Genomic DNA, 43,877 nt, shown 5'->3' with positions numbered 1-43,877 from the left:
CTTCTTCATCATAGCCAATATCATCGATCATATCTGGGTCGATATTGTCTTTCACAGGAATGCTGTGTTTTTCACTTGCCCAATCGCCAAGATCGATAAGTTTGCAGCGTTCACTACAAAACGGCTTAAATAAAGATGTGGTGTTCCACTCAACTGATGTACTGCAAATAGGACATTTAACGGTTAACGGCATAGTGTTATCTGCTTCTCCACTGCCTAATCATCAGTGATGACTAGTGGTGTTATTAATTGATCATGGTTTAATGGTAAAGCGTTTAACCACAGGTTGCTAGTGAGAACTCAATAGTTTCGTGGGTATGGCGGTGTAAACTGAAATCAACAAAGTGGATAGCGTATCTATTTTTGTGGCCACTTATCGTTGGATAGCAGTTATAACTGGGATCAATTTTAACGCGGATTAATGATAAAGGTTGTGGTGAATCACCTTGATAAAAGCCTGCTTGAGCGCTTATGTGAGTAAACTCAGCAGTATTACGATATATGTTCAACAAGAGTGTGATAGGCGCTAGAATCGGCTTAAATTGCTCTAGCCAGTACTGAATATCTTTTTTTCTTTGTGGCCAGTCTTTTCCTAACCAAAAATGCAGCTGTGGTAAGTCAAAATTACAGTAGGCACCTGTCATGTTAAAACGCTGTCGTAAANGCCGTAATAAATTTATCTTGTTTGAGTTTGTAGCCAATTCTTTCGGGTTTCTGTAATGGTGTTTTTAGTGAGTTGAGTTGTTGGATAAGTTGATTAACTTGTTCGCTATCGGCTTGTTGTAAATAACATATGCTTTAAACTTAGATTAGGTGTAGATCGTTTACGCTTACCCAAACTCAACATGGAGTAGTAACAACATGACCTTGTTCAGGCAGATCTATGCGTTACTTTTTGCGCTTTTCTTATTAACCATAGCAAGCGTGGCCTATGTACAATTCTCAGAAACCCAAGGTTTTCTTACCAAACAAATGGAATCTGATCTTAATAATGCCAGCCATTCATTAGGATTAATGCTAACACCGGTACTTGAAGCTGGTGACACCGCAGGGGCAGAAACCCTAGTCAATGTTATTTTTGAGGGTGGATACTACCAACAAATTAAACTCACCTGGCTAGTCGATGGCAAACAACAAGTGTGGAATAACACAGTTAAAGTCGATTCCGTACCACAATGGTTTATTGATCTTGATCTATTTGCAAACATTAATAAACAAACCACGATTACCTCTGGCTGGTTACAGCTAGCAACGTTAGAGATCACCGCGCATCCTGGGTTTGGTTACCAAGAGTTGTGGCGCATTATCAGCGATATTATCATTTTATTTTCTATCCTATTTTTAATCGCAATCGCGTTTGCTCGAGTCGGTTTAAGTTGGATATTAAAGCCACTAAATACCCTTTCTTTACATGCAAAACAAATCGCTGAACGCCAATTTGGCCCAGATATGCCAACACCTAAAACCAAAGAACTCAAAGAGTTGGTCGACGCATTCAATAGTATGTCAGCCCAATTAAAACAAGTTTTTAGCTCACTCGACGAAGAAGTATCAGCCTTACGCAAAAAAAATCTAGTCGATCAGGTATCAGGTTTACCTAACAGACAATATATCGTCAGCCGAATTAATGGATGGTTAAGCGAACCCAGCACTGGGGCATTATACTTAGTTAAAATGGATTGGTTAGAAGACGTTCATAGCAAGTATGGTTTCCAAGTTCGTGACGAAACCATTCGCATTCTGTCGGAAAAACTACAACAACATCAAGATGAAATCGCACATTCGGTTATTGCTCGTATTGCAGCATATGAATTTGCATTTTTAGTCGAAGACTGCGAACACGATCAATTAACGAAATACTTGCAAAGTCTTATACGCACCGTCAATAAAGAAATATCTAAAGCAGGAAGCAAACCAAACGAGCAATTTAATATTGGGGTAGCAGAACGTTTAGGTCAAATGACGGTATCTGACATGATGGCTCAAGCAGATAATGCGCTACAACAATCAATTAAAGAAGCTAAAGTGTTTCACTGGTTTGAAAATACCCAGAAACAGCTTTTCACTCGAGAAGAATGGCGCAATAATTTAGGTAGTGCCATTCAAAATAAAAAATTCCAATTCCGTTGGCAGCCAATTCAACTAAGTGCTAAAAATGAAGTCTGCCAACGTGAGCTTTACTGCCAATTAAATATTGAAGATACCACCCTTCATGCAGGGCAATTTATGCCTTACGTGGAACTGTTATCACTTGGCACCCTACTCGACAGATGCCTTATCGAAACCGTTAACCAACACAAATTACTCGAACGTAATTATGAACGGGTCGCCATAAATTTAACGAATCAAAGTATTAGTGATACCGAGTTCCATGGTTGGCTCAAGCAATTTTTACGCGCAAATAAATTCCCTGAACGTATCTGTTTCGAAATACCAGAAGCCAGCGTATACAGTGATTTAGAAGCTTGTGAGAGCTTATGTAAGGTAATCCGCGATTGTGGTGCGCATTTTGGTATAGATCATTTTGGCCGTCAATTTGGTTCAATGGCTTACTTACAAAGCTTAAGACCACACTACGTCAAACTGGACCAATCATTTGCTTATATTGAAGACAATCAACACAACAGTGAGTTGTGCAGAGCCTTAGTGAACGTAGCGAAAGGGTTAGACATTCAAGTGATTGTTACGGGTATTCAAGAAAAACAACAACTCAGTCGCTTTACTGAGCTCAGAGTAGATGCCTACCAAGGCTTTATCTCACCACCCGTCAATATAAAACTTTAACGCTGAACCACATGTTCAAGATACAAACCACTTTTCGGAGTGGTTTTTTTTGAGGATACAACCTCGCTTAGATGGCGCAAAAACCTAGCAGTGTAAACTAGCATTAGGTTATACCGCTTCGCATTAATAAGAGAGTTTACAAGAAGCGTAGGCTACCTGAGCATTAAATCCAAAACGAAAACAAAAAAGCCACTCAAATGAGTGGCTTTTTTGTTAAATTGGTCGGTGATAGAGGATTCGAACCTCTGACCCTCTCGTCCCAAACGAGATGCGCTACCGGGCTGCGCTAATCACCGAAATCTATTTTAAACTGTGCAGTAAACCAATTAATCAAATTAACCTGTTCACTTAAATGTGGTCGGTGATAGAGGATTCGAACCTCTGACCCTCTCGTCCCAAACGAGATGCGCTACCGGGCTGCGCTAATCACCGAAATATACATAAAACAACAAATTGAATGGGGTGACTGATGGGGCTCGAACCCACGACAACCGGAATCACAATCCGGGACTCTACCAACTGAGCTACAATCACCACTGACTTTCAATCTACTAACCAATACAACATAACCACTGCTTACGGAATGGTGCGCCCAGAAGGATTCGAACCTTCGGCCTTACCCTCCGGAGGGGTACGCTCTATCCAGCTGAGCTATGGGCGCTCGCCTTGGTTAGCGACGCATATAGTAGGGATAAAACGCCCTCACGTCTAGCCCTGATTTACTTTTTTTAACTGACTGATTAAGTTTTGACTCATTTTAGAAAGTAAAATGCGCAATCCAGTCAATTATTAACTATATACTTACATTTATTTCGCTTGGATCACATTTATATTTATGGTAATTATAATGATTGTTCAAAAATATTTATTGCATAATTAGTAGGATAGTCGCAGTCTGGGATATGAATAAGGAAATTAGCCACTCAACAACATCGCCAAGAGTCGAGCACTTACAAAAAAGAGTGACTCGTTTAAAGCGTTTGGCTAAAAAATATAAACGTTCCGAAATTATTCAAAATGCCCTACTTGGTATTTCTAATATTGCTACCCAAGTAAAATCACTTGAAGACTTCTATCAGCGGGTACACTTACATCTTCAACAACTTATTCCAGCTGAAAACTTCTTTATAGCCTCAAGAGATCTTAAAACCGGCTTAACCAGCCTGCCCTTTTTTGCTGATTTACAAGACTCTCACCCCACAGATTTGTATCCCGACCAGGAGATTTCGTCATTACTCAATAGCGGCTTAACCGGATACGTATTACGAAACGGCGAGCCATTACTGTGTGATGACAAAAAGTTTAATGAACTCATCGCCAGCGGCGATATTAAAAGTTTGGGCTCTCCAAGCCATCAATGGCTCGGTGTACCGATTAAAAATCAAGATGTGGTGAGTGGCGTTTTAGTTGTTCAAAGTTATAACGAAGCCAATACATACGGTGAGTTAGAGCTAGAGTTAATGGGGTTTATTTGCCACCATATCTCTGGCGTAATGGAGCGACTTGAACATCATGAACAACTAGAACAAGCCATTACTGAGCGGACCAAAGAGCTTAGTCAAGCTTATGATAAAGTCAAAATTGAAGTTCAAGAGCGAGTAAAAGCCGAAAAACTACAAAAAACCTTATTCGAAATTGCAGATTTATCAGCATCAAATGTGTTACAGCAAGACTTTTATCTGCGTATTCACACTATTATCAGTCAGTTAATTCCTGCGCATAATTGTTTTATCTCATTGATAGACGATCACAATATGTTGTCATTTCCATTCTATGTATCGCAAATGACAGCCCAATATCCATCGTCACGCCCAATGCAAGATGGCTTAACCGAGTACATTTTACAACATAAGTTACCTCGATTATTGTCTGCCAAAGACATTGCCCAAATGGTCGCCAATGGTGAAGTCTACTCAAAATCTCCAGAGCTAAACAAAACTCAACGAATGCATCAGTGGATTGGTATACCGCTAATTATTAACGGCGATATTGCCGGAGCGTTAACCATTTACAGTCTTGATGACGAACATATCTATCAATTAAAAGACTTAGAATTACTGACTTTTGTATCGCAACACATTGCCAACGCAATCGAGCGCAAACAAGCCGTTGAATCACTCAAAAATAGCCATGAGCTTTTAGAAGATAAAGTCATAGAGCGAACACGAGCACTAGCCGAGCTCAATAACAACTTACAACAAGAAATTAATCAACGCCGTAAAATTGAAGATCAACTGGTACACGATGCTCAACACGACGGGCTAACAGGGTTGCCCAACAGAAGTTATTTAATGGAGCGCCTATCACACGCTCTTAAACATTTGCGCCGCCATGGTTTAGACCAGTTTGCCCTATTATTTATCGATTTAGACCGTTTTAAACTTATTAACGACTCTTTTGGTCATTTAGAAGGTGATCGCTTCTTAATAGAAACTGCACAACGGATTAAATCATGCGTACGCGATAATGACACCCTAGCAAGAATGGGCGGTGATGAGTTTGTGATATTACTCGACTCAATCAGCACAACAGATGATGCTATTGAAGTCTGCGAACGCATCTTACAAGCGTTATCTATGCCTTATGAGCTCGGTAAACAAGAGTTTATAGCCGGTGCCAGTATCGGTGTCGCTTTTAGTGGCCGTAATAAGTTAGTGACTAGCGAGTCTTTGCTTCGTGATGCTGATGCTGCCATGTACCAAGCTAAAGCCAATGGCAAAGGTTGCTATGTTATATTTGACGACAAGCTCAGTAACCAATCTAAACAACAACATGAATTGGAAGCTGACTTTAAGCAGGCACTAGATAAACAAGAGTTTGATATTCACTACGTTGAAGTGGTTGATTTCACCAGCGGCGAAATTATCGCAATTGAGCCCCAAATAGAGTGGCATCATCCAGAGCACGGACGCATTGAACACACTAAACTCAAGCATCTTGCGGCCCAATATCAACTCACACTTAATTTAGACGGGTATATATTTGCTCACCTAAGCCAGCAATATCATTTACTCAAACAGCAATATCACCAAGATATTACCTTGCACTTATCAATTAGCAGCCAACACATTAAAAATAAGTTTGTGCTACGCAACTTAAAAAACTCTATCAAAGCCAGTAATATCGACGCCAATAAGTTAATGTTATTTTTTAACGAGAAAGCGCTAGTGCAAGACACCGAAAACCACATCAATGGTTTCGATATGATTAGCCAATTAGGCGTTAAGATTGGTATTGATGGCTATGGCACAGGTTACAGCTCATTAAGTTGCCTAAGCTTTTTACCCATAACAGCATTAAAGCTAGATAACGACATTAGTAAACACTTACTCAATGACAAACAACTGCAACTGGTTAAAGCCTATCAACTTACTGCAGAAACCCTTAACTTTGACATGTATGCCACCACTGTCGACACACAACAACAAGTGCGGCAGTTTCTAGAGCTTGGTTACATTCGTGGCCAAGGTCGGGCTATCAGCAAATTATTTAACGAAAAAAAAAAGCCAACTAAATCCTGCGCCTAAATAATAACCGTCACTAAACCTACTTTTTAAACATATCTCGTAGATTAGCAATATGACTCTTACCCGTTTCAACCCGTTGTGCTTCTGTTTGCACCGGTTTACGGTTTTCCCAAATTAAATCATCTTGGGGTAACTCAAGTAAAAAGCGACTTGGCTCGCAGCGCATGGTTTCACCAAATTGACGGCGTTCACGGCAAATGACAAACCACAACTCACGCTGTGCACGGGTAATACCAACATAAGCTAAACGCCTCTCTTCATCGACATTATCTTCATCAATACTCGATTGATGCGGCAAAATGCGCTCTTCAACCCCCACCATGAACACAAATGGGTACTCAAGCCCTTTAGATGCATGCAAGGTCATTAACTGCACCTGGTCGCCGCCCTCATCTTCACTATTACGTTCCATCATGTCGCGCAGGGTTAGGCGAGTCACCACCTCTGGCAATGACATGGCTTCGTCAAGCTCATCGCCTTCAAGCATTTCAGTCACCCAGCGATAAAGCTCAGAGATATTCTTCATGCGCATTTCAGCCGCTTTTGCACTGGTGCTGGTTTCGTATAAATAATCTTCGTAATTAATTTTACGAATAAGCTGCTTAATGGCTTCGACTGGCTCCCCTCGAGTGGCGAGCTCACCGGTATCAACAATAAATTTGCCAAATTGATAAAGAGAATTCACCGCAGCAGGTGCTAAATGATGATTAAGCTCGACATCAAAAATAGCCTCAAACAATGAAATATGCTTTTGATTGGCAAAATTGCCTAATCGCTCCAAGGTGGCAGGGCCAATACCACGTTTAGGTAAATTAACCACTCGCAAGAATGCATTATCGTCGTCAGGATTCACCACCAAACGCAGGTACGCCATAATGTCTTTAATTTCTGCACGGGCAAAAAACGATGTTCCGCCACTTAATTTATAAGGTATACGGTTCGTCATTAGGGCACGTTCTAATAAGCGCGACTGATGATTACCTCGATACAAAATGGCATAGTCGCCAAATTGGGTGCGGCCAACAAACTTGTGGCGAATAATTTCAGCCACCACTCGTTCCGCCTCTTGCTCTTCGTTAGCGGCAATCAATACGCGAAGTGGCTCACCATAAGCAAGCTCACTAAACAACGACTTGTCGTACACATGCGGATTGTTGGCAATCAATATATTGGCAGCACGTAAAATACGTTGGCTAGAACGATAATTCTGTTCCAATTTAATCAGTTTTAATTTCGGGAAGTCGGTGCCCAATAACACTAAGTTTTGCGGTTTGGCGCCACGCCACGAATAAATTGACTGATCGTCATCGCCCACCACGGTAAACCGAGCGCGTTCGCCCACTAACAGTTTGACTAACTCATACTGGCTGGTGTTGGTGTCTTGATATTCGTCCACCAGTAAATATTGGATACGGGTTTGCCAACGGGTGCGCACTTCCTCGTTCATGCGTAGTAATAAGGTCGGTATTAAAATAAGATCGTCAAAATCAAGCGCGTTGTAGGCTTTCATGTGCTGCGCGTAACGCTGATATAGCATAGCAAATAATTGCCCTTGCTCATCTTTTGCTAAACTGCGTGCTTGCTGAGGAATAACCAAGCCGCCTTTCCAATTTGAAATCGCCGAGGCTAGGGCTTTAATGAGGTCTTTGTCTTCGTCTAACTCATCTTGAGTCAGCTCTTTTAATAACGCAAAGGTATCCTGGTCATCAAATAATGAAAAGCCTGCTTTAAGGCCTAAGACTTTATGCTCACGCTTAATAATTTCTAACCCCAATGTATGGAAAGTCGAAATCCACAACCCTCGCGCTTCTTTACGCCCCATAGACTGCGCCACACGCTCTTTCATTTCACGAGCGGCTTTATTGGTAAAGGTTACCGCTGCAATATTACGTGCTTTGTAACCACACTTTTCGACCAAGTAAGCAATTTTATTAATGATCACACGCGTTTTACCACTGCCAGCACCCGCAAGTACTAAGCACGGACCCGAGACATAATGTACGGCTTCATTTTGCCCTGGATTGAGTTTCATTAATCACACTACCTTACTAAACGTAAACGAAGGCGGATCATAGCAGAATCACCGATGACAATTAACGAAAAATTACAGTTAGGTTTTGGAAAAACGTTCACCTCGGTTACAATTAGATCAATATATCAGTAGGGGATCATGATGATAAATCCAAAGAAAATTGAAGAACTGGCAAAACAACTGAGTGACAACTTACCAAGCGGTGTAAAGCAATTTGCTGGCGAGTTTGAAGAGCGCAGTAAGCAAGTATTACAAAACCAACTGATGAAACTTGACGTGGTATCGCGCGAAGAATTTGAAGTGCAGCAACATGTGTTGCTTAAAACCCGTGAAAAGCTCGAAGCATTGCAAGCACAAGTTAACGAGATTGAAAAAAAGCTCGCTGAATAATCGCGTTCAACAAACCCATTATTCAATAAAAAATGACGCTCAGTAGCCAGTAGCGTCATTTTTTGAATCGGTAAACCACTATTATAACGAATTAACTTAGCGACTCTTGTAAAGCCCGCAAGCACAAAGCCACGTTTTCACGGCGAGCACCAAAGCCCATTAAGCCGATACGCCATGCTTTACCAGCTAATGCTCCTAAGCCAGCACCTATCTCAAGGTTATACTCTTCTAGCAAATGTTTACGCACTGCAGCATCATCAACACCTTGAGGAATATACACAGCATTTAATTGTGGCAATCTTGACGCTTCGTCTACCACAAATGTAAGCCCTAGCTGGGTTAAGCCATCACGTAATAATAAGTGCATTTTACGGTGTCTTGCCCAGGCATTTTCTAAACCTTCATTGGCCAGTAACCGCAATGATTCATGCAGTGCATAAAGTGCATTAACCGGAGCTGTATGGTGATAACTACGTTTAGCACCACTTTGATTACCCCAATAGCCCATCACCAACGTTTGATCTAAAAACCAGCTTTGTACCGGCGTGGTACGCGCTTTAAGCTTAGCAACAGCTTTTGGCGAGAAAGACACTGGCGATAAACCCGGCACGCATGAAAGGCATTTTTGGCTACCAGAATAAATCGCATCAATACCCCACTCATCTACCAGTAGCTCAACACCACCTAATGACGTCACCGCATCAACAATGCTAATACAGTCGTGAAGTTGCGCTAACGTACATAAGGTTTTGGCATCAGATAAGGCCCCGGTAGAGGTTTCTGCATGCACAAACGCTAAAAACTTGGCATCGGGGTTTGCCACAAGTGCAGCTTCAACTTTATCAGGGCACACAGGCTCGCCCCATTCATTGTCGACCACTACGGCAACACCACCAACACGTTCAACATTTTGGCGCATACGTTCACCGAACACACCGTTGCGGCACACAATAACCTTTTCGCCAGGCTCAACCAAATTAACAAAACAGGTTTCCATACCGGCACTACCGGGTGCGGATACTGCTAAGGTCATTTCATTTTTGGTTTGAAAGGCGTATTGAATCAGGCTTTTTAGCTCATCCATCATGCCAACAAACAGCGGGTCTAAATGACCAATGGTAGGACGAGATTGCGCGGCAAGCACTTCTGGATAAACATCAGATGGGCCAGGGCCCATTAGGGTACGGCGCGGTGGCATAAAAGCTGGAATAGTTGGCACGGGTAACATCAATGTCTCCTTAAAATGAGGTCGTATGCGCCTGTGCATTGCAACAAGCGCATGGAAAAATTTACCCTACATATAAGCAATCCATCACAATGATATAACGCCACTACGGCATCACACCTTGGTGGTATTGGTAATCACCTACGAATATATTTTCGTTTTTGGTGCACAGACAATATCACATTGAGGTGTTAAATCACCTCAATGTGATAAATATTTAAAGTTCAACAATATATTGGCCGTTCACGCTTTATTGGCTTTGAACTTATTGTTCTTACTCCGCTTTAGGACTGTTCAAAAATAACTGGTAAGCAGGGCTGTGAGTTTCTTCTTGATAGACAAACCCTAAATCCGTTAAAAACTGTGCAAAAGCATCATCATCGTTTGCTGGCACTTCAAACCCAGCTAATACACGACCGAACGCAGCCCCATGGTTACGATAATGGAACAAACTGATATTCCATTTACTTTGTAAGGTCGTTAAAAACTTCAATAAAGCGCCAGGATGTTCAGGAAACTCAAAGCTAAATAAGCGTTCTTCTAACGGCTCAAGAGGATGACCACCGACCATATAGCGTACATGCAGCTTAGCGGTTTCATCTTGAGATAAATCTTGAACGTCAAAACCTTCTAACTCGAGGTTAGCAATAATCTCTGCAAGCTCTGCTTGACCACCCGTTAAACGAATGCCGGCAAACACCACCGCCACTTCTCGACTGCTAAAACGGTAGTTAAATTCGGTCATTGGCCGTTTTTCAAGTAGCTCACAAAAGCGTAAAAAGCTGCCAGGTTTTTCAGGTACTTTAACCGCTAATACCGCTTCTTTCTGCTCGCCAAGTTCACAACGCTCTGACACATAGCGAAGACTATGAAAGTTAACATTGGCTCCACTTAATATGGCTGCGGCTTTTTTAGGCGCGTCGCTACTGTCGCCCTGTAATGCCATATACTTTTTAAGACCCGCAATTGATAATGCGCCAGCAGGCTCAGCAATAGCACGGGTGTCTTCGAAAATATCTTTAACTGCAGCGCAAATTTCATCCGAGGTCACTGTAACCACATGGTCAACGTATTCACGTGCCAGCCTAAAAGGTTCTGTGCCGATACGCTTAACCGCGACGCCGTCGGCAAATAAACCGACTTGAGCTAACGTTACAGGTTCATCGGCTTCTAATGCGGCTTTTAAACACGCAGCATCTTCTGGTTCAACACCAATAATTTTGACTTGTGGCATAACGGCTTTGTAATACGCAGCTATCCCCGCAATTAAACCGCCACCGCCCACGGGCACAAAGACCACTTCAATATCACGCTGTTGCTGTACCATTTCTTGAGCAATGGTGCCTTGACCGGCGATAACGGCCTCGTCATCAAATGGCGCGATATACACACGCCCTTCAGTTGCCGATAAGTTTTTCGCATAGTCATTTGCTTGATCAAATGCTTGGCCATGCAACACCACGTTGCCGCCAAGTCGACGCACCGCATCAATTTTAATGTCTGGTGTGGTACTAGGCATGACAATCACTGCATTAATGCCACGACTTGCCGCCGACATAGCGACGCCCTGTGCATGGTTACCCGCCGAGGCACACACCACGCCTTTATCACATTCATCTTGAGTTAGCGCAGCAATACGGTTGTAAGCACCACGTAACTTAAATGAATGCACAGGCTGCATATCTTCACGCTTTAAGTACACCTGACAACCAAAGCGAGCTGATAACTTATTCATGCTCGACAGTGGCGTCACTTTAGCGACATCGTATACAGATGACAGCAAAATTTTCTGCAAATAATAATGCGCTAGATCTAATTGAGTTTGAGACGCCAAAGCCAACATGCTACCCCTCCAGTTTGGTGCGATCGCGTACTGCACCTTTATCTGCACTGGTCGCTAACAGCGCGTAAGCTTTTAACGCTAAAGAGACATAACGCTCACGAGCTACAGGCTTCCAACCCAATGGGCCTTTAGCGTTCATTGCGTCACGGCGACGAGTTAATTCATCGTCACTCACATTCAATTGAATGCTTCGCTTTGGAATATCAATGGCAATTTGGTCACCATTTTCAATCAATGCTATGGCACCACCGGATGCGGCTTCTGGTGAAATATGGCCAATTGATAAACCCGATGTACCACCAGAGAAACGGCCATCAGTGATCAGCGCACACTGAGTGCCTAAGCCACGTGATTTAAGGTATGTGGTCGGGTATAACATTTCTTGCATACCTGGGCCGCCTTTAGGACCTTCGTAACGAATCACCACCACGTCACCCGCAACAACTTCACCACCAAGAATACCGGCTACGGCATCATCCTGGCTTTCATAAACCCGAGCGCTCCCGACAAACATTAAGTTTGACTCGTCAACACCAGCGGTTTTAACAATACAACCATCCGTTGCCACATTACCCGCAAGTACTGCCAAGCCGCCTTCTTGACTAAACGCAAATTCACGTGCGCGGATACAGCCATTTTCACGGTCATCATCAACACTGTCCCAACGGCAATCTTGACTAAAAGCTTTAGTGGTCGGAATCCCTGCTGGGCCTGCACTATAAAAACGAATCACTTCTGGGTCGTTGGTTTGCTTTAGATCGTACTTAGCTAACACAGATTTCAAGTCGCCGCCGTTATCTGCTGCCACGTGTGGTACGTCGTTATGCAATAAGCCTGCTCTGTCTAACTCACCCAAAATACCCATCACACCACCAGCACGGTGTACATCTTCCATATGGTATTTAGGGGTTGATGGTGCAACCTTACATAGGTGCGGAACAAGACGCGACATACGATCAATATCAGTCATATCAAAGGCTAATTCAGCTTCTTGGGCTGCGGCTAATAAATGTAATACCGTGTTAGACGAGCCGCCCATGGCGATATCTAAAGCGGTGGCATTTTCAAATGCTTTAAATGATGCAATATTACGCGGTAATACATTTTCGTCATCGTACTTATAATAGCGCTCAGCCAACTTCATGACGCGACGACCAGCTTCTAAAAACAATTCGCGGCGATCGGCGTGAGTCGCCAACATTGACCCATTACCGGGTAATGACAATCCTAAGGCTTCTGTTAAACAGTTCATCGAGTTAGCAGTAAACATACCAGAACAAGAGCCACACGTTGGACAAGCGCTTCGTTCAATTTGTTTGCTGTCTTCATCGCTAACATTAGTATCAGCGCCCGCCACCATAGCATCCACTAAATCAAGTTTAATTAACTTGTCAGACAGCTTGGTTTTACCAGCTTCCATTGGTCCGCCAGACACAAAAATGACCGGAATATTTAATCGCAGTGCGGCCATTAACATGCCAGGGGTGATTTTGTCGCAATTTGAAATACACACTAATGCATCAGCACAATGCGCATTGACCATGTATTCGACACTGTCTGCAATCAGCTCACGCGATGGCAAGCTATACAACATACCGCCATGCCCCATGGCAATGCCGTCGTCTACTGCAATGGTGTTAAATTCTTTGGCAATACCGCCGACTTCTTCAATCGCGCTAGCAACAAGTGCACCCATGTCTTTTAAATGCACATGCCCTGGTACAAATTGAGTAAATGAGTTGGCAATCGCAATAATTGGCTTACCAAAATCGGTTTCTTTTACCCCCGTCGCACGCCATAGTGCGCGGGCACCTGCCATGTTGCGGCCTTCGGTACTGGTTGCTGAACGTAATTTTGGCATTGCAAATATCCTTGTGTAATGTGGTGCGGGTTACCTGTGTTATCACAAGTCACGCATTTAATTGGTAATAATATAGGCTTAACTGTTTGCTGCTTGCCCAAGAGACACCGCTGGCATCACTTTACATTGGGTGACATCAATTAATTTAGTGAGCTGGTTGCTTAACAGTTCGATTGCACGTTCAGCCTCAACCCATAACTCTACAGCCATACTAGCATCGTCATTGATGCGCATCTGCATTTGGGTGACTTTAAATCCACGGTGGCGAGTAACACGCAATACACGCTCTAGCACTTCTGGACGTTGTTGAACGGTTATTTCAAGATTATGCATCATGTTTGCTTCTCCATTTGATCCATCATGTCGCTGTTACTGGCTCCGGGTGGGACTAACGGCCATACATTAAAGGCGTCATCAATCGCGACGTGCAGCATGTAAGGGCCGCTGCTGTTAAGCATTTCATCTAATGCTTGCTCTACTTGATCAGCATGATTAATAGTGCGGCCTGGAATATCAAAAGCCGACGCCATTAATACAAAGTTAGGGTTATCAGACAAATCAGTCTCGCTGTAGCGCTCTTCAAAAAACAGTTGCTGCCATTGCTTGACCATGCCGAGCTTTTGATTGTCTATGAGTAAAATTTTAACTGGCAGTTTACGGCGTTTAATGGTCGTCAACTCTTGGACATTCATCATAAATGACCCATCGCCAGAGACTGTGACCACTGTGGCATCTGGGCGAGCCACTTGAGCACCAATGGCTGCGGGTAAACCAAACCCCATAGTGCCAAGGCCAGCACTAGACAAATGATCTTCAGGGCGACGAAACCACATATGCTGGGCCACCCACATTTGGTGCTGCCCCACATCGCATGCAACAACACTGTCTTCTGGTAATTTGTTGGCTAAACGACGTAACATGGCTGGCGCGTATATCAGCTCACCTGGATGTTGATAATTCCATTGGTGTTGACGCGCTAATGCGTCAACTTCTGCCTGCCATTGATTAATGGCGACTTTCCCTTTTACCGCAGCCGTTAATGCCGGTAAAACTTGGCGTAAATCCGCGGCGATAGCCACTTCGGCTTGGCGTAACTTACCTAACTCAGCAGCATCGATATCTAGATGTAACACTTTGGCGTTACTGGCAAAGCTGGCTAACCGCCCAGTGACTCGGTCATCAAAACGTGCTCCGACGACGATTAATAAATCACACTCTTGCACAGCGAGATTAGCCCCTTTACCGCCGTGCATACCCAACATGCCTAAATAGCCTTTAGTGCCATGGGAAATACTGCCTAAGCCCTTTAACGTGGCAACTGACGGAATACCTGTGACATCAATAAACTCACGTAAATGAGATACCGCGCCCGCCATACCGACACCACCGCCAACATATAACATCGGCTTTGCCGCCTGAGTAAGCAACTCGATGGCAGCGTCTAGCTCGGTTTGTGTTGCGTGAGGTTCATCTGCGACACTTTGCAATGGGGTTTTGTACTCAAGCTCAGCGATTTGAATATCTTTGGGGATATCAACCAATACAGGACCTGGTCTTCCTTCTGCGGCAACTTCAAAAGCGCGATACAATGTTGGGATTAACTCATTGATGTCGGTAACCATAAAACTGTGTTTAGTACAGGACAGTGACATACCAAGTACATCAATTTCTTGAAAGGCATCAGTGCCAATCACCGCTGTAGACACCTGGCCAGTGATGGCAACTAAGGGAACAGAATCAAGCAAGGCATCGGCTAACGAGGTGACTAAATTGGTTGCCCCAGGCCCTGATGTTGCAAAACAAACACCGGTTTTACCACTGGCTCGAGCATAACCTACAGCAGCAAATGCCGCACCTTGCTCGTGGCGGCTGAGTAGATGCTCAACAGGGCTACCATAAAGCGCATCGTAAATGGGCATAATGGCTCCGCCAGGATAACCAAACACTGTGGTAACACCGTGCGCTGCTAGCACTTTGATGACTGCATCCGCGCCGCGCATTTTTTGTCCTGCTTCCATATTTTTATCTCTACTTCGTCAATGTTTGCTTGCTCTACTGATGTGATATCTGGGTGCTGATTTTTTACTTAAGCCTAGAAACTAAAAACCCCCGGTCCTTTCGGAGCGGGGGTTTTGCAATCTTTGTGACTCTTAGGTCAGTCTAGTTGTCAAACGCCACCCCCGCTGTGACTTAATAATCACTACGGTAATAATCACGAGAATGAGCATGGCTGCGCGGTTTAACATGTTTTAGACTGTATCCTAAGTTTTTAACATTATTTCGTTCGCTTATGTTCAATAAACGTTACGGTATGACTAACAAGTACCATAAAAGATTTATCAAACACAACTAAAAAATCGTCTTTGTAAAAAAAATTCAGCTTCCCTGCCGAGACAATGCAAACAACAACAAAAACTTAACCAATGAGTTCGCTAAAAATATTATTAAACTCAATCTAACAATTTGTTTTTCCACTACCCAATAATGGTTATTGGGTTGCTTCTATTGATGCCTGTCCGACTACACATTTTTTACAACCAATCTCTGAACAGGTACTACATCAGTTTTTTAACGCTTAGCCCGCTTCAACAATACGCTTCATGTCTGTCATGTAACCGCGTAATTCAGCACCGATAAACTCAACATCTGTATGACGAATTTGCTCATTGACTTCAATTAAACGTTGGTTATCAACACCATTTGAAGTGTCAGCAAGACCAGCACCTAAGTACTCTGAAGACATAGCATTCACGTAGTCACGTAGCATGGGTACCGCAGCGTGGTTGAATAGGTAACAACCGTATTCAGCGGTGTCTGAAATCACCACGTTCATTTCATATAAACGCTTACGAGCAATCGTGTTAGCAATTAACGGGGTTTCATGTAGTGACTCATAATAAGCCGACTCTTCAACAATACCTGCTGCAACCATAGTATCAAATGCTAATTCAACACCGGCTTTGATCATCGCCACGAGGAAAATGCCTTTGTCGAAATACGTTTGCTCATCAATATGCTCAGACGTTGTTGGTGCATTTTCAAACGCGGTTTCGTTGGTTTCTGCTCTCCAACGCAATAAGTTAGCGTCATCATTAGCCCAGTCTTCCATCATGGTGCGAGAGAACTCACCGCTGATGATGTCATCCATGTGCTTTTCAAATAGCGGCTTAAGGATGTCTTTTAACTCTTCAGCCATATCAAACGCTTTAATTTTTGCAGGGTTTGATAAACGGTCCATCATGTTAGTGATGCCGCCGTGCTTAAGTGCTTCGGTAACCGTTTCCCAACCTTGCTGAATAAGTTTGCCGGCATAACCAGGCTCAACACCGTCAGCAACCATTTTCTCATACCCTAAAATGGCACCGGTTTGCAACATACCACATAGGATTGTTTGCTCGCCCATTAAGTCAGACTTAACTTCAGCAACAAAAGATGACATCAATACACCTGCACGGTCACCACCGGTTGCACTTGCATACGCTTTAGCAATCGCTAAGCCATCACCGTTTGGATCATTTTCAGGGTGAACGGCAATCAGTGTTGGTACACCAAAACCACGCTTATATTCTTCACGTACTTCTGTGGCTGGGCACTTAGGCGCTACCATAATGACAGTAATGTCTGAACGCACTTGCATGCCTTCTTCAACAATGTTGAAACCGTGCGAATACGCTAGAGTAGAACCTTGCTTCATTAATGGCATAACGGCATTAACAACATGGGTATGTTGCTTGTCTGGCGTAAGGTTAAGCACTAAATCCGCCGCGGGTACAAGCTCTTCAAATGTACCCACTTTAAAGCCGTTATCGGTCGCTTTTTGCCAAGATGCACGCTTTTCTGTAATGGCTTCTGGACGAAGTGCAAAAGAAATGTTTAGGCCAGAATCACGCATGTTCAAACCTTGGTTAAGGCCTTGTGCACCACAACCTAAAATAACAATGTTCCAATCTTTGATATATTCGCAGCCGTCACTGAATTCAGTACGGTCCATGAAGCGGCATTGTGCTAATTGAGCTAATTGTTGACGTAAATTCAGAGAGTTAAAATAGTTAGCCATCTGATACCACCTTTAAAATGTAAAATTTGGGACGCAATTTATGTTTGATGCAAACTCAAACTTTGCGATTGAGTTGACTATAACCTATCCACAGCATTGCTTAAAATGATATATTCGGCATGTGACGTTGCATAATATGCAACGTCACTATTCTGATGAATTTAATCCTCTTTATGGAAACGCTATTTATGGATATTCGCTCTCTAAAATTGTATTTGCACTTATGTGATAGCCTGCATTTTGCCAAAACAGCTGAGCAATCTCATGTCAGCCCATCAACACTAAGCCGAGCGTTACAGCGCTTAGAAGATGAAGTCGGCAGTAAATTATTTGAACGCGATAACCGCAGCGTGACCATTACTCATGCAGGATTAGAGTTTAAACGCTTTGCCGAACAGACCTTGGCAGACTGGAGCCAACTGCGCAGCCGTATTGACCCTAGCCAGCAATATTTACGTGGTAATCTGAATTTGTATTGTTCGGTCACCGCGGCATACAGCCATTTACCGTCTTTGCTTGAGCGCTTTAGACGCGACCACCCGCATGTCGATATTCATCTCACTACCGGCGACCCAGCTAACGCCGTGAGCCAAATCCAAAAAAATCGAACCGATATCGCCATTATTGCCTTACCTGAGGTATTTCCAAGTACCTTGCACTTTACGCCCATAGACAAAGTGCCTATTTCTGTCATCGCCCCATTGATGCAATGCCAAGTGCAACAATGGGTAAATCAAAGCCACATTGATTGGGAGAAATTGCCCTATATTGTGCCGGACCACGGCCCAGGCCGAAAACGAATCGACCAATGGTTTAAACAAATGGGTATAAAGCCCAATATTTACGCACAAGTATCTGGTCAGGAAGCGATTGTGTCGATGGTGGCATTAGGTTGTGGTGTAGGGATAAGCCCAGATGCGGTGATCCATAATAGTCCGGTACGCGAGCGGATCCAAACCTTGATTTCACCGGTTGACATTCCAGCCTTTGAGTTGGGCTGTTGTTGCAAAGAAAAACGCGCTAACGACCCCATCATTAGCGCGTTTCTTGAGATTATTTAGTGACGTTAACAAAGGCGCACAGCGCCTTACAGTCAATCACGCAACTCGTTAAGGCAATGGCGGTGATTCGACATCAATCCGCGTTACCAGTAATTGGTCGACTTTATAGGCATCTATGTCGACGACTTCAAACTTAAAGCCTGCATAGTTTACAAAATCGGTACGCTTGGGGATCTTACGCAGCATATACATCATAAATCCGGCAATCGTTTCGTAATTTTGATTATGGGGAAATTCCTCAATATGAAATGCCCGCATTACATCGGTAATGGGTGTCACCCCGTCAACTAACCAAGAGTTGCCATCACGGGCCACTATTTGTTCTTCGCTTTCATGTAATGACCAGGCGCCCATTACCGCACTTTGCAAATCATTGGTGGTTACAATCCCCACCACTAATGCGTATTCGTTCATTACCACGGCAAAGTCGGCACGATTATTTTTAAAATATTCCATCGACTCTGACAAGGTTAAAGTGTCAGGAATAATCAAACAGTTGTGAACTAATGTACTGCCCTTGAGCGTAATTTTTTCGCCATTAATGACTCGGATAAGCAACTCTTTTGCATCCACAAAACCTTTGATCATATCTAACTGACCATCACACACCAAAAACTTGTTATGGGGATTATTGGCAATCTTTTGTTTAATGTCTTCTTCGGTGTCTTGCAGTAAAAAATACACGAGGCTTTCACGTGCTGTCATGGCCGATGTCACAGACACCGACTGCATTTCAAACACGTTTTCCATCATTTGTTGCTCACCTTTGTCCATCACACCCGCTTCCGTTCCGGCGGTCATCATGGCGTAAATGTCATCGTGCGTTACTTGATCATTTCGTGCCGTTGGCACCTGCAATAATTTAAAAATAGCATTAGCCAAACCATTAAAAATCCATACAAATGGTTTTAAAATGGTAATACAAAACGCAATGGGCATCACAAAGGTGACCGCCACCTGTTCTGGGATCACCATCGCAATGCGTTTTGGCATTAAATCAGCAAACAAAATAAATAATGACGTCACCGTGACGAATGAAAAAACAAAGCTCAGTTGTAAGCCCCATTCATTCCCTAGCAGCGGTAATAGGATTTCCTCAAAGTAAGGGCGAAATGCCGACTCACCGACAATACCGCCCATAATGGCAACCGCGTTTAAGCCAATCTGCACGACAGTGAAAAAACTGCCCGGATGAGCTTGTAGCTTTAACACCTTAGTGGCACGTAAATCACCTTCATCAGCCATGGTTTGCAAGCGGATTTTACGTGATGCCGCCAAGGCAATTTCTGACATCGAAAAAAAACAGCTAATGCCAATGAGGCACAATATAATTAAAAAACTATCTGTAATAGTCATACATTCTCTTTAGCTTAGGCACTGAGCACTAAGTCATAATGGGGTAGCGATTTTCGCTCATAAAGCAGTTAACTTTGTTGAATAACAAAGGGACAAAAATTCGGTTTGGGCCATTTGGGGATGATTTCATGACGAAAATGCCAGGAGGGTGACATCGAGGCTATCAATCAAAATAAGGCAATCATCGCTTGCTATTTTCTACAGTAAAATAGCTGTTTTATTGGAAAAGTGAGCCGCAATGCTGGCGTTGTATCATCACGTTATGGCTGTATTTAAACGCGCGCGTATTCTACTCAAAAGCCAACAAGATAACCAAGGTTTAGTTAACATAATTGATTATATTTTGTCTTCTTATACCAACAGACTCACCATAAAATCAGCAAAAACAGCCAGCGCTGCTAGACTGTATGCACCCCTTCATTTGTATATTATTCAAACAAAAGGATTTTGTTAATGGCAATTGCCTGTGTGTTTACTCGAGCGAGTTGTGGTGTTGAAGCCCCTAAAGTGACTGTTGAAGTGCATTTAAGTAATGGTTTACCCGCATTTAATTTAGTGGGCCTACCAGAGGCTTCGGTCAAAGAAGCCAAAGAACGTGTTAGGTCAGCATTAATCAATGCAGGTTTTGAATTTCCCCAGCGACGCATTACTGTCAACCTCGCGCCAGCAGATTTGCCCAAACAGGGCGGCCGTTACGATCTGCCCATCGCCATCGGTATTTTAGCCGCATCCAATCAGGTGCCAACCAAAGCCTTACACCAATGTGAATTTGTCGGTGAGTTAGCCTTGTCTGGGCAAGTCAGACCTTGCACAGGTTTGTTACCTGCCATTATTGCGGCGCGTAATGATCAACACCATTTTTTTATGCCTATCGATAATCGTCACGAAGCGGAGCTCGTGGGGTATCACCACAGCTACTTTGTGGCACATTTACAAAATCTGGCCGCATTTTTACATGGTCAAGCACAACTGCCATTACTCGACACCCAACCAGAATGGATAGACGAATCGCCAGTTGCTGACAACTTATTATGCATGAGTGATGTCATTGGCCAATATCAAGCAAAGCAAGGATTAGAAATTGCCGCGGCCGGCTCGCACAACATGCTGTTTCTTGGACCACCAGGAACAGGAAAAAGTATGCTTGCCAATCGAATTATCCCGCTGTTACCTGCGTTATCGTACGATGAAGCCATTGAAGTTGCAGCCATTCATTCGGTAGCAGGCTTGCATATTAAGCCACAAGATTTTTTAAATCGTCCCTTTCGTTCTCCACATCATACTTGCTCATCTATCGCATTAATTGGTGGTGGTAGCCACCCTAAACCGGGAGAGATTTCATTGGCTCATCGGGGGATATTATTTTTAGATGAAATCGCTGAGTTTCCCCGTAAAGTACTCGACTGTTTACGCGAGCCCCTTGAAACCGGCCGAGTTGAAATCTCGCGTGCAGCGGCAAAATTGACTTTTTCAAGCCGATTTCAACTCATTGCGGCCATGAACCCAAGTCCTTGTGGTGATACCGAACGTGCTCGTTCGACCCCAGACCAAATTCAGCGCTACCTCTCACGTTTGTCAGGGCCGTTTTTAGACAGATTTGATTTAACGGTTGATGTACCCAAATTGCCCTCAGGTACCCTAACCCAAAAACATCAACCCGGAGAAACCAGTGTCGATATCGCCAAGCGCGTTAAACTTGCGCGAGAGTGTCAATTGGCTCGCGCGGGCGTACTCAACAGCGAATTAACTCCGAAACAGTTAAAACAAGACAGTAATATTAGTCAGCAAGACTTAGTGTTTTTAGAGCAAAGTGTGGTGAGTTTAGGGCTATCAGTACGCAGTTTTCACCGCATTCAACGGGTCGCACGCACCATTGCAGATCTACAACAATCAACCACGACCGAGCGTGAACATATTGCCCAAGCGCTTGGTTATCGGGCGATGGATCGCTTACTCGCCAAACTTAATCAACAATAAAGTCGATTTTAACTGTTGTATTTATTGAGCAATACCTCGACTACGAGTAACATAGCTCTCCGTTTAATAGGAGAGAAAAATGTCGCTGTTTTCGAAAATCAAAGGCTGTTTAGCTTTCATCTTTTATGTATTGAATACTGTCTTTTGGACAATTCCAATCCTCGTCTTTAGTATTGTCAAGCTGATACCCATTGGTCTTTTTCAAAAAGGCTGTAGCCATATTTTAGATAACTGCGCCACTGGCTGGATTAGCGTAAATACAGTGGTTGAAAGCATTTTTCACCCAATGCGTATTCACATAACAGGCGATCAGCAGTTTTCTGAACAAGAATGGTACATGGTCATTGCTAACCACCAATCATGGGTCGATATTTTAATCCTGCAGCGCGTTTTCAATCGTAAAATCCCATTTTTAAAGTTCTTCCTCAAACAAGAATTGATTTTTGTGCCTGTACTTGGATTAGCTTGGTGGGCGCTAGACTTTCCTTTTATGCGCCGTTATAGCTCCGCTGAATTGCGTAAAAATCCAAAATTAAAAGGAAAAGATATTGAAATCACTCGTAAAGCTTGTGAAAAGTTTAAAACTAAGCCAGTGAGTATCATGAACTTTGTTGAAGGCACGCGTTTTACCCAGGCCAAGCACGACAAACAACAATCGACATTTAAACACCTATTAAAACCAAAAGCGGGTGGCATGGCTTTTGCGCTTTCAGCCATGGGCGAACACATTCATAAATTAGTCGATGTCACTATTTATTACCCCAATGATGTACCCAGTTATTGGCAATACATTTGCGGCGCATTAAACGACGTTCATGTGCATGTTAGTATCAGTGACATTCCGCAAGCAATGCGCGGAGATTACTTAACAGATCGCGAGTTCAAAATTAGCTTTCAAGAGCAGCTTAATCAGATTTGGTTAAAAAAAGACAAGCAGTTACAAATACTTGCCGACAAAGTTAACCACAAGGTATAGCCAGTCATGCTAACGTTTTTACCCAGTACGTTGCTGTTTATTATCAGTTCGACCCTGCTGATCATTAATACCAGTTTATGGGGTTCACTGTTAACGATTGGCGGTATCATTAAGTTACTGCTGCCATTTATGGCTGTTCGCAGAGCGCTAACCACTGTCATGAACCGCTTTATGTGGGCGTGGGCGACGTGTAATGGCGGAATCTTATATTTAATTTCAAATATTGAATGGGATGTTAGCGGGTTAGATAAGCTCGATCCAAACGGTTGGTACTTATTAATTAGCAACCATGTCAGTGGGTTTGATATTGCAGCGCAAACTTACCTGCTCCGTAACCACATTCCTATGTTGAAGTTTTTTCTGAAAAAAGAGTTGTTATACGTACCTATTTTAGGCCTAGGTTGTTGGGCATTAGACATGCCATTTATGAACCGCACCAGCGCAGCGAAACTCAAAAAAAATCCAAAACTAAAAGGCAAAGATCTACAAACAACCCGTAAAGCTTGCGAGCGATTCAAGCATACCCCAACGTCAATCATCAACTATGTTGAGGGCAGCCGCTTTACCGAAGAAAAACGTCAGCGTCAAAACTCACCTTATCGGCATTTATTGCGCCCCAAAGCCAGTGGCATCGCCTTTACGTTATCAGCCATGGGCGAGCAATTTACCAACTTACTCAACATCACTTTGGTTTACCCAGAAACATCTGAACGCGTTTTAGGTAATGTGATGCATGGCAAAACCAGTAAAGTTGTCATGCGAGTAGAAGTGTTACCTGTCCCCCATGTTGATGCCAAGACCTATTTTAGTGACCCTGAGACACGAGTCGAGTTTCAACGTTGGCTTAATAAACTGTGGTTAGACAAAGACCAACTCATTGACGATATCATTCAGCAATATCAACAACAAAAAAGTCTCCCATAGCTATCACATAAAGTCACAAAAAATGTATATTTCGATTGCGTATCGCATATAAAGCTGTCAGTTTTTATGCATAAATATTAACCTTATTGAACGCAATCACTTGGTAAATTGTGAGTAATTGAATTTAAGGGATTTAACCAACAGTTTTCCTGTTAACATAACGTTAATATATAGCCTGTTTTACATAAAATAGATAAAGGTGAGATTTGAATTTTCGTGTATTTAAGCATTTAGCACAGTGGTTAATGTTACTGACATTGATGTTTTCAATGTCAGTTTCAGCGCAAAAAATAAATGCTAACGATAATCTTGCTGAGGTGAAGTTTGAGCACTTTAATACTGAAGGTGGCCTTAACCAAAACTCTATCACCCGTTTATTTATGGACAGCGCGGGTATGTTATGGATTGGCACTCAAGACGGCCTTCACAGTTATAATGGCGTCGATTTCAATCTGTATTTAAAAAAATCAACTAACAGTAACAGCATATCAGGTAACTTTATTACCGATATTTTGCAATCTCCCGACGGCGATTTATGGGTCGGTACCTATAACGAAGGTCTCAATAAGCTCAACCTCACCACCGGTGAATTTACCCAATATAAGCAAGCACAAGGTTTAGCTGACTTACAAATCACTAAACTATCCGTGATTGGCGATACTTTATGGATAGGAACGCATGCAGGGCTTTACTTATTACCACTAAAAACCGAAAAAATTACCCCGGTAAATTTAGGGGCAAATATCATTGCGGATATAACCAGTCTTGCCAATGTTGATAACAAGTACATCGTTGTAGGCACTCAAGCACATGGTACATTTGCGATTGACAGCAACACCATTATCCGCCTCGACATTCCCGCTAACATGAGCGTAAACCAAATAAAATCCAGTTCGGTTTACTCCGTATGGCTGGCTATAGACAATCAAATTTGGCGCTATAACCTCGACACCCATGAAAGGGAGCTCATATGGTCACGTGGAAACAACTATACTGAAAATCGTCGTATTACCGATTTTACCGTAGTCAATGCTAATCAAATTTTTGCGATAGGCCAAAATACTGGCTTATTCAAACTCGATTATATAGATGGAAAATGGGTGAGTTCTGTATACAAACACGACCCACAAGCACTGAGCAGCATTAGTGCCAATACTCTGCAAACATTAATGCTCGACCCCAGCGGCACCTTATGGATAGGTACTGGTTATTCAGGCATAGACAAACTCAATCTTGACCAACAATTTTTTAGCCATTATTACGACTATCAAACTGGCTCACCCGGAATGGCGAACATGATCCGTGCTGTATTTCGTGATGAACAGCAGCGCTTGTGGATTGGTACCGATGGCGCTGGTGTAAAATATTTAAAGCCGCACGATGCCAATTACTATTATATCAACGACCTCTTTGCCAATAAGCTCTCGCTTCCTATTGAAAACCTTGCATTAACTGTGCACGACATTGTTCAAGACAAGCAAGGCTTATTGTGGTTTGCCACCAACCTAGGGTTATTTACTCTAGACAGCAATAATAACTTAGAACAAGTACAACCGGCCAACGAGCAATTTCGAGCCGACACGCAAATTCGCAGTCTCGAGTTTGATAACAAAGATCGCTTATGGATCGCCACATCGCAAGGCTTGTACTTTATTTCAGAACACACCGGCCGCATGATGGCCTATAACTTTGGTTTTCAATCTGAGTACTCGCCGTATAAACATCAAATTATTACCCTGCATTTTAGTCAAGATTTTCTCTGGCTAGGCACTATGGGCGGCGTTGTTAGGCTTGATCCAGAAAAACAACAACTCAACTTTTTAACCCACGACCCAGACAATGTTTATAGCTTAAGCGATAACCGAGTAAGAGACTTTTTATTAACTGAAAATGGCGACTTTTGGGTGGCCACCCATGGCGGTATCGACAAGCTCACCGTTGAATATGGTAGCTTTAAATTTGAACGTATGGATGTCAATGCCGACAACAGCAGCAATACGATTTATGCCATTTTAGAAGATAATAAGCACGATTTATGGTTAAGCACCAACTCGGGAATATCACGTTTTAACCCAAGTAGAAAAAGCTTTATTGCCTATAATGTGTTTGAAGGACTGCAAGCCAACGAATTTAATGGTGCAGCAAAATTTAAAGAAAAAGACGGCTCATTATGGTTTGGCGGGATTAAAGGCTTAAACCATTTTGACCCAGAAAAAGTGCCGAGTCAGCGCCCTGAGAACAAACTCGCACTCACTAAGTACACCATTGGTGAAACCTCATATCCTATTCTCGACCTGAGTCACGCTCCCAAAATTGATATGCCCTACGAGAAACAGGTCATCACCTTTGAGATAGGTTCGCTCAACTTTAATTACCCAGGCTTAAATCGATTCAGCTATAAATTAAACGGTGTAGACAATGAGTGGCATAGCCTGACTCAAGGCAACCATATTACTTACACAAACTTATCACCAGGTGAATACACCTTAAACGTTCGCCATGCACTGGGTACCAACCAATTCAGTCAATACACGCTTAATGTTAAAGTGTCAGTCGTACCACCGGTTTATATGACCGTTTGGGCTTATCTATTATATGGCACCATAGGGTTATTAATGGTGTTGTGGTTATTGCTATCAAGACAAAAGAAACTCGCTAAACAACGCGAATTTGACTCAAGTATTCGCGCTTCAGAAGAGCGCCTTAAACTTGCATTATGGGCCTCTGGCGATGGCATGTGGGACTGGAATATTAAAGATGATAAAGTCTATCGAACCAATATGGTTGAGCCAGTCAATGCCTCTTTAAAAGACCAATTACTAACCCACAGTATTCACCCAGAAGACAAACCCAAAGTAGAAAAACTGCTTAATGACCACCTTAATGGTGACACTGAATTTTTTGAAGCCGAGTACCGTGTTGAAATCAAGCCTGGGCAATGGTCTTGGCTTTTAGACCGTGGTCAAGTGGTTGAACGCGATAGTAATAACACTCCACTACGGATGGCTGGCACCCATAAAGACATTACCAGCCGTAAGTTGACCGAAAACGAACTCAAACTGTCATCACAAGTACTGTTTAGCATGAACGAAGCGGTAGTGGTCGGAGAGCTCGATTATCAAGTCCGCTCAGTTAACCCAGCATTTAGCCGTATTACCGGCTTTAAACACCGCGATGTGGTGGGTAAACACTTCTTATTTTTAACCATGGGCAAACAATCGCGCGAGTTTTATAACTCAGTAGAAACTCAGCTACTCAGGCATAAACACTGGGCAGGCGAAATCAACATTAGAACGCGTGACCGCCGTGGTATCTTAGCTTGGCTTGAAATCAACCAAGTTATCGATAACAAAGGTGAAACCAGCCACTTTGTCGCAGTATTTACCGACATTACTGCACGTAAAAAAGCGGAAGAAGATTTACGTGTATTGGCAAACTTTGACCCCTTAACAGGATTACCAAACCGAACCCTCTTTCAAGACAGGCTCAACCAAGCATTAACCAAAGCCATTCGGGCTGAAAGTATAGTTGCACTATTATTTTTAGACTTAGACCGCTTTAAACATATTAACGACTCTATGGGGCACCACATAGGCGATTTACTCCTCAAAGCCGTTGCTCATCGTCTACAAAATGCAGTGCGTGATGGCGATACTGTTGCCCGTTTAGGCGGTGATGAATTTACTATTATTTTAGAGGGTGTCGCTAAAACAAAAGCGGCCACTATTATTGCCGAGAAAGTATTACAAGCGTTCCAAACGCCCTTCTTACTCGACGATAAAGCACTGACTATATCGCCGTCGATAGGGATCAGCTTGTATCCCGAAGATGCTGACGATACAACCTCGTTAATTAAATATGCCGATACCGCCATGTATCATGCAAAATCACTAGGGCGCAATAATTTTCAGTTTTACACCGAAAAACTCAACCAATATGCCACACGCCATGTTCAACTTGAGGCTGGATTGAAAAAAGCCCTACAGGACAATGAATTTCATTTGGTTTACCAACCCAAATACAATGTTAAAACGCAAAAGATTGTCGGCCTAGAAGCGTTACTTCGCTGGGAAAGTCAGGAGCTTGGGGTAATTTCTCCGGTAGAGTTTATCCCGCTAGCAGAAGAAACCGGGATGATTAATCAAATAGGTAATTGGGCCATTAACCAAGCTTGCAGCCAACTGGCCTTGTGGCACAGCCTAGGATTTGAGCATATTTCAGTTGCCGTGAATCTCTCGGCAAGGCAGCTCAAAGCAGACATTATTTCTACCATCGAAGTCGCCCTTGCGGTGTCAGGTTTGCCAGCACACGCACTTGAGCTTGAGCTAACGGAATCGATGATTATGGGTAACCCGCAAGATTCCGTTGCGGTACTTTCTCAACTCAAAGCCCTAGGCTTAACGATTGCCATTGATGACTTTGGTACCGGCTATTCAAGCTTAAGCTATTTAAAACGGTTCCCAATAGATACCTTAAAAATTGATCAAGAATTTGTGCGCGACATTACCGAAGATCCAGACGATGCAGCCATCACCAGCGCAATAATCACGCTCGCCCACAGTTTAGAGCTCAATGTGGTTGCCGAAGGGGTTGAAACTCACGAGCAGCTTAATTTCTTGCGCGACGGTGGATGCGATCAAGTACAAGGCTTTTTATTAAGCAAACCGCTGACGGCCATTAATTGTTTAGCGTTACTCAACCAAGAAAAAAACGATTAATACCAATCCCTAGGTAAAATAAAAGCTCCCAAGGGAGCTTTTATTTTACCTAATCAGCTGGTGTAACCTTAAGGCGCAACACGCTCAACCCGTTTAACCCAACCTTGCGGCGCAGCCACATGGCCTTTTTGTAAATCGGTAAACAGCTTATAGATACGTTGAATATGAGGACCCACTTTGCCATCACCTACGGTGATAACTCGGCCATCTTCAAAGATATACGAATTCACAGGTGATACCACTGCCGCAGTACCAAAACCACCCGCTTCAATAATTTCACCAGATTCAATGTCAGCAATAAACTTATCTAACATCACCGTTTCTTGTCTCACTTCACAACCAAGCATCTCACCTAACTCCATGATAGATTGCGAGGTGATCGACTTTAAAATTGTGTCGGTGAATGTTGGAATGATCACTGTGCCATCTTTTAAAATATGGAAGTGGTTCATTGCGCCAGCTTCTTCAATTTGCGTGTTGGTTGAATCTAAATACAACACCTGCGATGCGCCATACTCTACCGCAGCTTTGCCCGCACGTAGAGATGCAGCGTAGTTTCCTGCCGCTTTAGAAGCACCAGTACCGCCAGACACAGCACGATGAAATTGAGTGCTAATTAATAACCGAATACCGTTATTAACCCCTGAAGCATAATAAGCGCCTGACGGACTTAACATGACACAGAAAGTGTACTTTTGACTAGGGCTTACCGATAAACGGTCTTCTGTGGCAAAAATAAACGGACGAATATATAAACACGCGCCTTCTTGCTGTGGAAACCATAAACGGTCCACATCAATAAGTGCATTAATGCCTTTTAATTGCATGGCTTCATCGATATTTGGAATACACACAATATCGGCAGAACGGTTCATGCGTTCAGCATTCTTATTTAAACGGAAAGTATAAATCTCACCGTCTTCATGCATAAACGCTTTAGCGCCTTCAAAAATCGATTGGCCATAATGTAATGACATTGCACCTGGCGCCATTTCAAATGGGCCATAAGGCACGATACGCGGATCGCACCACTGACCATCACGGTAATCCATTAAAAACATGTGGTCAGTACGCAACTTACCAAAACCCACGTCGCCTTCTGGCATAAATGGTTCTGTGCGGCGCTCTGACGCAGATTTTAAATTATATTTTATGTCCATTGCATACCACCTTAAAAACTGAGCTTGCAGACTATTTAGGCTAGAGAATAATGTCAAGTCGAAGCCATAGATCCTAAATCAAAATACGTCAATTGAACGTAACAAGCATCAATATATTTATTCATACAGCAACCGACAAACAGTTATTGCATCACTCTATTTAGCTCGGCTACTGCGCTTAACTTACCTGCGCAGCGATCACCGATATTTCGACCAAGTATTCTGGCTCAGCAATGGCCGCTTGCACGCAGGCTCTTGCTGGGGCATGTCCCCGTGGTATCCATTGATCCCATACTTGATTCATAGCATCGTAATCGCCCATGTCTTTAAGGTAAATAGTCGCCGACAAAATATGCTCACGGTTCGAGCCAGCTTGAGCCAATAAGGCATCAACTTCTTCTAGCATGGTGGTAGTTTGCGTTTCAATAGCACTGAACTTGTCTTTAGCAACTTGGCCGCAGAGATAAACCGTATTATTGTGGATCACAATACTGCTCATCCGGGTACCAACATCGAGTCGGGTTATAGTCATAAAAAAGGCTTTTATAGTGTAGGTTAGCCGATGAAAATAGCGCGATCTCAGATAAAGCACAATAACCAGCGATTTATTGAATATATTTTAGCCACTTAGTTTTAAAGGCTATTCCTATAGGCCTTGTCACTGCTAGAATCGGGGTTCCATCCAGAAACGTATAGGACTCCCCATGAGCCTTGAATTATTGTCCCAACTGGAAACCAAAATCCAGGCGACTCTTGAAAATATTGAGCTACTAAAAATGGAGCTTGAAGAAGAGAAGCAAAAGAATGAAGATTTAGTAAAGCAGCAACAAGAACTGACACAAAAAAACCAACAATTGCAGCAAGACCTCAACTCATGGAGCGATAAGGTCAACGGCCTTGTTGGTTTATTGAATAGCGAAATGTAATTTGGTTTTACGTTGATTGCTGCGGCGCAGATTGTGCCTCAATCAGCGCATTTAACTCGCTGACAGCCTGCTTTACTTTTGGCAGGCTTTTTTGACTGTATAAAAAACGTCCTTTATCAAATTCAAGTAAACCTAAGTCTTTTACCCAAATAGCGCCACTTAGAAAGATCATAACATGCTTAACAATTAACTTGGGCGCATATACAGGGAACTTTCTCATATGGTTTCCTCCTAGAGCAAATACGTGCGGCCACGCGAAACGTGCAATACCATAAACGATGTTGAATATAATAATGTGACAGTCAAAAAAAATATTTACCTTGCTTCACGTTTCATATCCAACAAGGGGGTTCTTATCTCAAAATTTGACCTCACGCATGAATAAGAGTTTCATCCTTTACAAAACTTTCTCCTATTAATTAACACATGCTGTGAACCTGACAGCTTTACGACAATATAATGTCGCTTGCCAATATTTTGACGCCATGATACTATTCTTAGCGTTACTCAGGGTAAAAAAGAGTCATTTGACTCATCACCGTATCGTCTTTTATAGACATACGGTTTTTTTTTGCCTGAGATCAACATTCTCATCACGGTGTCACCCGTCGCCAGACAACAAAAAAGGAGCCTAAGCTCCTTTTTTAGTGTGACCCGTTTACGCCAATTAGGCGCTAAAGGGGCAGTAACATCGTTACTTTTTGTTCATTGTGGTTAAGTAAAATGCAATGTCTAGTAACTCGTCATAAGACTTAATAGAGCTAGTTTCAACACGGTATTTGCCGTTAACAACTAATGAAGGTACACCTGAAATTTTAGCATTTTCAGTATCGCGCTTCATTTTAGACATTTGTGCACTCACCATAAATGAATTGGCTGCTGCATCATAATCTTTAGCATCTACACCGTTGGCAATAAAGAGTGCTCTAATATCATCAGCACGAGTAAACTGTTGGCGCTTGTCATGGATTGCACTGAACAAAGCCGCTTCGATTTTCTTTTCAACGTTCAGTTGTTTTGCGACGGCAAATGCACGAGACATTTCAACGCCCATATCACGGCCAATAAAGTCTACATGCGACTGACTAAAGCTAACACCTTCTGGAATATTTGCTTCAATCTTTGGCACTACGGTTTTTGCAAAGTTGTAACAGTGTGGGCAATAGAAAGAGAAAAACTCCATAATTTCAGGCTTTGCAGACTCAGGGCCATCATTAATTACAGTGTAATGAACACCTTCTTTGTAATCTGCAGCCATCGCCGCCATTGGCGCGAGTAGCAATGCTACCGCCATCAATAATGCTTTTTTCATCTTACTTCCTTTCAATAGGCAAACTAATTATAAAAACGCTGAATCTATCATAGTCTAGCGTCAGCCTGAAACTCAATCGCTAGTTGATTGTATTTGTAACTAAATACATCCCGATAGTCATTATTAAAAAATGTTAATACCCACCCCGTTAATAATCTAAAACGTGCAGAGTGGCTCAAGCTTTTCAACTTCGATTAAGTTTTGAGCGTCACCCCTTGTCCATTAAGCTTGATTAAAGCTGGCTAAACTCAACGGGGCCTCATTCAAGGCGGCAAGTTGCTCTTTAAACGCTAAGGTTTGTTGCTCCCAATATTTAATGTCAGCAAACCAAGGGAAGTTCATTGGAAATGCCGGATCTTGCCATCGTTTGGTCAGCCATGCATTGTAATGGATCATTCTAAACGCTCTTAACGGCTCGATTAATGCCAATTGCCTTGTATCAAAATCGCAAAACTCTTGATAGGCATCAATTAAAATATCGAGCTGCAATAATTGCTGAGTCCTATCACCGGTCAACATCATCCAAATGTCTTGCACTGCTGGGCCTTGCCTTGCGTCATCTAAATCAACAAACCCTGGGCCATCGTCTGGAGTCCATAAAATATTACCAGGGTGCAAATCCCCGTGCAGACGAATCGTGTCAAAGCTGTGCTGTTGCCAAATCTGCTTAGCTTTTGTTAGCACCTGCTCTACCACAGTAAAAAAGGCGCTGCGCATACCTTCGGCGACGATGCCGCTGTCTTGTAAATAACGATAAGCGTCATCCCCAAGAATCTCAGGGGTTAGTGGCTCGCGATACACAAAAGGCTGTTTGCTGGCATATTGATGAATACGGCCAATGAAGCGCCCTACTGACTCTAATTGCTCAAGATTATCAACTTCAAAAGCGCGGCCACCAATTGATGGAAATAACGCAAATCGGTAGCCTTTAAACTCAAATAAGGTTTTATTTTCTATAATGACGGGCACAGCGATAGGAATGTCTTCAGCAGCTAACGCCAATGCATAGTCATGCTCTTCTTGTATTTGCGCTTCACTCCAACGCTGTGGTCGATAAAACTTAACCACATAACGTTGCCCACGGTCGCAACGGAACTGATAAACACGGTTTTCATAACTGTTTAATGCTAATAAACCTGTCTCAGGAAATATGCCAATACTTTCAATTGCATCTAAAATCAAATCGGGCGTTAGAGCCTGAAAATGAAATTCTGCGCTGCTATTATCCATGTAGGTCTTCTTCTGTTGTGTGAATATAGGATTTAAGCAAGCCAGATAAAAAATGCAACACATCGACATCTTTTGCACTGTCCACTGACAACCAACAAATATCACCATAAAACTCATAATGTAGCCACACCGGGCTACCTTCAAAGTTCAGCAACCATTGATGGCGATCTGCGCCCCATTGGCGTTCACAGATCTCACAATCCAATGCTGCCGCTAAAGGTTCAGCAAACCGTTCAAATTGCTCAAAATCAACTGCAGCTTGGATAACAATACTCTTCGCTTCAGGATCAAATTTAGCAGATAATAATTTCATAACATCACTCAATAAAAAATGGCGATCAAACTGGGTTAACTACTGCACGACATCACAAGTCCCTGGCCCCAGTCTGGTGGACGCTTGGCAAAATGGTCCATCTCTGGCTGCTCATCATAAGGACGAGTTAATAACTGCTGTAATTGTATAAGCTTGCTGTTGTCAGCTTTTTCTTCAATGTCGATAATCGCTTCCTGGGCAAGGTAATTACGTAAAATATACTTGGGATTATGCTGATTACGCTGCTGTTGCCATGCTGCAACATCGGCCACATCCCCCACTCGGGCTTGATAAGCTTGATACCAGCTATCAAATTCGCTCACATTCAACATGTCATCACGCAGTGAACTGTACTGGCTGCTAATGTCTATCTTGCCCATTTTGCGCAAGCTGTTACTGTAATCGAGTTGGTTGTTTTCGAGCATGACAGTAAATTGGCTAATTAATGCTAAATCTTGTTTTTCACGCTCTGCTTGCGCTGCGCGACCTAAATCGCTGTCGATACTTAAGCCTAATTTTGCCCGCATTAAGCTGACATAATGGCTCACCAAACTTGGTTGATAGCGATTAAGTGCAGCAATTAAATCATCAGATGGAATAATCGGAGTAAGCGCTTGAGCGAGGCGTTTTAGATTCCATAGGCCTATACCGGGCTGCTGGCCAAAAGCATAACGGCCGTCATGATCAGAGTGATTACAGATAAAGCCCTCTTTAAAGGTGTCTAACAATGCAAACGGCCCAAAATCAAAGGTATCGCCTACAATCGACATGTTGTCGGTGTTCATCACGCCATGGGCAAAACCTACGGCTTGCCAGTGGGCAATCATTTTAGCTGTTGATTGCACCACCTCGACAAACCATTGTTTGTAGCTTGCACTGTCGGCGCTTAAATGTGGAAAATGCTGAGCAAGGGTAAAATTAAGCAATTGGGTAAGCTTGTCTGGCGCGCCTTTTTCGCTATAACAAAAATACTCAAAATGACCAAAGCGAATATGACTTTTCGCTAAGCGTACTGTTATGGCTGCGGTTTCCTGGCTTTCACGCCACACGGGCAAGTCTGACCCTATTACCGCTAAAGCACGGCTTGTCGGTACAGATAGTGCCGCCAACGCTTCTGACACTAAAAACTCTCGCACCGCAGAGCGCATTACCGCTCGGCCATCACCATGACGAGAATAAGGTGTTGGGCCACCACCTTTTAAGGCCACATCCCACGCACCATTAGGGCCAATAGCTTCGCCTAATATAATCGAGCGGCCATCTCCTAACCTTGGGGTGTACCCACCAAACTGATGACCACTGTAAACTTGAGCATAATAGCTTGCACCTGGCGCAGCCGCATTGGCCGACAACTGCATCAATAACGCATCGTTTGGCTTTTCTAAACCAATCAGCTGAGCGGCATCATCACTCCAGCCAAGCCAGTGTGGGTTACTAATCCCTTGCGGGTAAACTTGCGTGTAAAAGCCGTCTAATTGCTCAAAAAAATCTTGTTTAAAGCGCATCTAACTCAGCCCCAACAACCTGGTGTTGACAATGTAATTGTTCATTATCATCTACCTGACATTGTTGAGCACACACAAAGGCTTGCGCTGCAGGCATTGATGAACCTTGCAAACGTAACATGCCAACACCTTTGGCCTGGCATTGGTCGAGCGTATCGTAATAACCTAAAATAAACTCAGTCTGCACCATGTTAGCTGAGGTTATTGCCTTTTCGGCATTCGCTGGATTATCTGCAACGTAAAACAGTGTCCACTCAGGGGTGCGCGTGCATCCTATCGCCACACTTAACCCAATTGCAGCCAGCAGTAATTTGCTTATCGTAGAAGTCATCAATGCCACCAAAATCCTTGATTATATCAACCACCAGCATCCATTAGTTTAGTCACAGATGCCAAATACAAAAAAGCGGACCGAGGCCCGCTTTCCTTTAATGGATATCATACCTGATATCCTTCACGCTGTATTAACTGAGTTAGCTTGCCTTAGCTTTCGCTTTTTCAATTCGACTGATGCGGCCTTCAAACCCCGTAACAGTACCATCCGTTAATTGATACTCAAGTGCCTGCTGACAAACACTAATAGCTTGCTCAAACTCACCGGTATCATTAAGCAGAGTGGATAACTGCATAAACGCCGGCGCTTTAATCTCATCACTGCCATTTTTGTCATGCTGTTGATATATCACACTGAATAAGTCTAAATAAAGCATCTTAAGTGCAGCACCATATTGACAATAATCAGCTTGTTTACGCATTTTATAGCAATGACCTACGACATCGGCTACGGCATCATGCTGAGCTTGTGGCTCGACGGCATTGTTTGCAGCCTCAACTAACTGTTTAAAGCTGTCGCTGGCCCAATCACCTTTAACTGCCGCTAAACTGACAAGCTTTTTATCACTCTCGCTTGAAGCTACAGCATTTGACTCTACAGGTGTTTCAGAGCCTGATGTCATTTTTGCTACTGACTCAACTTCTGGTTCTGGTTCTGGTTCTGGTTCTGGTTCTGGTTCTGGTTCTGGTTCTGGTTCTGGTTCTGCAGCGATAATCTCTTCAGGCTTTGGCTCAAGCTCAGATTCAGACTCAACATCCACCGTTGTCACGGTATCAGGGATAACCTCAGGCTCTGACGACGCGACATCCGTTGACTCAACGGCCTGGTCTTTTTGAGCAATATTTGATTCGCTGGGCGTGGCCACAGGCGATTTAGTGTATTCTGGGTTGGGTGCTTTTTTGTCGAGTTCTTGTTTAGCAACAGCCTGAGTACGTTTGTATAAATACAGGGCAATTGCAACCAATACGACAAATAAAATGACCTTCATTAGCATTAGGCGTCCACCTTACTGATTATGCGTCTTTACGCATAGATTCGTTATTACTCACGTATCAATTAACAGTGAGTCATTTACGTCATTAATAATAGTGCGCTGTTTTTTTAAGCACTAGTCATTATTATTTCAACGTGCGCTATAAAATCAAGTATTTATCCACTTTAAACTGTAACAAGCTATCGAATAAGGCACTATTGAAGTAGATTTAAGTGATTTTTGCGATCAATGGCACACTCAACCATAGTTTTGTGTTTGAATTCATAATTAGCGAATACGAATTTGTCAGCGGTTATTTTGCCGCATAAACTCACAATACCAGACTAATTTACTAAGGTATTAACCATGAGCGAAACTGAGTTACTCACAGGTCAGTTACTGTTTGAATTTCGTACCATCAAAGCCATGGTCAATATTTACTGTAAAGCTCACCATCCAATGAAACCATCACATGATGTGTGTGAACAATGCCGTGAGTTTTTAAGCTATGCCAACACCCGTTTAGACCGCTGCCCGTATGGACAAGATAAGCCAACCTGCAACAAATGTCCGGTGCACTGCTATAAACCTCATATGAAACAAAAAGCCCGTGAGATCATGATTTTTGCAGGGCCAAGAATGTTATTACCTCACCCCATTATGGCTATTAAGCACTTACTGGCTGAACGAAAACCCGCCCCCGGCTTACCGCCAGAAGGCGCATCTAATCGACATAAGCGCAAGCGTCAAATGTCGTGATCATGTTATTGGGTGTATAAATACCTGACATAACTCGATCATCAGTGCGGCTCTATGTTCAATCATGCCCCATCGTTTTTACAACATTTACACTAAAGCTAACCTACGCATAAGTATAAACGTTAATTAACTCGCACCGTTTAAGCGGTATTGGTAATCTATAGCCATATACTATGACAATGATGTCAATAGGTTCGTCAATGAGGTGATTTATGCAACGTTCAACCAACCTATTTTTTGCAAGCTTAGTTATGTTGTTAGGTGTCGCGTTTTCTGTACCCACTTTTGCTAATGAGAATGCTTATAGCGAAGCCGTCACAAACTTCAAGAAAGCCAGTGAGACCCGAGACTTTTTTAATTCAGCTTATGGCTATGCCATATTTCCAACCGTTGCAAAGGGCGGCATCGGGATTGGCGCAGCTTACGGTAATGGCCGTGTCTATCAGGGCGGTACATACATGGGTGATTCAAGCTTAACCCAGTTGTCGATAGGATTTCAGCTTGGTGGCCAGGCTTACAGTGAAATTATCTTTTTTAAAGACGCCAAAGCCTATAATGAGTTTACCAGCGGCAGTTTTGAATTTAGCGCTCAAGCATCAGCTGTGGCAATTAACTTAGGCGCCAATGCTCAGGTTGGCACCACAGGTAATTCTGCAGGCGCTGGCCAAGCAGGCAGTAATCATAATGCTGCAGCGGCCTACATTAATGGCATGGCAATTTTCACCGCGGCCAAAGGTGGCTTGATGTTTGAAGCAGCCTTAGCAGGACAATCGTTTACGTTTGATGCTAAATAACTCAACTAAGATCGACTTGTAGCTTAAAAAGCATTCAGGCTGCCATTGGCAGCCTGAATTGTTTTTAGTAAGTTGATTCTTATTGCAAATTGGTTTGTCAAAAAACAGTTTGCATACTAGATCACTCTAACCTGATTGGTATTGGGTTACTTATTTAAAACCCCAAATTCGTTGTTACTTATTGCCTGCCGCAGGCTCCTAAGCGAGAAGCCGCAAGTACCTCAATGTGGGCTAAACCAAAGACATATCTAATGGAGTTACTCATGTCCCCATGGCGCTGGTGGTAACGCAACCGGTTTGGTTAAATCAAACTCCACTTTAAAATCGCGATTTTCGCGACATAAACGATACGTAAAAGTATGCGCTTCAATCATCATCTGCCACACATTGGTGACCGATTGATCTAGGCCATTTTGTTTAAAATTGACTATCGACTCATCATCCACTGGGAACGATTGCATGTTGGCGGTACCGACATCGCGGGTGTCACCACCGTACATGGTGACCTTGTCTTCAGAGCCGTCTTTGTGGCGATGATCGTGCTTTAACTGTAAGCCTGTGTCAGTTTGGGTGATAACCCAAGTGCGTGAATGGTCTTCGCCGACATGAAATGGAATTTTTAACTGTTTATCGTTGCATTCGCGTACATGCATAATCAATGCTTTACCGCTAAAGCCATCATCTTCACTGCCTCCTGCAGTGATTTTACCAGCAAACGCCTGGCCGCAAAGTTTAACTATCGACTCAAAAAATTGTTGATGCTGCACTGAGTTCGCAGCGTTACTTGGGGCAGCGATTAATGCCGCACTACAGACTAATGCGCTAGTGAAGTAACCTCGTAATTGACTCGTTATAACCATGATGCTGATCCTTTGCTTATTGATATTATTCTTCCACACAGGTTACACGCTTTGCGAAGTGAGGCCTAGATAAACTAAACCCGCATAAAGGCGGGTTTGTTGTTTATCGCAAAAGCAAAAACGTCACTATTTTGCGTATTTAGACTTGGTGGCCCAACCGGTTTTAGCGGGTCGTTTAGCCCCTGGAGCGTTGGCTGGCTGACCGGTGTTTTTTGCCGTTGCTTTTGGCTTTTGCCCTGTCGGTTTAGCTTTAGGTTTATCAGCTTTTGACCCACCTTTACGGTCTTCAAATTGGTCAGCAGAAAAACGGGTCATGGCTTTTTGGCCACCTTGATTTTTGCCTTTAGCCGCTGGCTTTTGGCCCCATTTCACTCGATTTTGCTCATTACGCGTTTCTGGCGGCACCAAATGTTGTGGACCATTACCGATTAAATACTCTTTACCCATGGCCACTAAGGCTTCACGGATCATCGGCCAACCTGCTGGGTCGTGATAACGTAATAAAAACTTATGCAATTTACGCTGACGACCTTTTTTCGGCACACTCACCTGCTCACTGTCGTGCTTAACGTTTTTCAACGAGTTAAGCTCGGTATGGTAAATGGTTGTAGCATTGGCCATAGGCGATGGATAAAAGTTTTGTACTTGATCAAGCTTAAACTTTTGACCTTTGAGCCACAGCGCAAGGTTAATCATGTCATCATCGGTAGTGCCGGGATGCGCAGAGATAAAGTACGGAATTAAAAACTGCTCTTTACCGGCTTCTTTTGAAAACTTATCGAACAATTCTTTAAATTTGTCGTAAGTGCCCATGCCTGGCTTCATCATTTTACTGAGGGGGCCTTCTTCGGTGTGCTCAGGGGCAATTTTTAAATAACCGCCCACATGATGCTTAGCCAACTCTTTGATGTAATCTGGATCTTCAATCGCTAAGTCGTAACGCACGCCCGATGCAATCAATACCTTTTTAATCCCGGGAACATCACGAGCAGCGCGGTATAAGTCAATGGTGTGTTTATGATCTGTGCCTAAATGACCGCAGATAGATGGGTACACACACGACAAACGGCGACAGGTTTTTTCCGCTTTTTCGCTGGTGCAGCCTAAACGGTACATGTTGGCTGTTGGGCCACCTAAGTCAGAAATCACCCCGGTAAAACCAGGTACCTTTTCTTGAATGTCTTTAATTTCTTTAACAATCGACTCTTGCGAACGGCTTTGAATAATGCGCCCTTCATGCTCGGTAATTGAACAAAATGAACAACCACCAAAACAACCGCGCATAATGTTGATTGAGGTTTTGATCATGTCGTAAGCAGGGATTTTCTCTTTGCCATAGACCGGGTGTGGCACACGCTGATACGGCAAGTCGAATACTGCATCCATTTCATCTGTATTCAGTGGCCAGGCGGGTGGGTTAACCCATACGCCTCGGTTTGCATCGTGTGGCTGAAATAACGCTCGTGCACAACCTGGATTTTGCTCTTGATGCAAAATACGTGATGCGTGGGCATAAAGATATTTATCTTCGCTAACTTTACTAAAGGCAGGTAAAAGCACATAGGTTTTTTCCCATGGCTTTGGACGAGGCGGCTGAATGCTAATTGGCTTAGGCGCATCGTTATCAAAAATCTTATTGTCTGTTGGCCCAGATAAATTACTGCAACCCACATCATCTGCGCCATAAGGGTTCGGCAATGGCTCAATTTTATGTAACTGGTCAATTTTACGCGAGTCCATACCGCGCCAACCCGGCATGGGGTCTTTACGCATTACTGCAGTGCCACGCACGTCATCGATATCACTAATAGCTTCGCCTGCAGCAATACGTCGAGCTACTTCCATGAGTGGGCGTTCGGCATTACCGTAAATTAAGATGTCGGCTTTGGCATCAAAAATAACACTGCGACGCACTTTATCTGACCAGTAATCGTAATGGGCAATGCGGCGTAAACTGGCTTCAATACCCCCGATGACCACAGGCACTTCTTTAAAGKCTTCTTTACACCGCTGGGTATATACAGTTACCGCGCGGTCTGGGCGTTTACCGCCAATATCACCAGCAGTATAAGCGTCGTCATGACGCAGTTTACGGTCTGCGGTGTAACGGTTAATCATGGAGTCCATGTTGCCAGCCGTAACCCCAAAAAACAGGTTTGGTCGACCTAATTGCATAAAGTCTTCTTTGCTGGACCAATCTGGCTGAGAAATAATCCCCACCCGGTAACCTTGAGCCTCAAGCATGCGCCCAATCACTGCCATACCAAAGCTTGGATGGTCTACATATGCGTCGCCTGTCACGATAATAATATCGCAACTATCCCAGCCTAGTTTATCCATTTCCTTGCGGGACATAGGTAAAAAAGGAGCTGTTCCGTAGCATTCTGCCCAAAACTTGGGATAATTAAATAACGTTGACTCAACTTGCATGTATATAACCTAAATGAATGGAGAGAAGCGGGTACCGAGTCCGGTAGCAATAATAGCGTGCGGCCGAATTAACGGACGCGGAGTATAGCAGCACGGAGACACTAAGTGTGACTAAAAAAGCAGCAAAAGTGAAATATTTTTATTGGCAATTAACCCTATAAAAAGTGGTGATAAGCCAATACCACCACAGCCGAAGCGCTTATAAGCCTAGAAAGAAGCCAATATTAGCCACTGCTAACACTAAAAGCACAATCCAAGTGGCCAACACTCCCCAAAAGCGACCAAAGTGATAACCTCCTTGCCCTTGGTTTAGCCCAATTGCATGTAATAAACGCGCCACAATCCAAACAGTACCGATGCTGTGTATCAAGTAATCTGGCATGCCATTCAACTCTGCCAATGCTAACAAAATAAGCACAATAGGTGCATTTTCAATTAAATTGCCATGCGCTCTTATTGCAATAGACAGCCCTTGATGCCCACCGTCGCCGATGCCTATTTTATTTGCCCGACGAAATTTAACCACTTTATAAGATAATGCTAAAACCAGCAGCGCCGTTAAACCTGCATATAAACCCGTTACCATCAATGTCATCTGTTATTCCTTTAGTTGATTATATTATTATTTTGACATCTTCGATTAATACCACAATGCTATTGTGATGTTAAAACAACATTTTGAATCAGTTTGTCTATAAACACACGTACTAATCGGTTAGTATTCGCGCCAAAATAAGCCCTATACCCTAACAAGAGTGACTATCGCCCAGTGGATAATCAGGATTTTTTAGAAAAACGTAGATTTATCATTAAATTAGGTAAAGCTCTACATAAGTTTGGTACGCCTGCGTACCGCTTAGAATCCCACTTGCAAACGGTATGTAGCACGCTTGGTATTGAAGGTTATTTTTTAATTTCCCCTACTTCGATGACATTTGTGCTGCAACACGACACCGAACAAGAATATAACCATGTGGCTCGTGTTAAACCTGGCGATCTTGATTTAGGGTCATTGGCTCGTACTTTTGAATTAGTTGAAGAGCTCAGTTCAGGCCAGCGCACCTTACAAGAAGCACTGGAACGTTTAGAAGACATCGCCAATAAACCTAACCCGTATGGTCACAAACTGACATTGCTTGCTTTCGGATCGAGTGCTGGGGCATTTGCCATGTTAATGGGCACAGGTTGGCATGATGTTTTTTGGTCAGCCATGCTAGGTTTATTAGTTTACAGCTTGGTGTTTTGGGCTGAGCGTTCTAAACGCATTGCTGAAATGCTCGAGCCTATGGCGGCGGTAATGTGCGCAATTTTAGCAACGGCTATTTCTCAGTTTGACCCCAGCATTAATTTACCGGTGACCATTTTATCAGGAATTATTATCTTTGTGCCCGGCCTTGCACTCACGTTAGGCTTAGCAGAGCTTGCTGCACGCGATTTAATTTCTGGTACCGCACGCATTATGGATGCGGTAATGCAATTATTTAAATTGTATTTTGGTGCGGTACTGGGCATGACCATAGGTAAAGCCATTTTTGGAGAGGTCACCTATATTGACCCTGTTCCACTGCCTCGTTGGGCGATTTGGTCGGCCGTGCCATTATTGTCGATGTCGTTAGTGATTATCTTTAAAGCGCGCCTTAAAGACTCGCCTTGGGGTGTGTTTGCCGGGATTGTGGCCTTTTTCTCAGCCATGCTTGGTGGTATTTACTTAGGTGAGTCGATTGGTATTTTTGTTGGTGCATTGGCTGTTGGCATATACTCAAATCTCTATGCCCGCTGGATGAAAGCCCCTGTGTCGATAGCGTTATTGCAAGGCATTGTGATTTTAGTGCCCGGCAGTAAAACCTATATTGGTTTAAACGCGCTGATATCAGGTGAAACGATGCTTAACCAAGCGCATTTAGGCTCGCAAATATTTTTGATTTTTATGTCACTCATTGCGGGGCTTATTTTCGCCAACGTTGTGGTTCCGCCGCGTCGTTCGCTATAGTAGGTTAACGGCAACGCCATTAAAGGAGGGCTGCCAACTGGGCAGCCCTTTGTCATTTAGCTCTGGTGCAAGTCACGCTAAAACCTTTAAACACTTGACTATTTGTCAATACAAGTGTGTTATTAAGACAAGCGATAACGCAACCGCTTCATTCTTGTTACACTAATTTAACGTTTGGCGTTTCCTTAAAAAATATAACAAAAAACAATTAAGGACGAATTTATGCCAAGAGTCATAGTGGCAGCCTTTTTTTTCGTCATCTTGCTTTCTCACACCAGCGCCAGCGCTAATGATGAGCCGGTGGACACTTCACCTGCAGTATCGACAGTGAATAAACATGATGTCGACAAGGTCGCTAATATCGTCATTGTCAGTCACCCTATTTTTGATGAATCAGACCCCGATGCAATCTTTTTGCACCGCTGGGCAAACTATTTACACATCAACACTAAAGAATCAACCATTCTCAATAGTTTAAGCTTTGAAAAAGGCGATAAAATTAGCAAAAAAGATCTTGAAGAAGCCCAGCGTTTACTGCGTTATGAACCCTACATTCGCGA

The 43,877-nt window shown here is 43.2% G+C and carries 34 protein-coding genes, 4 tRNA genes and 1 pseudogene; 13 read left to right on the top strand and 26 right to left on the bottom strand.

What is annotated here, in order from left to right:
* Positions 1 to 193: DNA gyrase inhibitor YacG (gene yacG, locus PQR79_RS12520; RefSeq protein ID WP_274408528.1), on the bottom strand; the 193-nt coding region annotated here is incomplete at its 3' end.
* Positions 194 to 275: 82 nt separating this feature from the next.
* Positions 276 to 644, bottom strand: a complete 369-nt coding sequence (gene zapD / locus PQR79_RS12515) for a cell division protein ZapD (protein WP_274408527.1) — start codon at positions 642 to 644, stop codon at positions 276 to 278.
* 217 nt (positions 645 to 861) lie between these two features.
* Here zapD and PQR79_RS12510 point away from each other — a divergent pair, with 217 nt between their 5' ends.
* On the top strand, positions 862 to 2,784 hold the full coding sequence (locus PQR79_RS12510; protein ID WP_238104456.1) for a bifunctional diguanylate cyclase/phosphodiesterase: 1,923 nt from the start codon (positions 862 to 864) through the stop codon (positions 2,782 to 2,784).
* 219 nt (positions 2,785 to 3,003) lie between these two features.
* Here PQR79_RS12510 and PQR79_RS12505 read toward each other — a convergent pair.
* From PQR79_RS12505 to PQR79_RS12490, 4 genes are all read right to left on the bottom strand, one after another.
* Positions 3,004 to 3,080 (bottom strand) — tRNA-Pro (locus tag PQR79_RS12505).
* A 59-nt stretch (positions 3,081 to 3,139) separates the two neighbouring features.
* Positions 3,140 to 3,216: transfer RNA gene (locus PQR79_RS12500), tRNA-Pro, on the bottom strand.
* 26 nt (positions 3,217 to 3,242) lie between these two features.
* A tRNA-His gene (locus PQR79_RS12495) sits at positions 3,243 to 3,318 on the bottom strand.
* 50 nt (positions 3,319 to 3,368) lie between these two features.
* Positions 3,369 to 3,445, bottom strand: a tRNA-Arg gene (locus PQR79_RS12490).
* A 241-nt stretch (positions 3,446 to 3,686) separates the two neighbouring features.
* Between PQR79_RS12490 and PQR79_RS12485 the strand changes: the two genes are divergently transcribed.
* Positions 3,687 to 6,311, top strand: coding sequence for a sensor domain-containing diguanylate cyclase (locus tag PQR79_RS12485; RefSeq protein WP_238104458.1), 2,625 nt, complete (start codon positions 3,687 to 3,689; stop codon positions 6,309 to 6,311).
* 19 nt (positions 6,312 to 6,330) lie between these two features.
* Here the strand turns inward: PQR79_RS12485 and rep are convergent, their stop codons facing one another.
* Positions 6,331 to 8,343: a DNA helicase Rep gene (gene rep, locus PQR79_RS12480; RefSeq protein ID WP_238104460.1), complete on the bottom strand. Its 2,013-nt coding sequence runs from the start codon at positions 8,341 to 8,343 to the stop codon at positions 6,331 to 6,333.
* A 141-nt stretch (positions 8,344 to 8,484) separates the two neighbouring features.
* On the opposite strand from rep, the gene ubiK reads away from it, so the two are divergent.
* The gene (gene ubiK / locus PQR79_RS12475) at positions 8,485 to 8,733 is read left to right on the top strand and encodes a ubiquinone biosynthesis accessory factor UbiK (RefSeq protein ID WP_160052183.1); all 249 of its coding nucleotides are present in this window, start codon (positions 8,485 to 8,487) and stop codon (positions 8,731 to 8,733) included.
* Positions 8,734 to 8,824: 91 nt separating this feature from the next.
* Here ubiK and PQR79_RS12470 read toward each other — a convergent pair whose 3' ends face one another.
* The 6 genes from PQR79_RS12470 to ilvC all read right to left on the bottom strand — a co-directional run bounded on the left by PQR79_RS12470 (position 8,825) and on the right by ilvC (position 17,719).
* The gene (locus PQR79_RS12470) at positions 8,825 to 9,961 is read right to left on the bottom strand and encodes a pyridoxal-phosphate-dependent aminotransferase family protein (protein WP_238104462.1); all 1,137 of its coding nucleotides are present in this window, start codon (positions 9,959 to 9,961) and stop codon (positions 8,825 to 8,827) included.
* Between the two features lie 271 nt (positions 9,962 to 10,232).
* The gene (gene ilvA, locus PQR79_RS12465) at positions 10,233 to 11,801 is read right to left on the bottom strand and encodes a threonine ammonia-lyase, biosynthetic (protein ID WP_238104463.1); all 1,569 of its coding nucleotides are present in this window, start codon (positions 11,799 to 11,801) and stop codon (positions 10,233 to 10,235) included.
* Between the two features lies 1 nt (position 11,802).
* A complete protein-coding gene (ilvD, locus tag PQR79_RS12460; RefSeq protein ID WP_238104465.1) occupies positions 11,803 to 13,662 on the bottom strand; it encodes a dihydroxy-acid dehydratase in 1,860 nt (619 codons plus the stop codon).
* Between the two features lie 78 nt (positions 13,663 to 13,740).
* Complete coding sequence (gene ilvM, locus PQR79_RS12455) at positions 13,741 to 13,998, bottom strand: acetolactate synthase 2 small subunit (RefSeq protein ID WP_188922183.1); 258 nt, start codon at positions 13,996 to 13,998, stop codon at positions 13,741 to 13,743.
* Positions 13,995 to 15,680: an acetolactate synthase 2 catalytic subunit gene (gene ilvG / locus PQR79_RS12450; RefSeq protein WP_238104467.1), complete on the bottom strand. Its 1,686-nt coding sequence runs from the start codon at positions 15,678 to 15,680 to the stop codon at positions 13,995 to 13,997. Before ilvG ends, ilvM begins: the two co-directional genes overlap by 4 nt.
* Positions 15,681 to 16,237: 557 nt before the next feature.
* The gene (ilvC, locus tag PQR79_RS12445) at positions 16,238 to 17,719 is read right to left on the bottom strand and encodes a ketol-acid reductoisomerase (protein ID WP_238104469.1); all 1,482 of its coding nucleotides are present in this window, start codon (positions 17,717 to 17,719) and stop codon (positions 16,238 to 16,240) included.
* Between the two features lie 188 nt (positions 17,720 to 17,907).
* On the opposite strand from ilvC, the gene ilvY reads away from it, so the two are divergent.
* Complete coding sequence (gene ilvY / locus PQR79_RS12440; protein WP_238104471.1) at positions 17,908 to 18,780, top strand: HTH-type transcriptional activator IlvY; 873 nt, start codon at positions 17,908 to 17,910, stop codon at positions 18,778 to 18,780.
* A 48-nt stretch (positions 18,781 to 18,828) separates the two neighbouring features.
* Here ilvY and paeA read toward each other — a convergent pair whose 3' ends face one another.
* Positions 18,829 to 20,136 (bottom strand): polyamine export protein PaeA, encoded by a 1,308-nt coding sequence (paeA, locus tag PQR79_RS12435; protein ID WP_238104473.1) that lies wholly within the window; start codon positions 20,134 to 20,136, stop codon positions 18,829 to 18,831.
* A 453-nt stretch (positions 20,137 to 20,589) separates the two neighbouring features.
* Between paeA and PQR79_RS12430 the strand changes: the two genes are divergently transcribed.
* From PQR79_RS12430 to PQR79_RS12415, 4 genes are all read left to right on the top strand, one after another.
* Positions 20,590 to 22,113 (top strand): YifB family Mg chelatase-like AAA ATPase, encoded by a 1,524-nt coding sequence (locus PQR79_RS12430; protein ID WP_238104476.1) that lies wholly within the window; start codon positions 20,590 to 20,592, stop codon positions 22,111 to 22,113.
* 79 nt (positions 22,114 to 22,192) lie between these two features.
* On the top strand, positions 22,193 to 23,089 hold the full coding sequence (gene yihG, locus PQR79_RS12425; RefSeq protein WP_238104478.1) for a 1-acylglycerol-3-phosphate O-acyltransferase, YihG family: 897 nt from the start codon (positions 22,193 to 22,195) through the stop codon (positions 23,087 to 23,089).
* A 6-nt stretch (positions 23,090 to 23,095) separates the two neighbouring features.
* Complete coding sequence (gene yihG, locus PQR79_RS12420) at positions 23,096 to 24,013, top strand: 1-acylglycerol-3-phosphate O-acyltransferase, YihG family (protein WP_238104480.1); 918 nt, start codon at positions 23,096 to 23,098, stop codon at positions 24,011 to 24,013.
* A gap of 269 nt (positions 24,014 to 24,282) precedes the next feature.
* Positions 24,283 to 28,731 (top strand): EAL domain-containing protein, encoded by a 4,449-nt coding sequence (locus tag PQR79_RS12415; RefSeq protein ID WP_438270819.1) that lies wholly within the window; start codon positions 24,283 to 24,285, stop codon positions 28,729 to 28,731.
* A 68-nt stretch (positions 28,732 to 28,799) separates the two neighbouring features.
* On the opposite strand, the gene PQR79_RS12410 is transcribed toward PQR79_RS12415, so the two are convergent.
* Complete coding sequence (locus tag PQR79_RS12410) at positions 28,800 to 29,891, bottom strand: branched-chain amino acid aminotransferase (RefSeq protein ID WP_238104484.1); 1,092 nt, start codon at positions 29,889 to 29,891, stop codon at positions 28,800 to 28,802.
* 178 nt (positions 29,892 to 30,069) lie between these two features.
* Positions 30,070 to 30,423, bottom strand: a complete 354-nt coding sequence (locus tag PQR79_RS12405) for a RidA family protein (RefSeq protein WP_238104486.1) — start codon at positions 30,421 to 30,423, stop codon at positions 30,070 to 30,072.
* Between the two features lie 172 nt (positions 30,424 to 30,595).
* Between PQR79_RS12405 and PQR79_RS12400 the strand changes: the two genes are divergently transcribed.
* Positions 30,596 to 30,817 (top strand): cell division protein ZapB, encoded by a 222-nt coding sequence (locus PQR79_RS12400; RefSeq protein WP_238104488.1) that lies wholly within the window; start codon positions 30,596 to 30,598, stop codon positions 30,815 to 30,817.
* A gap of 7 nt (positions 30,818 to 30,824) precedes the next feature.
* Here the strand turns inward: PQR79_RS12400 and PQR79_RS12395 are convergent, their stop codons facing one another.
* The 7 genes from PQR79_RS12395 to PQR79_RS12365 form a co-directional block, all read right to left on the bottom strand.
* Positions 30,825 to 31,037 (bottom strand): DUF1107 domain-containing protein, encoded by a 213-nt coding sequence (locus PQR79_RS12395; protein WP_238104490.1) that lies wholly within the window; start codon positions 31,035 to 31,037, stop codon positions 30,825 to 30,827.
* A gap of 474 nt (positions 31,038 to 31,511) precedes the next feature.
* The gene (locus PQR79_RS12390; protein WP_238104491.1) at positions 31,512 to 32,129 is read right to left on the bottom strand and encodes a thiol:disulfide interchange protein DsbA/DsbL; all 618 of its coding nucleotides are present in this window, start codon (positions 32,127 to 32,129) and stop codon (positions 31,512 to 31,514) included.
* A gap of 222 nt (positions 32,130 to 32,351) precedes the next feature.
* The gene (locus PQR79_RS12385) at positions 32,352 to 33,359 is read right to left on the bottom strand and encodes a serine/threonine protein kinase (protein ID WP_238104493.1); all 1,008 of its coding nucleotides are present in this window, start codon (positions 33,357 to 33,359) and stop codon (positions 32,352 to 32,354) included.
* Positions 33,352 to 33,672 carry a DUF3630 family protein gene (locus PQR79_RS12380; RefSeq protein ID WP_238104495.1) on the bottom strand — a complete coding sequence of 107 codons (321 nt, stop codon included), beginning with the start codon at positions 33,670 to 33,672 and terminating at the stop codon, positions 33,352 to 33,354. Before PQR79_RS12380 ends, PQR79_RS12385 begins: the two co-directional genes overlap by 8 nt.
* Positions 33,673 to 33,707: 35 nt before the next feature.
* Positions 33,708 to 35,177: a protein adenylyltransferase SelO gene (locus PQR79_RS12375; RefSeq protein WP_238104497.1), complete on the bottom strand. Its 1,470-nt coding sequence runs from the start codon at positions 35,175 to 35,177 to the stop codon at positions 33,708 to 33,710.
* Positions 35,167 to 35,508, bottom strand: a complete 342-nt coding sequence (locus PQR79_RS12370; protein ID WP_238104499.1) for a hypothetical protein — start codon at positions 35,506 to 35,508, stop codon at positions 35,167 to 35,169. Before PQR79_RS12370 ends, PQR79_RS12375 begins: the two co-directional genes overlap by 11 nt.
* A gap of 142 nt (positions 35,509 to 35,650) precedes the next feature.
* Positions 35,651 to 36,505 (bottom strand): hypothetical protein, encoded by an 855-nt coding sequence (locus tag PQR79_RS12365; RefSeq protein WP_238104501.1) that lies wholly within the window; start codon positions 36,503 to 36,505, stop codon positions 35,651 to 35,653.
* Positions 36,506 to 36,850: 345 nt separating this feature from the next.
* Here PQR79_RS12365 and PQR79_RS12360 point away from each other — a divergent pair, with 345 nt between their 5' ends.
* Positions 36,851 to 37,243, top strand: coding sequence for a nitrous oxide-stimulated promoter family protein (locus tag PQR79_RS12360; RefSeq protein WP_238104503.1), 393 nt, complete (start codon positions 36,851 to 36,853; stop codon positions 37,241 to 37,243).
* Positions 37,244 to 37,494: 251 nt separating this feature from the next.
* A complete protein-coding gene (locus PQR79_RS12355; protein WP_372940668.1) occupies positions 37,495 to 38,037 on the top strand; it encodes a YSC84-related protein in 543 nt (180 codons plus the stop codon).
* Positions 38,038 to 38,294: 257 nt separating this feature from the next.
* On the opposite strand, the gene PQR79_RS12350 is transcribed toward PQR79_RS12355, so the two are convergent.
* From PQR79_RS12350 to PQR79_RS12340, 3 genes are all read right to left on the bottom strand, one after another.
* Entirely contained in the window at positions 38,295 to 38,897 is a 603-nt protein-coding gene (locus PQR79_RS12350; protein WP_238104856.1) for a hypothetical protein, read from the bottom strand.
* Between the two features lie 126 nt (positions 38,898 to 39,023).
* On the bottom strand, positions 39,024 to 41,327 hold the full coding sequence (locus PQR79_RS12345) for a YgiQ family radical SAM protein (protein ID WP_274408526.1): 2,304 nt from the start codon (positions 41,325 to 41,327) through the stop codon (positions 39,024 to 39,026).
* 199 nt (positions 41,328 to 41,526) lie between these two features.
* A complete protein-coding gene (locus PQR79_RS12340; RefSeq protein ID WP_238104510.1) occupies positions 41,527 to 41,922 on the bottom strand; it encodes an MAPEG family protein in 396 nt (131 codons plus the stop codon).
* A 174-nt stretch (positions 41,923 to 42,096) separates the two neighbouring features.
* On the opposite strand from PQR79_RS12340, the gene PQR79_RS12335 reads away from it, so the two are divergent.
* Together PQR79_RS12335 and PQR79_RS12330 are read left to right on the top strand one after the other, a co-directional pair.
* Entirely contained in the window at positions 42,097 to 43,317 is a 1,221-nt protein-coding gene (locus tag PQR79_RS12335; protein ID WP_238104512.1) for a threonine/serine exporter family protein, read from the top strand.
* A gap of 222 nt (positions 43,318 to 43,539) precedes the next feature.
* Positions 43,540 to 43,877, top strand: a pseudogene (locus tag PQR79_RS12330) (hypothetical protein); the annotation flags it as partial.

This window comes from Shewanella metallivivens (genome assembly GCF_028750675.1).
GTDB lineage: Bacteria > Pseudomonadota > Gammaproteobacteria > Enterobacterales > Shewanellaceae > Shewanella > Shewanella metallivivens.
The sequence above is the reverse complement of the archived record's forward strand: the minus strand, read 5'-3'. Positions and strand labels throughout refer to the sequence as shown.

Coding starts and splice junctions, on each gene's coding strand:
- ilvG (WP_238104467.1), bottom strand. CDS start 15,680: ATGGAAGCAGGACAAAAAATGCGCGGCGCGGATGCAGTCATCAAAGTG.
- PQR79_RS12400 (WP_238104488.1), top strand. CDS start 30,596: ATGAGCCTTGAATTATTGTCCCAACTGGAAACCAAAATCCAGGCGACT.
- PQR79_RS12370 (WP_238104499.1), bottom strand. CDS start 35,508: ATGACTTCTACGATAAGCAAATTACTGCTGGCTGCAATTGGGTTAAGT.
- PQR79_RS12415 (WP_438270819.1), top strand. CDS start 24,283: ATGTCAGTTTCAGCGCAAAAAATAAATGCTAACGATAATCTTGCTGAG.
- PQR79_RS12380 (WP_238104495.1), bottom strand. CDS start 33,672: ATGAAATTATTATCTGCTAAATTTGATCCTGAAGCGAAGAGTATTGTT.
- ilvA (WP_238104463.1), bottom strand. CDS start 11,801: ATGTTGGCTTTGGCGTCTCAAACTCAATTAGATCTAGCGCATTATTAT.
- ubiK (WP_160052183.1), top strand. CDS start 8,485: ATGATAAATCCAAAGAAAATTGAAGAACTGGCAAAACAACTGAGTGAC.
- rep (WP_238104460.1), bottom strand. CDS start 8,343: ATGAAACTCAATCCAGGGCAAAATGAAGCCGTACATTATGTCTCGGGT.
- paeA (WP_238104473.1), bottom strand. CDS start 20,136: ATGACTATTACAGATAGTTTTTTAATTATATTGTGCCTCATTGGCATT.
- PQR79_RS12390 (WP_238104491.1), bottom strand. CDS start 32,129: ATGAAAAAAGCATTATTGATGGCGGTAGCATTGCTACTCGCGCCAATG.
- PQR79_RS12375 (WP_238104497.1), bottom strand. CDS start 35,177: ATGCGCTTTAAACAAGATTTTTTTGAGCAATTAGACGGCTTTTACACG.
- ilvM (WP_188922183.1), bottom strand. CDS start 13,998: ATGATGCATAATCTTGAAATAACCGTTCAACAACGTCCAGAAGTGCTA.
- PQR79_RS12340 (WP_238104510.1), bottom strand. CDS start 41,922: ATGACATTGATGGTAACGGGTTTATATGCAGGTTTAACGGCGCTGCTG.
- PQR79_RS12485 (WP_238104458.1), top strand. CDS start 3,687: ATGAATAAGGAAATTAGCCACTCAACAACATCGCCAAGAGTCGAGCAC.
- PQR79_RS12470 (WP_238104462.1), bottom strand. CDS start 9,961: ATGTTACCCGTGCCAACTATTCCAGCTTTTATGCCACCGCGCCGTACC.
- ilvC (WP_238104469.1), bottom strand. CDS start 17,719: ATGGCTAACTATTTTAACTCTCTGAATTTACGTCAACAATTAGCTCAA.
- ilvD (WP_238104465.1), bottom strand. CDS start 13,662: ATGCCAAAATTACGTTCAGCAACCAGTACCGAAGGCCGCAACATGGCA.
- PQR79_RS12350 (WP_238104856.1), bottom strand. CDS start 38,897: ATGGTTATAACGAGTCAATTACGAGGTTACTTCACTAGCGCATTAGTC.
- PQR79_RS12510 (WP_238104456.1), top strand. CDS start 862: ATGACCTTGTTCAGGCAGATCTATGCGTTACTTTTTGCGCTTTTCTTA.
- ilvY (WP_238104471.1), top strand. CDS start 17,908: ATGGATATTCGCTCTCTAAAATTGTATTTGCACTTATGTGATAGCCTG.
- zapD (WP_274408527.1), bottom strand. CDS start 644: ATGACAGGTGCCTACTGTAATTTTGACTTACCACAGCTGCATTTTTGG.
- PQR79_RS12430 (WP_238104476.1), top strand. CDS start 20,590: ATGGCAATTGCCTGTGTGTTTACTCGAGCGAGTTGTGGTGTTGAAGCC.
- PQR79_RS12410 (WP_238104484.1), bottom strand. CDS start 29,891: ATGGACATAAAATATAATTTAAAATCTGCGTCAGAGCGCCGCACAGAA.
- PQR79_RS12395 (WP_238104490.1), bottom strand. CDS start 31,037: ATGAGAAAGTTCCCTGTATATGCGCCCAAGTTAATTGTTAAGCATGTT.
- PQR79_RS12365 (WP_238104501.1), bottom strand. CDS start 36,505: ATGCTAATGAAGGTCATTTTATTTGTCGTATTGGTTGCAATTGCCCTG.
- PQR79_RS12405 (WP_238104486.1), bottom strand. CDS start 30,423: ATGACTATAACCCGACTCGATGTTGGTACCCGGATGAGCAGTATTGTG.
- yihG (WP_238104480.1), top strand. CDS start 23,096: ATGCTAACGTTTTTACCCAGTACGTTGCTGTTTATTATCAGTTCGACC.
- yihG (WP_238104478.1), top strand. CDS start 22,193: ATGTCGCTGTTTTCGAAAATCAAAGGCTGTTTAGCTTTCATCTTTTAT.
- PQR79_RS12360 (WP_238104503.1), top strand. CDS start 36,851: ATGAGCGAAACTGAGTTACTCACAGGTCAGTTACTGTTTGAATTTCGT.
- PQR79_RS12355 (WP_372940668.1), top strand. CDS start 37,495: ATGTTGTTAGGTGTCGCGTTTTCTGTACCCACTTTTGCTAATGAGAAT.
- PQR79_RS12385 (WP_238104493.1), bottom strand. CDS start 33,359: ATGGATAATAGCAGCGCAGAATTTCATTTTCAGGCTCTAACGCCCGAT.